The 50,893-nt window shown below is 45.2% G+C and carries 43 protein-coding genes; 20 read left to right on the forward strand and 23 right to left on the reverse strand.

The annotated features are described in order from the left end of the window. Positions 1-744: tetratricopeptide repeat protein (locus tag QUA88_RS10085; RefSeq protein ID WP_333271510.1), on the reverse strand; the 744-nt coding region annotated here is incomplete at its 3' end. A gap of 150 nt (positions 745-894) precedes the next feature. On the opposite strand from QUA88_RS10085, the gene QUA88_RS10090 reads away from it, so the two are divergent. Beyond that, on the forward strand, positions 895-1,158 hold the full coding sequence (locus tag QUA88_RS10090) for a hypothetical protein (protein ID WP_172185550.1): 264 nt from the start codon (positions 895-897) through the stop codon (positions 1,156-1,158). A 29-nt stretch (positions 1,159-1,187) separates the two neighbouring features. Here QUA88_RS10090 and tsaB read toward each other — a convergent pair whose 3' ends face one another. The 3 genes from tsaB to QUA88_RS10105 all read right to left on the reverse strand — a co-directional run bounded on the left by tsaB (position 1,188) and on the right by QUA88_RS10105 (position 4,036). Beyond that, complete coding sequence (tsaB, locus tag QUA88_RS10095) at positions 1,188-1,847, reverse strand: tRNA (adenosine(37)-N6)-threonylcarbamoyltransferase complex dimerization subunit type 1 TsaB (RefSeq protein WP_333055537.1); 660 nt, start codon at positions 1,845-1,847, stop codon at positions 1,188-1,190. A 2-nt stretch (positions 1,848-1,849) separates the two neighbouring features. Next, complete coding sequence (locus QUA88_RS10100) at positions 1,850-3,562, reverse strand: serine/threonine-protein kinase (protein ID WP_333271514.1); 1,713 nt, start codon at positions 3,560-3,562, stop codon at positions 1,850-1,852. A gap of 225 nt (positions 3,563-3,787) precedes the next feature. After that, complete coding sequence (locus tag QUA88_RS10105; protein WP_333055539.1) at positions 3,788-4,036, reverse strand: Ycf34 family protein; 249 nt, start codon at positions 4,034-4,036, stop codon at positions 3,788-3,790. A 108-nt stretch (positions 4,037-4,144) separates the two neighbouring features. On the opposite strand from QUA88_RS10105, the gene QUA88_RS10110 reads away from it, so the two are divergent. Continuing rightward, positions 4,145-5,395, forward strand: a complete 1,251-nt coding sequence (locus tag QUA88_RS10110; RefSeq protein WP_333271518.1) for a CCA tRNA nucleotidyltransferase — start codon at positions 4,145-4,147, stop codon at positions 5,393-5,395. A gap of 127 nt (positions 5,396-5,522) precedes the next feature. Here QUA88_RS10110 and QUA88_RS10115 read toward each other — a convergent pair whose 3' ends face one another. The 4 genes from QUA88_RS10115 to QUA88_RS10130 form a co-directional block, all read right to left on the reverse strand. Continuing rightward, positions 5,523-5,870 carry a DUF952 domain-containing protein gene (locus tag QUA88_RS10115; protein ID WP_333055541.1) on the reverse strand — a complete coding sequence of 116 codons (348 nt, stop codon included), beginning with the start codon at positions 5,868-5,870 and terminating at the stop codon, positions 5,523-5,525. Positions 5,871-5,889: 19 nt separating this feature from the next. After that, positions 5,890-7,482, reverse strand: coding sequence for a CocE/NonD family hydrolase (locus QUA88_RS10120; RefSeq protein ID WP_333271521.1), 1,593 nt, complete (start codon positions 7,480-7,482; stop codon positions 5,890-5,892). Between the two features lie 393 nt (positions 7,483-7,875). Beyond that, a complete protein-coding gene (locus QUA88_RS10125; protein WP_333055543.1) occupies positions 7,876-8,328 on the reverse strand; it encodes a cupin domain-containing protein in 453 nt (150 codons plus the stop codon). Positions 8,329-8,489: 161 nt separating this feature from the next. Further along, a complete protein-coding gene (locus QUA88_RS10130) occupies positions 8,490-9,260 on the reverse strand; it encodes a cysteine hydrolase family protein (RefSeq protein WP_333055544.1) in 771 nt (256 codons plus the stop codon). A 212-nt stretch (positions 9,261-9,472) separates the two neighbouring features. On the opposite strand from QUA88_RS10130, the gene QUA88_RS10135 reads away from it, so the two are divergent. The 5 genes from QUA88_RS10135 (at position 9,473) to QUA88_RS10155 (ending at position 15,543) form a co-directional block, all read left to right on the forward strand. Further along, complete coding sequence (locus QUA88_RS10135) at positions 9,473-10,918, forward strand: amidohydrolase (RefSeq protein ID WP_333055545.1); 1,446 nt, start codon at positions 9,473-9,475, stop codon at positions 10,916-10,918. 310 nt (positions 10,919-11,228) lie between these two features. Then, entirely contained in the window at positions 11,229-12,431 is a 1,203-nt protein-coding gene (locus QUA88_RS10140; RefSeq protein WP_333055546.1) for a glycoside hydrolase family 10 protein, read from the forward strand. A gap of 14 nt (positions 12,432-12,445) precedes the next feature. Next, complete coding sequence (locus QUA88_RS10145; RefSeq protein WP_333055547.1) at positions 12,446-13,123, forward strand: TIGR02117 family protein; 678 nt, start codon at positions 12,446-12,448, stop codon at positions 13,121-13,123. Between the two features lie 131 nt (positions 13,124-13,254). Next, complete coding sequence (hisA, locus tag QUA88_RS10150; protein ID WP_333055548.1) at positions 13,255-14,028, forward strand: 1-(5-phosphoribosyl)-5-[(5-phosphoribosylamino)methylideneamino]imidazole-4-carboxamide isomerase; 774 nt, start codon at positions 13,255-13,257, stop codon at positions 14,026-14,028. Between the two features lie 105 nt (positions 14,029-14,133). After that, positions 14,134-15,543 carry a cation:proton antiporter gene (locus QUA88_RS10155; RefSeq protein WP_333208054.1) on the forward strand — a complete coding sequence of 470 codons (1,410 nt, stop codon included), beginning with the start codon at positions 14,134-14,136 and terminating at the stop codon, positions 15,541-15,543. Positions 15,544-15,687: 144 nt separating this feature from the next. Here the strand turns inward: QUA88_RS10155 and QUA88_RS10160 are convergent, their stop codons facing one another. The 8 genes from QUA88_RS10160 to QUA88_RS10195 form a co-directional block, all read right to left on the reverse strand. Continuing rightward, positions 15,688-18,519 (reverse strand): PAS domain S-box protein, encoded by a 2,832-nt coding sequence (locus tag QUA88_RS10160; protein ID WP_333231104.1) that lies wholly within the window; start codon positions 18,517-18,519, stop codon positions 15,688-15,690. Positions 18,520-18,561: 42 nt separating this feature from the next. Then, entirely contained in the window at positions 18,562-19,632 is a 1,071-nt protein-coding gene (locus tag QUA88_RS10165; RefSeq protein ID WP_333055551.1) for a BMP family protein, read from the reverse strand. A gap of 252 nt (positions 19,633-19,884) precedes the next feature. Next, positions 19,885-22,059 carry a glutamine synthetase III gene (locus QUA88_RS10170; RefSeq protein WP_333055552.1) on the reverse strand — a complete coding sequence of 725 codons (2,175 nt, stop codon included), beginning with the start codon at positions 22,057-22,059 and terminating at the stop codon, positions 19,885-19,887. Between the two features lie 660 nt (positions 22,060-22,719). Further along, the gene (locus tag QUA88_RS10175) at positions 22,720-22,851 is read right to left on the reverse strand and encodes a hypothetical protein (RefSeq protein WP_333271528.1); all 132 of its coding nucleotides are present in this window, start codon (positions 22,849-22,851) and stop codon (positions 22,720-22,722) included. 208 nt (positions 22,852-23,059) lie between these two features. Next, complete coding sequence (locus QUA88_RS10180) at positions 23,060-24,334, reverse strand: alpha/beta hydrolase (RefSeq protein ID WP_333208050.1); 1,275 nt, start codon at positions 24,332-24,334, stop codon at positions 23,060-23,062. A gap of 632 nt (positions 24,335-24,966) precedes the next feature. Further along, on the reverse strand, positions 24,967-25,623 hold the full coding sequence (locus tag QUA88_RS10185) for a DUF4276 family protein (protein ID WP_333055554.1): 657 nt from the start codon (positions 25,621-25,623) through the stop codon (positions 24,967-24,969). Positions 25,624-25,627: 4 nt separating this feature from the next. Continuing rightward, positions 25,628-26,917, reverse strand: coding sequence for an AAA family ATPase (locus tag QUA88_RS10190; RefSeq protein ID WP_333055555.1), 1,290 nt, complete (start codon positions 26,915-26,917; stop codon positions 25,628-25,630). A 250-nt stretch (positions 26,918-27,167) separates the two neighbouring features. Next, positions 27,168-27,770: a 2OG-Fe(II) oxygenase gene (locus QUA88_RS10195; protein WP_333208048.1), complete on the reverse strand. Its 603-nt coding sequence runs from the start codon at positions 27,768-27,770 to the stop codon at positions 27,168-27,170. Between the two features lie 650 nt (positions 27,771-28,420). Between QUA88_RS10195 and QUA88_RS10200 the strand changes: the two genes are divergently transcribed. The 9 genes from QUA88_RS10200 to QUA88_RS10240 all read left to right on the forward strand — a co-directional run bounded on the left by QUA88_RS10200 (position 28,421) and on the right by QUA88_RS10240 (position 40,885). Next, the gene (locus QUA88_RS10200) at positions 28,421-28,780 is read left to right on the forward strand and encodes a group 1 truncated hemoglobin (RefSeq protein ID WP_333055558.1); all 360 of its coding nucleotides are present in this window, start codon (positions 28,421-28,423) and stop codon (positions 28,778-28,780) included. 339 nt (positions 28,781-29,119) lie between these two features. Beyond that, entirely contained in the window at positions 29,120-29,251 is a 132-nt protein-coding gene (locus tag QUA88_RS10205; protein ID WP_333271533.1) for a hypothetical protein, read from the forward strand. Between the two features lie 233 nt (positions 29,252-29,484). After that, positions 29,485-31,911 (forward strand): glycoside hydrolase family 31 protein, encoded by a 2,427-nt coding sequence (locus QUA88_RS10210; RefSeq protein WP_333271536.1) that lies wholly within the window; start codon positions 29,485-29,487, stop codon positions 31,909-31,911. A gap of 342 nt (positions 31,912-32,253) precedes the next feature. Further along, a complete protein-coding gene (locus tag QUA88_RS10215) occupies positions 32,254-32,598 on the forward strand; it encodes a DUF433 domain-containing protein (protein ID WP_333208044.1) in 345 nt (114 codons plus the stop codon). Next, positions 32,591-32,947: a hypothetical protein gene (locus QUA88_RS10220; protein WP_333208043.1), complete on the forward strand. Its 357-nt coding sequence runs from the start codon at positions 32,591-32,593 to the stop codon at positions 32,945-32,947. Before QUA88_RS10215 ends, QUA88_RS10220 begins: the two co-directional genes overlap by 8 nt. Next, complete coding sequence (locus QUA88_RS10225) at positions 32,947-33,561, forward strand: Uma2 family endonuclease (RefSeq protein WP_333208042.1); 615 nt, start codon at positions 32,947-32,949, stop codon at positions 33,559-33,561. Before QUA88_RS10220 ends, QUA88_RS10225 begins: the two co-directional genes overlap by 1 nt. A 221-nt stretch (positions 33,562-33,782) precedes the next feature. Then, entirely contained in the window at positions 33,783-37,688 is a 3,906-nt protein-coding gene (locus QUA88_RS10230) for a WD40 repeat domain-containing protein (RefSeq protein ID WP_333271540.1), read from the forward strand. A gap of 143 nt (positions 37,689-37,831) precedes the next feature. Beyond that, complete coding sequence (locus QUA88_RS10235) at positions 37,832-39,814, forward strand: ABC transporter ATP-binding protein (RefSeq protein ID WP_333271543.1); 1,983 nt, start codon at positions 37,832-37,834, stop codon at positions 39,812-39,814. Between the two features lie 474 nt (positions 39,815-40,288). Beyond that, positions 40,289-40,885 carry a Uma2 family endonuclease gene (locus tag QUA88_RS10240; RefSeq protein ID WP_333055566.1) on the forward strand — a complete coding sequence of 199 codons (597 nt, stop codon included), beginning with the start codon at positions 40,289-40,291 and terminating at the stop codon, positions 40,883-40,885. A gap of 296 nt (positions 40,886-41,181) precedes the next feature. Here the strand turns inward: QUA88_RS10240 and QUA88_RS10245 are convergent, their stop codons facing one another. Continuing rightward, positions 41,182-41,604 carry a hypothetical protein gene (locus tag QUA88_RS10245; protein WP_333271546.1) on the reverse strand — a complete coding sequence of 141 codons (423 nt, stop codon included), beginning with the start codon at positions 41,602-41,604 and terminating at the stop codon, positions 41,182-41,184. A gap of 293 nt (positions 41,605-41,897) precedes the next feature. Here QUA88_RS10245 and gnd point away from each other — a divergent pair, with 293 nt between their 5' ends. Continuing rightward, positions 41,898-43,352 carry a decarboxylating NADP(+)-dependent phosphogluconate dehydrogenase gene (gene gnd / locus QUA88_RS10250; protein WP_333271549.1) on the forward strand — a complete coding sequence of 485 codons (1,455 nt, stop codon included), beginning with the start codon at positions 41,898-41,900 and terminating at the stop codon, positions 43,350-43,352. Between the two features lie 103 nt (positions 43,353-43,455). On the opposite strand, the gene QUA88_RS10255 is transcribed toward gnd, so the two are convergent. Together QUA88_RS10255 and QUA88_RS10260 are read right to left on the reverse strand one after the other, a co-directional pair. Then, complete coding sequence (locus QUA88_RS10255) at positions 43,456-43,686, reverse strand: hypothetical protein (RefSeq protein WP_333271552.1); 231 nt, start codon at positions 43,684-43,686, stop codon at positions 43,456-43,458. Further along, positions 43,670-43,867 (reverse strand): hypothetical protein, encoded by a 198-nt coding sequence (locus tag QUA88_RS10260; protein ID WP_333055570.1) that lies wholly within the window; start codon positions 43,865-43,867, stop codon positions 43,670-43,672. Before QUA88_RS10260 ends, QUA88_RS10255 begins: the two co-directional genes overlap by 17 nt. Before the next feature lie 77 nt (positions 43,868-43,944). Here QUA88_RS10260 and QUA88_RS10265 point away from each other — a divergent pair, with 77 nt between their 5' ends. The 3 genes from QUA88_RS10265 (at position 43,945) to QUA88_RS10275 (ending at position 45,538) form a co-directional block, all read left to right on the forward strand. Beyond that, a complete protein-coding gene (locus tag QUA88_RS10265) occupies positions 43,945-44,415 on the forward strand; it encodes a restriction endonuclease (RefSeq protein ID WP_333208036.1) in 471 nt (156 codons plus the stop codon). A 3-nt stretch (positions 44,416-44,418) separates the two neighbouring features. After that, positions 44,419-44,832 (forward strand): alternative ribosome rescue aminoacyl-tRNA hydrolase ArfB, encoded by a 414-nt coding sequence (arfB, locus tag QUA88_RS10270; protein ID WP_333183163.1) that lies wholly within the window; start codon positions 44,419-44,421, stop codon positions 44,830-44,832. A 382-nt stretch (positions 44,833-45,214) separates the two neighbouring features. Beyond that, the gene (locus QUA88_RS10275; protein ID WP_333259406.1) at positions 45,215-45,538 is read left to right on the forward strand and encodes a hypothetical protein; all 324 of its coding nucleotides are present in this window, start codon (positions 45,215-45,217) and stop codon (positions 45,536-45,538) included. A 125-nt stretch (positions 45,539-45,663) separates the two neighbouring features. Here the strand turns inward: QUA88_RS10275 and QUA88_RS10280 are convergent, their stop codons facing one another. The 4 genes from QUA88_RS10280 to QUA88_RS10295 all read right to left on the reverse strand — a co-directional run bounded on the left by QUA88_RS10280 (position 45,664) and on the right by QUA88_RS10295 (position 50,190). Then, positions 45,664-47,016, reverse strand: a complete 1,353-nt coding sequence (locus QUA88_RS10280; RefSeq protein WP_333271555.1) for a cytochrome P450 — start codon at positions 47,014-47,016, stop codon at positions 45,664-45,666. 343 nt (positions 47,017-47,359) lie between these two features. Continuing rightward, positions 47,360-47,866 (reverse strand): MogA/MoaB family molybdenum cofactor biosynthesis protein, encoded by a 507-nt coding sequence (locus QUA88_RS10285; RefSeq protein WP_333201484.1) that lies wholly within the window; start codon positions 47,864-47,866, stop codon positions 47,360-47,362. Between the two features lie 186 nt (positions 47,867-48,052). Continuing rightward, positions 48,053-48,388, reverse strand: coding sequence for a photosystem II reaction center protein Psb28 (gene psb28, locus QUA88_RS10290; RefSeq protein ID WP_333240570.1), 336 nt, complete (start codon positions 48,386-48,388; stop codon positions 48,053-48,055). A 338-nt stretch (positions 48,389-48,726) separates the two neighbouring features. Continuing rightward, positions 48,727-50,190: a DUF1565 domain-containing protein gene (locus QUA88_RS10295; RefSeq protein WP_333271558.1), complete on the reverse strand. Its 1,464-nt coding sequence runs from the start codon at positions 50,188-50,190 to the stop codon at positions 48,727-48,729. Positions 50,191-50,893 lie beyond the last annotated feature (703 nt).

Below are 50,893 nucleotides of genomic sequence, written 5' to 3' on the forward strand. Positions count from 1 at the left end.
AGCTTCCCCACGGCGATCGCCTGTTGCCCGTCTCAGGGGAAGCGACTGGCTGTAATACTCTAGCGCTTTCTGTTTTTCTCCCAATGCTGAGTAGACACTGCCGATGTTGTTGAGGGTGGTAGCTTCTCCGCCGCGATCGCCGGTTGCCTGAAATAAGGGAAGCGACTGGCTGTAATACTCTAGCGCTTTTTGTTTTTCTCCCAAACCTGAGTAGACAGTGGCGATATTGGTGAGGGTAACAGCTTCCCCACGGCGATCGCCTACTGCCCGTCTCAGGGGAAGCGACTGGCTGAAATACTCTAGCGCTTTCTGTTTTTCTCCCAATTCTGAGTAGACACTGCCGATGTTGTTGAGGGTGATAGCTTCCCCACCACGATCGCCTGTTGCCCGACTCAGGGGAAGCGACTGGCTGTAATACTCTAGCGCTTTTTGTTTTTCTCCCAAACCTGAGTAGACTAAGCCGATGTTGCTGAAGGTGACAGCTTCCCGGCGGCGATCGCCCGCTTCTCTATACAGCTTTAAGGCTTCTTCCAACTTGACGATCGTACCTCTTTTTGCTTCCGCTGTTCCTTGATTGTAGAGTTGTGCTGCTTCTTTTAAAGCTTTTTCAGCCGCCTCGCTACTGTTAGTTTGTGCTGTTTGTACGACTTTACCAACGGGCACGGCTGCTGCCACTGGCTGACTTAGCTGAAGCGAAAGCGCGATCGACATACCAGCCAAAAACCATTGAGTGCGATCGAACATAGCCACCCCTTTTGTATTTTTGTCAATTTTAGTCGCTAGGCTGCTTAGTGTTAAGGCAGGAAGAAGTCAGGGCGATCGGCATTTTTGCTAGAGTTAACGAGTAGTGCGATTCCCTGCGGGATCGCTACGCGGCGCGTACTTTTTCCCAGCATGAACAACATCCTAACTACCCCCGATCCCGTAACAACCCACTGGGATTGCCCCGAATGCGGCGGCACCGGTACCCTTAGCCCAGAAATTTGCCCTGTTTGTCTCGGAGCAAAATACATCGATCTCGCCACAATAACGAACTGGATGCTCGATTTTATGGAATCTCGCGGCTGCGATCGAGCTGAGATCGATCGATTGCGAACCGAAAACCCAGACCCGCTAACATTAACTTTTTGCCTCGAAGTTTGTATCGCCCTTAAATAAACAATTTACCAATTACCAATTACCAATATTCAGTGTCCCTTAACCGGATGTTGACCGTAAAAAGGCAAAGCATCCGACCAATCAGGACGACTTCCCATTTGCCACTCCAAATAAGCCAATTCCAACACGCTAGAAACCGACCAACCCAACTCGCTACCAACTTCAATCAACTGATAAGATTTTTCCCAACTTTCCAACTTTTCCTGCCAGGATTCCGCCGTCATCACAGTATCAGGAAACAACTCAGTTAAACCTGAATCTTTGTTAATTGAATAAACAGCGCCAAACAATTGTCCCCGCTGTGCAGGCATTTGCACCGCCATATCCTGATTTGAGATAGATTTTTTACTGCTGCTGCAAGCCATAGCCGCCAAAGTTGAAATCGCAAAAACCGGAATATCCAACTGTTGAGCCAAAGTCCGCGCCGTCACCATACCCATCCGAGTCCCCGTGAAACCTCCGGGCCCCTTCGCCACTGCAATAAAAGCCAAATCCGCCCAAGTTTGCGGCCCAATAAACTCGACTAAATACTGATGCAAATGAGTCGCTAAATCCCGATCCAAATTCCAAGTTTTGCAGCGAGAATCCCCGGCAAAATTGCTGATGGCTAAACCGAGTTCCCGACTAGCTGTGTGCAGGGCTAAGCCGTATTTTTTAACTGATGTTCCGTCTTGGGGATTGCTATTCACGATTACTGATAATTTTCCTTAACAAAAAACAGAGGCAGAGCCACAACTAAGCAACCCAAAAGAATGCCAAATATTCCCGTATTTAAAATCCTAGAATTACCCATTCCTCCAGTCATCAAAAACAGCACTACTAAACTTGCAAATAAATTTTTATTGGCAAATTCTTTGTTTTGGGAAACTTGATGTTTCACCGTCATAAAACCCGACGTAACTATTAGCGCAAACCACGAATTAAAAATGACTATTTGAGAGCCAAAGATAAACCAAACTAACGCAAACATTAGCGCATCTATCCAAAAATCCTGAGTTTTCAACTTCGGCAGCCAAAATTCTTGGGTAGTAACAGAGGCGATTTTCTTGAGTAATTGATTGTGTTGCAGCCGCAACAGTTTGTTTCTCAATTTAATCTTGGGATCGATTTGCAATATTTGCTTCCACTCCGGGCGGCGAGAATTGTTGACTCTTCCCAACAGCTTCACGGCTGCGACTTTATTTAACTGCAAATCGGTGAGTCTGGTGGCAATTATTTGAGATAAGTGCGGATAGTAAACGGGGTTGTCTTCGGTTCTGTTGATGACGATAGTGAGCTGTTGCTTGGCTTGACTGACTTGGATTGTAACATTGTAGGGGGCGAGATCCTCTTGTAAAGCTTGCTGAATTTCGGCTTTCTGTTGGCGAGTGAAAAGCGACACACCGGGCGCAGGTGTAAGCACCCGTTCTGCAGGCGTTTCCGGCGCGTCTAGCACCGGCGGTGCGTCTAAATACACCGGTTTGGGGTTCAAGTGCCGGATGACTGCTGATGCTGAACTGTAGCGCCGATTGGTGGCACTTTGAAGCATTGTGTCGAGGATGCGGCCGAAATCATCGCTAACAGCAGTCTTCAAATAATTTCGCCAAGCCCAAGAATCCTCTGTGCTGTCGAACAAGTCGAAGGGAGGAATTTCAGTCAGCAAGTGAATGCAGGTAACGCCCAAACTGTAGATATCGCTGGCAAAAACTGCTTTCCCCATCAATTGTTCTGGGGCTGTATAAGCGGCACTGCCGATGATTGTACCTGTTTGCGGCAACCCGGTTGCTGTTACTTTCTTAGCTGCACCAAAGTCTACTAAAACAATATCTTTTTGGAAAGGAGAGGGCTGATAGGAATTTTCTAAGGCGGGTAAAGGAGTTGGAGTTAGTCGGCGGCGAATGATATTTTCGGGTTTGATATCGCGGTGAATAACTTTGGATTTGTGGACGAAGTGGAGCACTGGCAATAAATCGTTGAGGATTTGCCGAATTTGAGTTTCGGTGAATGCTCCTTTTTGTTCTAATTCTCTGGCTAGGTTTTTGCCGTCTATAAATTCTTGTACTAAATACTGTCTCCCGTCTTGTTCAAAATGCGCGATTAATTCGGGAATCTGGGGATGTTTTCCCAAGGTTTGTAGCTGGGCTGCTTCTTGGTGAAATAGTTGAGCGGCTTTTTCGGCTGCGGTATTTTGCTGCAAAAATTGCTTGATTACGCACTGCGAAAAAATCAGGGGTTTGGTTTCATCAACTGCTAGAAAGGTTCGGCCAAAGCCTCCTTGCCCGATCGGCTTTATGGTTCGGTAGCGAGATGCGGAGGGTGTTTCTGCGTCAATAGTCAACAACAATTTTGATCCACAACTTTTGCACAATTCTGCATCCCCTGGGTTTTGCGGATTCTGACAAGTTGGGTTTAAGCAATAGCACATTGGATTTTAGATTTTAGATTTTAGATTTTAGATTGGTAATTGAAAATGGGGAATTGGGCATCGGGCATTGCGAATTGGGAATTGGTTATTGGTTGTTATCGCCAACCACTCACAAAAAACCTATAAAAAACAACAAATAGCAACCAACAACCAACAAATAACTAATGACTACTGACTACTGACTAATGACTACTGACTAATGACTACTGACTAATGACTTCTTCCTTAAGTTGGTACGAGTTCGCCTGGCCGCAATGAGGCCCATTTGCCGGTCTCTTGCTTGAAACTCTGACACCCAACTACATCCCATTCCATTTCAATTTCGTCTTGGCGGGGGCGGATGTTGACGTTGATGGTGGGTTCTACGGGGTCGAAATCGGGTGTTTCGGTAAGGTGAAGCTGTTCGTGCTGTTCTTCTACGGCGTGGTAGGTGAAGCAGCGGTCTACATAGTGGCAGTTAATACAAATACACATTCTTGATATCCTCTGTGCATTTCAAAAAGATTGGTGAAATTTGAGCTTTCTGTTAATCTAGCGTAGCAAGAGTTTAATTGTTTGTAAGGAAAGTAGATTTTTGTTGCGATGCCGATTAATTTGCCCTCTTCATTATCTCCTGATTCTTGGCCGTTTGATTTGGAACTGCTGACACCGCCTGCTTATTTGGTGGGCGGTGCGGTGCGGGATGCGCTGCTGGGGAGGCGATCGCACTATTTTGATTTGGATTTCGTTATGCTAACACGGGCCGTGAAGACTGCTCAAAAAATTGCCGATCGCACGAAAGGTGGATTTGTCTTGTTGGATGCGGAACGGCAAATTGCGCGGGTTGTATTTGCGGGCGGTACGGTGGATTTGGCGCAGGCGGAAGGGGGGAGTCTGGAGGGGGATTTGCTGCGCCGGGATTTTCGGATAAATGCGATCGCCTGCAATCCTTTTACAGGAGAAATCATCGATCCTTTGGACGGTCAAACTGATTTGCGGTTGGGTGTGCTGCGGATGATTTCGCGGTCAAATTTGGAGGACGATCCGCTAAGGTTATTAAGAGCTTACCGCCAAGCGGCGCAGTTGGGTTTTGCGATCGAAGCTGAAACTCAATCGGCGATTCGGGAATTGGCGCCGCTGTTGAGTCGGGTAGCCGTGGAACGGGTGCGGACGGAATTAGGTTATTTGTTGAGCAATCCTGACGGTGTTCCTTGGATTTGTCGCGGTTGCGAAGATGGTTTGTTTTCGATTTGGTTTGAAAGTGCGATCGACCGTTTTGATATTTTGACAAAAATTGATGCGTCTGCTGACCAATTAGCGGCAATTTACCCGGAATTAGGGAAGGAATTCGGGCGTCAGATTCGAGATACGATTAAAACGCCGTTGTTGGCGGTTGCGAAGTTGGCTATTTTGGCAGATTCTGACCCGACAATTGCTGAAAGGCAGTTGCTGCGGTTGAAGTACAGCAATGCGGAGATTAAAAGTGCGATCGGGCTTTTGAAATACTTACCACAATTGCCAGCAAAACCTATCGCGGAAATGTCTTTGAGAGAACAGTATTTTTTGTTTCGGGATGTGGGAATAGTATTTCCAGTTTTAGCAGTTTTGGCGGTGGCGACGGGAGTTGCTGTTGAGGAGATTTCACTGTTAATTAATCGCTATCTGGATGCTGATGATATTATTGCTCATGCCACACAATTAGTTAGCGGCAATGATTTAATGGAATATTTGAAATTGCCCAGAAGTCCGCGCATCGGTCAATTGTTGATGGACATTCAATTAGCGCGAGTGGAGGGGAGAATTGCGACTCGCGAAGATGCACTGAAATTGGCGGCAGAGTTGGTGAATCAGTAAGTTTAAATTGATATATTTCATAAATTAGAACGGGCAAGATGCCCGTTCCACAAAATTCAACTTTCCCGTGGGGTGGGCTTCTAGCCCGCCCTAAAAAGTTAGTTTACAATGCTAAAAAATCAGAATCTTAAACAACATCCCTTAATTCTTCCGGCAATTCAAACTTGCCATCTGCACCCGGTTCAAACTCAACAACTTTCAACACAGCATCAACATTCAGCGGCCCGTAAATGTGCGGGTAATTCTCACCCGCCGCCAATTCATACTTAAGTTCAGCTTGCACTTTGTCCGAGTCAATCCAAAGCAGCAGCAATCCTGTTTGTCCCACAAAAAATTTATTAGCAGATTTAAGAACTTGTGGCAGAGTCGAACAGTGGATAAATCCTTCAGTATCTAGCGTATCGCCGCGATAGGATTGAACTTGTTTTGCTTCTTCCCACTGTTGGCTGCGGGTGATGTGAAAAATAACGCTCATAGTTAGATAGGTTTTAGGTTTAATTGACAATTGGCAGCAAAATTTGAGAGGGACAATTCCCGCCACAACTTACTGTCAGCGTGATAATTTTAGCATCGATCGCCCGCGCTTCACCGTCCGGCGCGCCCGTTCCCGGATTCACGTCGTAAGCGGGAAAGCAAGCCGCACTCAAACTCAGACGCAACGCATTACCTTTGGCAATTTGCATACAAGTTGCTTGCAGTACAATTCTTACAGGTGTTTCACCTGAATTTACCCGGACGTAACCTTGAGTAAAATTGTAGACGTTGCCGCTATCTTTGACCTCAGAAAGTATCGCACACAAATCAAAACTCGGCGCATCTGCGGTACAAAATACTTCGACAATTATATCTCCAGATAAGTGCAAATCTGCTGTTAGCGGTGCCGAAGTGTATGTTAACACATCGGTGCGGCAGTCAATAGTCGATCGCTCGATCGCACCGGCAGGAAATGCAGCGTGACCTCCCAAGGATGGCACCGGTCGCCAAGGGTCATGTACGAATATATCATCAGTGCAAACATCCGCGCAACTATCTGTTAAAATACCAGCATCTTCTCTCATCGCGGCAAGTCCGGTACTTGCTAAAAAATAAGATTTATGATTATTATTAGGCCATTTATCAAATTTCCGCCAATCATTCCTCCCCATCTCAAATAGTGAAATTTGCCACTCGTCTAATATTCCTGTATCAACTCCTTTGAGGAATTGATCGAACCAGCGAATTTGCAACTCATCCACAGGATTTGAAGCTGCCAAACCATAATCCAACTCTCCCACTTTTCGCCCCCAAGGTAAATGCGCCCAAGGGCCAATTATCAAATGCTGCGGACAGGAACTCCGGCTCGCCATTTCCTTGTAAATATGGATTGTTCCTCGCAAATAATTATCAAACCAACCGCCAACGTGCAGCATTGGCAAGTCTAAATCTTTGATGTTTGGCGATAACTTTTCCCAATACTCGCTCGGTCGATAATTATCCAACCAATCATGATAATATGAGTCGGGTGCGAGATTTTTAATAATGTCAGGACGCGCGGGCACGGTATCGTATAGCGGGAGATTTCTCGAAGCTGCATAAAAGGCTTGATAGGCAGAAATATCGGCTTTTAAGCGAGCGGTTTCTGCCGCTAGCTGAATTGCCCAGCCGAGATTTGATTGCAGGCAAAATGCGCCGCCTTCATAGGCCCAATCTGCGTATAAATTGCCGCCTACCATTGCCGGACAAATTGTGATTAATGCGCTTGGTTTAGCAGCCGCCGCGTAGAGTTGAGTCATGCCTTGGTAGGAAAAACCGTACATTCCGACTTTGCCGTTACTTCCCGGCAAATTAGCTGCCCAATTGACGCTATCAAAACCGTCTTGTGTTTCGCTAACAAAGGGGTTAAATTTGCCTTCGGAAGTGCCGCGTCCCCGCACGTCTTGGATGACAACGATGTAGCCGTGTTTGGCGTACCATGCGGGATGGGAATATACTACTGTAGAGGCGATCGCCCTTCCGTAAGGTTGCCGCATTAATAATACTGGAAATTCGCCCTCCGCATCGGGGCGGTAGATGTCAGCATCTAAACGAACCCCATCTTTAGTTAGCATTGACGCTGTTTCTTTCGGACGAAGTTTCAGCATAAATCCTACAAAACATCAAATAAAAAAGTTCTGATAAAGGACTGAGATCCTTACTACAAACCTGATAATTGTTCGTAGGGACACGGCACTGCCCATTGGTGTCCAATTAACGTACAACCCATATTCCGGCAGGGGTTGAAACCCCTGCCTCAAAGCTAAAGTCCTCTAAAGAGGACTAAGAAAAACACTTTTCAACTCATTAGTCCTCTTTAGAGGACTTTAGCTATTAGACAGGGACTTCAGTCCCTGGCGGAATGGCGGGTGCGCGGGAGGACTGGCGGACTGATAGCTTAAGTTGACACGCTTTGGGCAATGCCGTGTCCTGTATTTCATCCAATTAAAAACTGCTATACTACAAACCTAGCAGGATACGAGTACATCCGATCGCCCAAGAACTCTCATATCTTCCTCATCGAGTTCGACTGGTGTACCGCTGCGAATTAGTTCCACAAAATCTTCATTCGGCACCATAATGCACAAAGTGTACAAACGTTCACTCCCCGTATTCTCAATTACGTGAGTCCCCGTTGGAGGCACTAACAAACTATCTCCCGGTTGAATACTAACTGTTTTGCCGTCGCAGGTTGCTTGCCCGGTTCCTTTGAGTACAAAAAACATTTCTACTGCGAATTGATGGCGGTTGGGAGGAGTTTTGCCGCCCGCATCGAAAATCTCCACGCAAACTGTTAATGAAACATTAGCTATTACCGGATCGAAGACGATCGCTAATCTATTAGTATCGCCCGGACTGATGCGAAATGCTTGGTAGTCTTTCGGAGACTTTATAACAGGAATCACGCACTGGTTTGTCATTTTTTTGTGCTTAATTGTTAATTATCGTAGGGGCGGTGCCCCCGTGCCCGCCCAGCCCCGTGCCCCCCCCAGCCCCGTACCCGCCTACTCAGTTTCTTAATCAAGAGGGGCAACCACGGGGGGATTGCCCCTACACTCATTCTAGGAATCATTGCTGACTACTATTTAATTGCTTCTAACATAGCCTGAGAATCCGACAAAAAACCAAAACATTGCTTAACGTTATACAGAGTAGCTTGCCAGCAATACTCTGGAGATGTCGTAGCTGTACAATCTTTGACTAAAATACAGTCGTAACCGAGGAAATTAGCATCTTGCAGGGTAGCCATGACGCACTGATCGGCGTTTACTCCTCCAAAGAAAAGTGTAGTTCTGCCGAGGTTCCGCAAGATACTATCTAAAGGAGTATCCCAAAAGCCACTCATCCGATATTTATCAACACAAATATCCTCCGGTTTGGGTTTTAATTCATCGACAACCTGCGCCGCCCAACTCCCTGCCATCAGTACAGGTGCGTTGTTTTTTGGCAGCGGATCTCCCAAACCTACGCCGGATCCTGTGGGATTGTAAACGTGACGGGAAGCTGCACTAATATTGAGCAAATCGGGGCGGTTTCCCCAGTTTATCCAAATAATTGGTACTGCGTGCGATCGCAATTTTGGCAGCAAATTTTTTAAAGGATTAATTGGAGTTCGGGCGGGCGTTACATCTACGCCAATATGTGCTAGCCAACCGTCGGGATGACAGAAATCGTTTTGCATATCTATCACCAACATCGCTGCTTTTGCTAAGTCTAAACGCAGGGTTTTAGTTTCTGTTTCCAGGGTAACAGGTGCAGGCGCGATCGGCGATCGAGTGATATCGGCAATTTTGGCATCAACTTTCCAAGCATTCGGCGGTACGCCCAAGGTGCGAAGAGAATCAGGATTCATATGATTGTGACTCAAAAACAATTTCAATCTTATAACTATTTGATTGTTACTAACTTGTCATATCTTAAATCTTTGTTATAATTAAGTATCCGGGGTAACTTTTTGAGAAAGTTTAGGATTTATTAACTTTATTCTCGTTGGGCGATCGCCAATGTTAGCGCCAGGGAATCATACAATAAAAATCAATGTAAATTTACAAAAAGGGTAAATCTATGAGCTTGACAATTCAAAATACTTTAATTCCGGTTGATAGCGGTTATGAAACCGCAGATGTGCAAGTGGTGGATAATTGCATAAGTGCGATCGCGCCCAATAACTCCACCTCTAATTCCCCCCCTTACCAAGGGGGGGATAGGGGGGGTCAAACAGTTATTAACGGCAAAAATAAGCTGCTGCTGCCCGGTTTTGTCAACGCGCACACTCACTCTTCAGAAATGTGGCAACGAGGCATCATTCCGCCTTTGCCCCTAGAGTTGTGGATTGCCGAATTATACGATTTTACACCTCTCGATCCCGAACAAGTTTATTTGAGCGCCTTGGGAACTGCGGTAGAAACTTTGCTGTCGGGCGGTACAAGCGTAGTCGATCATTTAGTTTTGATTCCGGGGCAAGAATTAGAGACGATCGCCGCCGCAGTTCGCGCTTATCAAGAAATCGGTATCCGCGCTTTTATCGGGCCGTTAATTCAAGATGAATCCCTGACGGCGGGAATGCCTGCGGGCGATAGCGGTATCGAACACGCGGCTTACATTCGATCGACTAAGGCCACTTTGGAATTAATGGAAACAGCCATAAAACAGTTTCACAATCCCGAAAAAGGTGTTAATATATTATTGGCGCCGACGGGAATTCAACTGTGTTCCGATGCTTTGTTTGAAGGCTGCATCGATTTGAGCGATCGCTACAATCTTTGTCGGCACGCCCACCTCTTGGAAACCCCCGCTCAAAAACAGTTAGCTTACGAAAAATACGGCTGTAGCGCTGTCGAACACCTGCAAAGAATTGGTTATTTGAGTCCCCGAACTTCTTTAGCGCACTGCGTTTGGCTGGACGATTCCGACATTGCAATTATGGCAGAAACGGGAGCGACTGTTGTACACAATCCCCTCAGTAACTTGCGGCTAGGAAGCGGGATTGCACCGATTTTGAAATACCGTCAAGCGGGAGTCAACGTATCTTTTGGCTGCGACGGCGCTGCTAGCAATGACTCTCAAGATTTGCTGGAAGCGATTAAAATTGGTTCAATTTTGCACAATATCACGGATTTGGATTACCGCCAATGGATTACACCGCGCCAGTCTGTAGAAATGGCATCCCTGGGAGGAGCAAAAGGCTTGAATCTCGCCGATGAAATGGGTTCGCTGACAGTGGGTAAAAAAGCAGATTTTGTGCTGTATGATTTAACCAGTTTATCATTGCTGCCGCGCACCGACCCGATTGGCTTGCTAATTTTGGGGCGCCCGACTAATGCGGTAGACAGCGTTTGGGTAAACGGCAAGCAAATTGTCGCCGAAGGTAAGGTGAAAACGATCGATGTTGATGCTTTGAGGCGGGAATTATTCGATCGCAGCGAGTGGACGAGCAAGCGTCAATCGCAAACGGTGAGCGAGATTGAAGCGCACTATCGGCAAGTGATGAAACTGCAAGGTTATTCTTAGTAGGGTAAAACTGAGATGTTGCACCATTGTCAGCAACAGGCTTTCCGGCCTGTTCCACAAAAGATAAATTTTCTTGTGGAACAGGCATCTTACCTGTTCATAAAAGGATTATTGAGAATGGTGCAAGATGTGAGGTAAAACTGAGATATTGCATCATTTTGAATAAGCTTTTTAAGGGCCGGCGAGGAGCAACGGCCCACAAGAAAAAAATTCACTCTTGTGGAACAGGCCGGAAAGCCTGTTGCTGAGAATGGTGCTCTTGAGTGAGGTAAAATAGAACTCTCACAATAATCATATTTGCGACAAATTGATGATTAAACTGCACAAATGGCAGCGGATACTGGCTTTAATAGTTGTTTTTACGATCGCCCTTACCTCCTCCGCGATTTTATCTCCGCGTCTTTTGGCTCAAACCCCGCCCAAAGCCCCAACAACCGAATTGCGCGGCGTCTGGCTGACGAACATTGACAGCGACGTTATTTTCTCCCGCAACAACATCATTGACGCTGTAAATCGACTGGATCAACTCAATTTTAATACCATCTATCCCACGGTGTGGCAAGGAGGCTATACGCTTTATCCCAGCGATGCAGCCCAACGAGTATTCGGACAGTCGATCGACCCCTCGCCCGGATTGAAAGACCGAGACATCCTCAAAGAAATTATAGCACAATCCCGCCAAAAAGGTATAGCAGTAATCCCCTGGTTTGAGTTTGGTTTCATGGCTCCCGCCGAATCGGAATTAGCCACACTTCACCCCGACTGGCTGGCGCAGCGGCGCGACGGTTCAACTATTTGGAAAGAAGGCAAACACGATCGAGTTTGGCTGAATCCCTTTCATCCCGAAGTCCAGCAATTCATCTCAGATTTAATTCTAGAAATTGTCGATAATTATGATATAGATGGCATTCAATTTGACGACCATTTCGGCTTGCCCGTAGAATTTGGCTACGAGCCGTTAACCGTGTCAATGTATCAGCAACAAATCAAAAGTCCTCCCTCCAACGACCCCCGCGAAACCTTCTGGGTGCGCTGGCGCGCTGACAAAATCAACGACTTCGTGGGACGAGTTTCCCGCGACATCAAATCCCGCAAAGAAAAATGTATTGTCAGCTTATCTCCCAACCCTTTTCACTTTTCTTTACCCGCCCACTTGCAGGACTGGTTTACCTGGGAAAGACGCGGCTACATCGACGAAATTGTGTTGCAGGTTTATCGCAGCGATATCAAGCGTTTTAGTGCCGAACTGGAACGGGAAGAAGTTAAACTGGCTAAACTTAATATTCCAACTGCGATCGGCATTTTAACAGGTCTTAAAAATAATTCTGTTCCCCTCAAACAAATTCAAGAACAAGTGCAAGAAGTGCGAAAAAGAGATTTCGCTGGCGTGTCGTTCTTTTTCTACGAAAGTTTGTCGAATTGGGCGAAGGAAACCCCGGAACAGCGCAATTCTGCCTTGCAAGAATTCTTTCCCACAAAGATGCAGCGCCCGCCCTCAGAAGCCAGAATTTGAAACCCACGGTTAAAATGAGAAAAAGCATACAGCGCTTAGGAATTGTCATCTTATCTTTAAGCGCTTTCCTAACAATTGGCTATCTCACTCCCACAAAGTGGGGAAATTACTCGCAAGCAGATTGCACCATGTCTCTATACGTTTCCAGCCAAGGCATTCACACCGAAATCATTGTTCCAGTTAAAAATAAATATTTTGACTGGAATCAATTTTTACCGCTAATAGAAATAGGGCGGGAGGCGAATTCTGATTATAAATATTTGTCTTTTGGCTGGGGAGATCGAGCTTTTATGTTGGAAACTCCCACATCAGCAAGTATCAACCCAGTTACAGCTTTCAAAGCTCTATTTCTCCCTACTCCGTCTACCCTACACGTTCAAACTTATCGGGTTTTCCCCCAAAGTATAGAAACCAAATGTGTGAAAATTAGCGGCAAAAGTTATCTTAAACTGGTAAAAGTTATTAAAAATTCATTCCAATTAGACGCAGCCGGTAATAAAATTAAAATTAGCTACGGCTACGACAACAGCGATAGTTTTTATGAAGCAAAAGGCAGTTACTCTATTTGTAAAACTTGCAATGACTGGACGGCAGAAGCTTTGGAAAAAGCCGATGTCAATACTCCTTTATGGTCAACGCTTTCTTCGGCGATTATGTTTCATTTAAATAGCGGCTGCGAATGTCAAAGATAAATGGTATTAACGAATGGTAATAATGTTTTACTTTAGCTTATAAAGTTTATAATGAATGATTATGTATGGGTGGGATGTTAAAGTTGCATTGTGTTTTTTAACTGGTATAATTAGCAATTTGAGCAAAAATCATGAATGTAATTCCAGCGATCGACTTATTGGATGGAAAATGCGTCAGATTGTATCAGGGAGACTACGCGAAGTCTCAAACTTTTAACGACAACCCCGTCGAAGTCGCGAGACAGTGGGTAAGTGAAGGCGCGACAATGCTGCATTTAGTAGACCTCGACGGCGCTAAAGCCGGTCATCCAGTCAACCAAGCAGCCATTGAAGCGATCGTCCGATCAGTAGACGTTCCTTGTCAAGTAGGTGGCGGAATGCGCGATCGCGCCTCGGTTGCTGGTATCCTCAATTTAGGCGTCCGCCGCGTCATTCTCGGCACTGTCGCCGTCGAACAACCCCAATTAGTCGGCGAATTGTCCGCCGAATTTCCCGATCGAATTCTGGTCGGCATCGACGCCAGAAATGGTAAAGTTGCTACTAGAGGCTGGCTAGAAACTTCGGAAGTTTTAGCGACAGAATTGGCGCAAAAAATGGCCGAGTTAGGGGCGGCTGAAATTATTTACACCGACATTCACCGTGACGGTACTATGGAAGGGCCGAATTTGGACTCTTTACGCGAAATTGCTAACGCTATTTCGATTCCGGTGATTGCTTCCGGTGGCGTTAGTTCGATCGCCGATTTATTGAGTTTGCTGGCTTTGGAACCAATTGGTGTCAAAAGTGCGATCGTCGGTAGGGCAATTTATACCGGCGATATCTTGCTAAAAGAAGCAATTCAAGCAGTCGGACAAGGGCGGTGGCAGGATGTACCCCCAGATTTGGGTTCTTCAAGCTTTGCTTGATAATCATGTCGAGTTAACTGGCTACCCAATATGTAACAGTTATCAATTTTCCGACTCACAGTCAACAGTCAGCGTAGAATCGTATTTCTTACCATCATCGTAACCATGTTTTTGAACCATACAATTACAGCTTTAAGTTCTGGTATGGCATCCCTAGTTGCTCCCATACCTTTGTTAGCAACAGTCGAAGCCGAAAATTCGCCGATCGTTCTGAGCGGAGTTTTGCTCAGTTTGGTAGTGATTTATCTCGCCAGTAAATTAGGCGCGGAAGCGGCTAAAAAGTTCGATTTGCCACCGGTTTTGGGTGAACTTGTAGCAGGGGTAATTGTTGGCGTATCTGCTTTACACCTGGTCATTTTTCCCGAAGCAGGGCTGTCAGCCTCAGACTCAGGGATTATGACAGTTGTGCAATCGATTAATCATCTGTCTCCTGCCGCCCTCACCAGTGTGTTTGAATCGCAGAGTGAAGTCATTTCAGTGCTGGCTGAAATAGGCGTGATTATTCTGCTGTTTGAAATTGGCTTAGAGTCGGATATCAGACAACTCAAAGAAGTGGGGGTTCAAGCCGTCGTTGTCGCCTGTGCCGGCGTGGCAGTTCCCTTTGCCGCTGGTACTGCGGGCTTGATGATAATTTTCCACACGGCGGCGATTCCGGCGATTTTTGCGGGGGCTGCTTTGACGGCAACCAGCATCGGAATTACCTCCAAAGTTTTGTCGGAATTAGGACAACTCAAATCTAAAGAAGGTCAAATCATTGTTGGTGCAGCGGTGATTGATGATGTGCTAGGAATTATTGTCCTGGCTGTTGTCGCCAGTTTAGCCAAAACCGGTGAAATTGATGTTGTTAATGTCATCTATTTGATTGTCAGTGCAACTGCGTTTCTGTTGGGTTCTATTCTGTTGGGCGGCATCTTCAACAAAAGCTTCACTGCGGTGGTGGAGAAACTCAAAACTCGCGGCAATATAGTCATCCCGGCATTTGTCTTTGCTTTCTTCATGGCTTTTCTGGGCAACGCAATTCATCTCGAAGCGATTTTGGGTGCGTTTGCGGCTGGTTTGGTGTTGGATGAAAGCGATGCCCGCAACGAGTTGGATGAACTGGTGAAGCCGATCGCGGATTTGCTGGTTCCCATCTTTTTTGTAACCGTGGGAGCTCGCGCGGATTTGGGGGTTTTGAACCCAACAGTGCCGGATAATCGGGCTGGCCTTTTGATTGCCGTATTTTTGATTGTGGTTGCGATTTTGGGCAAGCTGATTACTGGTTGGGTGGTGTTTGGTCTGCCGGGAATCAATCGATTGGCGATCGGAGTGGGGATGATTCCTCGGGGCGAAGTCGGGTTAGTTTTTGCTGGCATCGGTTCCGCGAGTGGGATTTTGGATAAACCGTTAGAAGTCTCGATTATTATCATGGTGATTCTGACGACATTTTTAGCGCCGCCTTTTCTGCGGGTTGCCTTTGGCGATACAGTAGAGCCTCCTGCTAGTGGCGAACTTTCTAGCGAGAAAATCGTTTGATTACCGGGTGATATTAAGTCGGTTTTGAGGTGGTTGGGGGCGATCTGCTGGTATTGAATCACTTGGCGGCGATCGTCTCCCTTGCTACTCATTCGCCTCCTGGTTCAGACGGGGTGACAACCACTTCAGAGAATGCGATCGCAGTTATTTACCCACGAGTGCTACAGCACCGCTTTGTAACACAGGAATTTCAATGCGGAACTCTGCTCCTTGATGGGGTTGAGAGAAACACTGGAGTAAGCCACCATGCTTATCAACTACAATTTGATAGCTGATGGATAGTCCTAATCCAGTTCCTTTACCAATTGGTTGGGTGGTAAAAAAGGGATTGAACACCTGTTGTCTAACAGTTTCCGTCATCCCTGGCCCATTGTCTTGAACTTGAATCACCACGTTTTTAGAACAATTGGGCCCAGTTTCCTTTGTGACTAGCTTCGTCCGAATAGTGATGCGACTGGGATTTGTTTGGATGTCTTTTCGAGAACGCTGATTGTCGTAGTTTTCTAAAGCATCGATCGCATTTGCCAGAAGATTCATAAAGACCTGGTTCAACTGTCCGGCATAGCACTCTACCAGAGGTAAGTCGCCGTAATCTTTAACAATTTCAATAGCAGGATGATCCGGTTTCGCCTTCAGTCGATTTTGCAAAATCATCAATGTGCTGTCAATTCCCTCGTGGATATCAACTGGCTTCATTTCTGCCTCATCCAGCCGCGAGAAGTTTCGTAGCGACAGGACAATTTCACGAATGCGATCGGCTCCTACCTTCATTGAAGTCAGGATTTTGGGTAAATCTTCACTAATGAAGTCCAGCTCGAACTCTTCAATTTTTTCCTGAATTTCGGTATTAGTTGGATAGGTTTGCTGGTAAAGCTGAATCAACTTTAGTAAATTTTGCGTATAGTCCGCAGTATGGCTCAGGTTGCCATAGATAAAGTTGACTGGATTATTAATTTCGTGAGCAACACCAGCAACAAGTTGCCCCAAACCAGACATTTTCTCTGCCTGAATAAGCTGTGCCTGAGTTTGCTGTAAGGTTTTGAGTGCAACCTCAGCTTCCTCTTTTGCTTGCCTTAACGCAGCTTCGGCTTGCTTGCGCTCAGTAACATCCAGTGCCAAGGATGCAACTCCAAGAATCTCTCCACCATCCCCTACTAAAGGCGTATTGAACCATTCGCAAATAATGGTTTTGCCGTCTTTCGTAAGATTTTCGTTGACGCTGTAGCGTCCTCCGGTCTCAATCAACAGCTCGTTCATAACTCGATCGACAGTCTTTCTGGTCGGCGCAGGCACAATTAATTCTGGGGGATGGTGTCCGATCGCCTCTTTCGCCGTGTAACCAAAAATCTTCTCGGCCGCTGGATTCCAGGCAGTGATTTTTAAGTTTAAATCCCATTCCACAACTGCCAGTGAAGTTTGGCAGAATAAAAAAGATAGCCGCTGCTCCGACGCTTTGAGTTCTTCTTCTGCCTGTTTCCGTTGAGTAATGTCAATCCCTGTTTTGATGATGTACTCAATTTCACCTCGATCATCGACTAAAGCAGTATCTGACCAGGCAATAAGTCTAAGTTGTTGATCTTTACTCACCCAACTGCCTTCATACTGCAGCGGAAAATTACCAGCTTTTAAAGACTCAAAAGTAGTTTTGGCTTGTCTAGCTAAGTCTGAGTTCGGGAACAAGTCCCAAAAGTAGCGCCCCTTCACTTCACTAAACGAGTAATGAGTCATTTGTTCGCAAGCTCGGTTAAAGCGAACGATTTGTCCCTGCGGGTCGAGCACAACTACCAGGGCACCTGCAATTTCAAGAATGGCTGAAACAAAATTGCGTTCCACTTCAACTGCTGTAATCAGTTCCTCTAACTGAGTTGCCATATTGTTAAAGGCGATCGCCAATGTCCCCAATTCGTTTTGGCTGTCGATGTTGACCCGCGTCTCTAATTCCCCCGCACTGAGTTCAGTAGCTGCCGTGGTTAAGCGCTGTAGCGGCACCACAATTTGCCGAATAAATAGATACCCAATGCCAACAGCGACGATCGTCACCAGCGTCAATGAGCCTCCCATAATTGAGAGCATTTGGTAAACGGGAGCATAGGCCTCAGCCGTTGGCAGTTCTACAACCACCGTCCAATTCACGCTCCGAACTAAGGTACTGGCTCCCAATACTTCTACCTGCTTTAGACCCAGATAAACATTAAGGTGCTTAGTATCTTCCGATGCTTTCAAAAATTGAAAAAAGGGACGCTTAGAAATATCTTGAAGCTGAAACGTTTCTGGCTTACTACCCTTTTGAGCAATGAGAAAATTACGCTCATCAACTACATAGACATAACCCGTCTTGCCAACCTCCGTTTGGGAAACAATAAACCAGAGAAAGTTGAGATTTATCTCTGCTAATAGCACCCCATCCACCTCATCTCGATCATTCCGAATCGGAACCGCCATAATTGTTGTTAGTTGGTTGGTTTGAGGATTAATTTCTACAGGACTGACATAATCTTCCTGCTGTTTGAAGGCACGAATAAACAGTGGCGAATTGGCTGGATTTTCTAATTGAAGCGGTTTATAGGGTGAAACTGACGCAACAAATTGTCCCTTCCTATTCAAAATGGCAACGGCTTCATAAGCATCATTATGACGAATCAACCCTTCCAACAGGCTCTGCTGCACTTGAGATTGAAAGTTGGTGAGTCCTTTGACCCTAGCTAAATAGCTCAGTTTTCGTTTCAAGTCATCTAGATAATTATCAATCTGCCCTCCTGCTGTCTGGCTACGCGCTTGTTGGAGCGATCGCGATTGCTGGATCTGGGCCTGAAAGCTGAGGTAGATCAGCAAGCCACCTGTGGGCAGTAAGCTCAGGAGAACCAAAAATATCAAACCATAGCGGAGCTGATGTGCAATAGAAAAGAAGCGTTGCCAGAGATGTGAAGGGGAGCTTTTGGCAATCGGCAGAGCGCGATCGTTGCGTTGATTTTGCATCGGACTTAAGGATCAATATTGGTAAATCAATTAATGCGCGCACTAAGGAGACACATCAATTTGGCCAGTCGTCACAGCTTCTCGGATGGTCTTGAAAGTGTCCTCTTCCTGAGACGTGAGACTACCACGGAAAGGGGCAAAGTCGTAGATCTTTTCCTTGAGCCCAAACTTGTAAAGTTTTCCTTCCCAGCGACCTTGCTGGGTTAACACTGCCACATTTAGCACCAGATTGGGAATGTCCTGCAGAACGCTAGTGAGGACTTTGCCGGGAGCCACTTCATACTGATCCTTTGTCCTACCAATCACAAAGACTCCTGGCTTTTGCGAAACGGCTATTAGGGCGGCTAACCCTGCCTCACCCGCGTTGAAAGTCAAAACATCTACTCCAGAGGCAACCATATCCGTGGCAATTTTGGTGGCTTTTTCCGTATCAACCCAAGAATCGAGAAAAGCAGTCGAGGCTTGAACAGAGGGATTCGTGGCTTTCACTCCCCGCCTAAACAATGCTTCTTCTTCTTGGTAAACGGGATAAGGTTCACCCACAATATAGCCAACTTTATTGCTTTTGGTCTTCATCGCAGCCAAAGCGCCTGTGAGGTATCCCACCTCACCCGATCGAAAAGCAACAGCCCCTAAATTTCTGTTATTCCCTGGATGCGTTGTAATCAGGGCAAATTTCGTGCGTGGAAATTCTTTAGCGAGCTTTTCGGCAGTTGTGGAATAGGCACCACTGGCGGCAATTATCAGGTCATAGCCGGACTGGGCATATTTGCGAATGATAGGTTCACTATTTTCACCGTCAATACTGTCAGTAATGTCTACCTCAGCATTAAATTTATTTTTGATTAGATTCAATCCTTCAAAGCAAGCTTGATCCCAACTTTGGTTGTCTTTGGCGCCTGTGGTGAGCATGGCCACTCTAAAGCTGCTAGAGGTGCTGGCTTCAGGGGCAGAGTCTAGGTTCGGAGTCGATCGACTGCAACTGATCGCAAAAACCAGAGCTAGAGCCGCCAGAGTCATGTGTTTCAAGAGAGATTGAATCAGCATAATAGCTTTTCGCAGCAAGGTTACTTTTTCTACGCCGATAAATTTGTTGAAGGCTATCTCAACCATCTTCAAAACTCTTACTGTAGCTGGGATTTAATGACTCTGACAGATTCAGCGTAAGCTGTCCCGCCTTTAAATTGTATATTCAGGGCGGGCAGGACGCTAGGGCCCCTACTCCCCACAAGACTTTATTTTTTTTTGACATACAATTTAAATGCTGCAACAGTTTAACACTCATTTAAGCTCAAAAACAAGTAAGGACACGGCACTGCCGTGTCCTTACAACTCTAACCTGCAATTAACCGAATTTGTTTGCTCTTACTTAACAAACAGCATTTCTTGATAAGTAGGCAGAGGCCACAAATCATCAGCCACTTCACCTTCCAGGGCATCCGCATACTGGCGAACCTCATCCATCAAAGGACGAATTGTTTGCGAAGCATATTGCATATGGTCTTCTGTCGAAGCAAAATCGTGCTTGCTCAAAGCCGCGCTCAATTTGCTCGTAGTATCCATCATGGACTTAACTAGCACCGCTACTTTTTCGGCACTTTCCTTTTCCATTTCAATTCCAATCTCTTTCAATTTAGAAATCGTGCCGGAAAGTTCAGCTAAATACCTCAAAGCTGCGGGGTAAACAATGGTTTTTGCCATGCTGATTACCAGTTTTGCTTCGACTTCAATTGCCAGCAAATACTGCTCAGCATAAACATCGTAACGGCTTTCCAATTCAACTGGAGTCAGAACACCTGTCTTTTCAAACAAGTCTTCAATGTATCCTTCCTTCAACACGGGTAAAGCATCTGCCGTAGTCCGCAAGTTAGCTAAACCCCGTTCCTCAACGGCCATTTTGTGCCATTCTTCGGAATAGCCGTCGCCACCAAATACAACCGCACCGTGCTCGTCCATCACTTCTTTGAGAATGGTTTGGATGGCAGCATTCAGTTCAGTTCCCTTAGCCAAATCGCTTTCTAATTTGTTAGCAATCCAGTCCAAAGAATCTGCAAGAATTGTATTCATCGCCACCAGCGGCCCGGAAACAGACTGACCGGAACCTACGGCCCGGAATTCAAACCGGTTTCCAGTAAAAGCAAAGGGCGAAGTCCGGTTTCTGTCTCCAGCATCCTTCATGAAAGTAGGCAATGTTTCTACACCTAAGTTCATAATTCCCCGACCTTTAGAGTCCTTAACTTCTCCCCGGCTAATTTGCCCGAAGATATCTTCTAATTGCGAACCCAAATAGACAGAGATAATTGCTGGTGGAGCCTCATTTGCACCCAATCGGTGGTCGTTGCTGGCAGTAGCAACTACCGCGCGCAATAGCGGCCCGTATTTGTGAACTCCGCGAATCACAGCGCCGCAGAACACTAAAAATTGTATGTTCGAGTGCGGTGTATCGCCTGGGTCTAATAAGTTGCCTTGGGTGGCATTCCCTACCGACCAGTTGACGTGTTTGCCGGAACCGTTAATGCCGGCGAAAGGCTTCTCGTGCAGCAAACACATAAAACCGTGTTTCTTCGCAGTGTTGCGGAGAATTGTCATGGTTAATTGTTGGTGGTCGCTGGCGACGTTTGCAGCTTCAAAAACTGGTGCAATTTCAAACTGACCGGGAGCTACTTCGTTGTGGCGGGTTTTGGCAGGAATTCCCAGCCGGTACATTCTTTCTTCTACTTCCTGCATGAAGACTTGAACGCGCTCTGGAATCGCTCCAAAATAGTGGTCGTCAAATTGCTGACCTTTGGCAGGAGGTTTGCCAAACAGGGTGCGACCTGCTAGCAGTAAATCGGGGCGGTTGTTGGTGAAATTGGCATCTACCAGGAAGTATTCTTGTTCGGAACCGCAACTGGAATTTACCGGAGCAACTTCGGTATTGCCTAATAGCTTTAACACTCGAGTTGCTGCTTTGTTCATGGCGGCAATGGAACGCAAAAGCGGCGTTTTCTTGTCTAAGGCTTCACCTGTCCAGGAGATGAAAACAGTAGGAATGCACAATGTCATGCCGTTGTCTGTTTCCATGACATAAGCAGGGCTGGTGACATCCCAGGCTGTATATCCGCGAGCGGCGGCGGTGGAACGGATGCCGCCGTTGGGGAATGAGGAACCATCGGGTTCGCCTTGTACGAGAACTTTCCCTGCAAATTCTGAGATGACGGAACCGTCGCCTTGCACTGAGATGAAACCGTCGTGTTTTTCGGCGGTGCCGTTGGTTAGCGGGTAGAATACGTGGGCGTAGTAGAGGGCGCCTTTGGAAATAGCCCAATCTTTCATTGCTACTGCAACTACATCAGCTACGGAAGCATCGAGTTTTTGGCCGGTTTGAACGGTGTTTTTTACTGATTTGAAAATGCTTTTGGGCAGACTTTCTTGCATCTTGCTCAGAGTAAAAACGTCTGTTGCCCACATATCTTCTAGCCGCTTGGGAGGCCGACTAGGCATCAGTTTGCGGTTGACGATTTGAGAAATTGCTTGAACGCGCGATTCGTTTCCACTCATGGTTATTTTTATTGGTATTGCGGGACGAGTAGTTGAGAAAAAATAGATGTTAGCAAAAGTCTAACGATTGACGAATATGTTGGATTTACCTAAGATTTTGCACCATTCTCAATAACGGGCAAGATGCCCGTTCCACAAGAGATCAATTTTCTCGCTTCACAGGCCGTCCAGCCTGTTCATAAAAGGCTAATTGAGAATGGTGCAACATATGAGATTTACCCAACATTTTTTGTCAAAGCTAACTTTTGCGAGAATGCCTTTTTTGGCAGGCTCTACAAGATTGGATGAGCGAGGCGCAATCACTTCGCCGTCCACCGGGCGTGAGAATCCAGTGTGAGATGCGGTTGGATTTCGGTTATTAGCAAGAAGATAGATGGCAAGAGCCTGTACAAACTTGAGTCAACATTATAGATGTCTGCACTGCACAAATTTAGTAATTAATCTTTACCCTGGTCAGCTCAAAAATTTTGTGCGAATCAATTCCGATGAATTCAGGTCAAAACTACTTATGGTTTTTAACGGTTCGACGATCGATAAATCGCAGTCCAGCAAACAACGCACTCGTTTAGGAGTTTTGGAGAATTATGGAGAGTACACAATCTACACTTGGAGAGTTTAAACAATCATTAACCAAATAAATGTATTGTAGGCTACAGAATTTTAGGTTTTTTTCAGAAAGGTCGATCGCACCAAGCGCACAAAACCGCAGGGTTTCAGTGTAACAGGACGCGGGGCGCTCAAACTAAGGGCGATCGTACTCGCATAGGGCATAGGGCATAGGGCATAGGGCATAGGACATAGGGCATAGGGCATAGGGCATAGGGCATAGGGCATAGGGCATACCTCACTTTCTTAAGAACTGCTATATGATAAATAAAGTCTGGCAACTCTTCTAAAAGTTGGTGCGACAATTTGCCGTAGAAATCTTTACGAGATTTGGGAACTTATTAAACTGTTATAGCCGCAGTTTATTGAGCATAAATGAGTAAGTTGATAGTTTTTATTTAACTCGTTGGTAATCAGAAGACTTCAGAGTATGAGCCAAAAAGCGTTCTGTGTAGTACAAAGCTAATTGATTGCTCGGGCCATTAAAAACTGCATCAAAAGCGTGTTCAGCCCAAGGAATTTCGAGCAAAATAGCCGGTGAAGCGAAGCTATCCCGTAGGGAATCGCCCGTGGCTCGCAATCGTTGGTAGAGCGATCGACCAAACTTGGGCTGAACGATATGGTCGCGACCTGCATAAACCAGTAGAGAAGGGGGAAGATTCGGTTTAATATAATTGATGGGAGAAGCCCGACGGTAAAGCTCGTTGAGTTCGTCTGGCGTTCCTCCCAGAAAGGCACGCAAGACGGCTCGAACATTTATGGCATCAGGAAAAGGTGGGTCATTGTATCCCCGGATCAGGTCATTTGGCCCGTAATAGTTGACCACGGCTCGAACTGGAAGCACACTAGAATTATAAGCAGTTAGCATTGCTAAATGGGCACCTGCAGACCTTCCCATCAGAGCAATGCGATCGAGATCGATGTCCCAATCAGCAGCATGAGTTTTGATATAGGAAAGAGCGGCTTGTACGTCCTCAAGCTGAGCAGGAAATCGATACTTGGGAGCGTGGCGGTAAGCAATTGCAACCACACAATAGCCTTGGGCGGCCATATAACGGCTGAATTCCTCATTGGAATCGGGATTGCCTCTTTGCCAAGCTCCCCCGTAGAGTGTGATAATCGCCGGATATTTGCCAATTTGCATCGGCCGGTAAAGGTTTAATTGTAGTGAAACTCCGTCAGGTTTGGCAAATCCAATAGCCCGATCGATCCTAACCTCTCTGATGGGAATTCCTCGGAAGGCATCTGCGAGGATAAACGGTTGAGGGCGTAGCTGCGCGCGATGGGCTTGAGGAAGGGCTGCTAAATAGTTTTCCCCTAAAACTGCTTGCATTTGGGTAGCTATCGCTGTATTGGCTGCTGGGAACTGCATCAGGGGAAGCAGGCCCAGGATGAGGGCGAACAGGTTACAAATGAGTAAAATAATGTAGACTTTGCCTTGATGCCGTCTGAGCAGGTTCAGCAGAAGGGCGATCGTATTGATACCAACCAACCAAGGACTGATTTCTGGTGCTCCCACCGCCAAAGGGTACAGGAACATCGTGGGTGCTGGTACGATGATCCAGAGACTGAGAAATAGGGCGATCGTACTCAGGAACCAAGAAATAAATGGCGTGACTAAGAATGCTGCTAATAAGGGTAACTTTTTGCGGTTATTCTTGTGGATCATCGGATTTTCGCAGCCTAACTTTTAATCAGTTTAAATTAATCTGGTGGTTTTTATTGGTAATATCATGTCCGGTCGAGCGACCGCGATTTTTGTAGGGGCGGGTTCACCAACAATACCGGCCAATAATTGACCATCTCAAAAACCCGCCCCGACCGGGATATTAGAGTTAATTGATCGGACATGATATAAGTCGATCGCCTCTGGCATTACCAAACCAGCAGCTTCATTGACTCCGACATCCTGCGGCGAGCGAAAATGCTTTGCATCGTTCTATTTTCTTCTTTGGGGTTGTTCGCTGTTTCTGGGAATGTTAAGCTGAGGTTGTCCCGCTAAACTAGCTTTATGGGCTGTTATATCATGTCCGATCGATTGACCATAATATCCCGGCCGGGCGGGTTTTTGAGATTGTCAATTATTAGCAGATATTGTTGGTGAACCCGCCCCTACCTGATTTCGGGCGAAGCGAAGCGGAGGGAATCGACCGGACATGATATTACTCATCAAAAGTTTGGCTATTATTCCAATTTTGGTATTTAGACAGGACTTAGGCACGGGTGTCGAGAAACCGGGTTTTTTTACGAGTCTACTTCTTCGTGGCGCTAGGCGATTCCCAATAAAAAAACCCGGTTTCTTTACTGACTCGTTAAGCCTCGAAGTTTATCTCGAAAATAACAGAAGCTTGGTGACAAATTCTTATCTACGTCCATGTGGGGAGGAATATTGTTAGCCCAGTTTGTCTTCTCTAAACCAATTGCTTGCCCACCTTGTTGAGATAAGTTTTGTACACCACCGGAAAACACCGCCTCAGCTAACTTCTCCCATGTACCACAGATACTATCATTGGTGTAAGAATTTAGGACTGCTTCTTTTGCTCTCGGATAAGCTGCCTTAACTGCTGCTAAATCGCCTAGATACCATGCTTCTCCTTCTTCAATTGCTATGCAAAATTGCGTCTTTGGCGGAGGATTACACTTATCTACAATATCTAGTAGTTCTTTGCGAAACGTACTGAGGCATCGGTTATCTAGATCGCAAATTACAATGAGGACAAAAGAGTAATCAGGACAGTCAGATAATGTTTTACCCCATCCTTGAACAATTTTCGGAAGTAGGTCGAGCAAAATTCGTTTTTTTGCATCAGAAGTAGAGTTTATATCTTTAGGAACCTTATGCCCAAGTCCTTTGTAAGAACTGATCTTAAATGTGTGTTCGGTGCTAATAATCTTTGGGATAAGAATTTCAAGAGCCGTTTTTCCAGAAATATCCTCGACAAGTATCTCAAAGTGCATTTATTCACCTTTTATCTAGATAATCGCTGTACCAAAGTCCGCCAAGGGGCAATCCTTCAGAAACAAGGTTATTAATGAGAGGGTCTTGGCTAGCTCGTCTGATTGTAGAAAAACCATCCTCGCCCTTTTCAAGTACCCAAACCTCTTCAGGGTTAAGAGCATCTACAAAATAGGGTTGATGTGTTGTAACAAATACTTGCGATCTTTTTCGAGCTGTAGCGTGTTCTCGAAATTCTCGGACTAGAGTTTCTAAAAGCTTATGGTAAAGTCCGTTTTCGGGTTCTTCTATGCACAAAAATGGCGGTGGTGAGGGGTCTTCTAAAAGAAGGAGATAGGCAAATACCTTCAGTGTTCCGTCTGACATTTGTTGAGCATAAAATGGTTCTTGAAAACCTCGATCGTTGAACTGCAGCAGAAGTCTACCGTCTGGACTTTTAGCGGTGCTAATCTTTGCCACGCCTGGAATCTTACTAGATATTTTTTGCAGAATTGATTGGAATTTCTTAGGATGCTCTCTCTCCATAAATTGAACCACATTTCCTAGATTATCTCCATGAATATTCAAATGTTTTTGTGGCCCAGCCAGAGGTAAGCTACGGGCAGCGTCTGGTGTGAAATAGCTGAGATACCATCCTTCGATAAATCTACGAAATGCGGAAATTCTTGGGTGTTGTTTGAGCGCTCCCAAAGTAGCAATTCCCAGTTTTCGCTTGTCGTCAAGTTCAACTATTTCCTTTTCTTTACTTTCTTCTGATCTCTCACCTATTTGGATTTCTTCTATTAAATTGTTTACATCAAATTCTCCTCGATCTTCATCAACTAGCTGACCTCCTTCTTCACCTTTCCATGCTAAGCCCTTACCTTCATTCAGAATCAAAAAAGAATAAGGTTGTCCTTTTTTTTCGTTTTTTCTCCGTTGTCTAAGTCTTTCTTTTTTTACATACGGTCTTTCAGAAGAGTCAAGGTCTATTGCCAAATCATAGGTGATTGGTCGAGCGTTACGATCCTCTTTATAGTAAATCTGAAACTCAACACTTCCCTTTTGTCCTTGGGATCGAATTCTCTCAAAACCTCCCCGCCCACGGGCATCACAGGCTTCTTCGACTCCCCCTTTTAAGCAGTCTGCAAGAAAGCCAAAAGTGTCAAAAAGCGTGCTCTTCCCAACACCATTTTTACCGATAACGGCTGTCATTGGCGTTAGTTCCTCGGCATTTTGCGTATTCCACAGCTTGCCCATAGTAATATCACGCAGCGAGCGGTAATTTATTACCCTAAATCCTTCTATTTTTGCCACTTAAGTTCCTCTGCTTCATTAGGAATGTTATAAGTTACTCTAACCATATAACAATTCAGTAACTCTAACATTATACTTGATTTTACTTAAGCCGATCGCCCATAATGCTCGGTCTTAACCCACTCGGATCGCAGTAGTTGTTCTGGATAATCTCCTAGCACATAAGTTGGCGGTGATTGAACCGTTGATGCAAGCGGCTGGTTAAGCGTGTCCTGAATTTATCACCCTCCCAGGATCGATCGAATAAACATTACTTAATTTTTGCTTTTGCGGCCCTAGATTCCACTGTGAATCCTGGAATATCTTGCAGTTCAGTTTCGCTCAAACTGTACTGTTCGCAAACCAAACTCAAACGAGTGCCGGTACTTTTAACGGCGTTGACAGAGTGAGTCAAATCTCCTTGAAAATAGATTAGCGAGTTGGCTTGTGGCTTAATCTGGCCGACTTGCTGTTTGTTGCGCCGCAGTATCAATTCTCCTCCTTGCAAGTTCGGCGGTACTTGCACGTATAAAACGCTGACGGCTGCGGGAGGTTCAACTGTTTTGCAGTACGATCGCAAAGATCGATCGATATGCGGATCGACGCGGGAACCTTCACCCAGCAACAAAGGGTTGAGGTAAAAAGCATTGCATTCAGGCAGTAATGCTTGGTCTAGATAGGGTTTGAACAAAGGGAACCGCCGTTCTACTTCGGCGATTTCCGAACGTTGAAACACCACGGAAAACCCTTTTGTGCCAATGAAATCGCGGTTGAGGTTGTTGATTGCTAGATAAGGGGAGGCTAGAATTGCTCCTCGCAAGTCGTTGAGGTAGTCGATCGAGAAAGCGTTAGGATGTTGACTATAGTATTTCAAGGCACTCAAAAATCATCAAAGTTCAAGGAAACAGCAGATAGAAATGTAGCAATCGCTCAGACTTGGGATTGCTTCGTTTCTCGCAATGAGATAATAATGTTTATTTGTGTCCGCGTACTTAAGTCAAAGGTTTTTCTTAACTGCGGGCGATCGCCCGGAAGTCTCGCAACCGACTAGCAACGGCAGAATATCAGTATACAGGCGATCGTTGTGGTGATTCGATTATATTTGCAGTTTAATTATACATGATGCTGCTGGGAAGCCGATCGCCCATTTATTTTAACTTGTCCAATTGCAGGGGCGATCGCAATTTCCGCGATCGCATCCGGCCTCTGTTTTATCACCGATTTCTTGAGTTTGCTAGCTGGAAAACAGATGCGTGTTGCTGGTGTATAGGAAACATCTTGCTAAAACCAGCAATCCGTGCATTAGGTAAAACTGCTGGGAGGGCGATCGACAATATCTAACTGGCGAGAGAACGTTAATAAAGTTTACAATTAGAGAATGTGGTCTAAGAAATACCAGCAGTCGCAACAGTTACTCAGTAATTATTTCAGATTAAATTAACATTTCACAGTGGAAAAAAGCCAAGCTGCCAGCTATAATTAAAGAGTAAGGGAAAAAAAATAACTCGCTGAAACGATAACGATATGGCAACAACATTGTACGAAAAAATGGGTGGAGAGCCAGCCATTAAAGAGATAGTCGATGATTTTTACCGCGATGTTTTGGCTGACGAGATAGTGAGCCACTTCTTCGATCATACAGACATGGAAAAGCAGCGCCGCCATCAAACTGCTTTTATCTCCTATGCCCTTGGCGGCACCAAGCAATACTCAGGCCGTTCAATGGAGAAAGCACACGCAGGTTTGAATTTACAGCCTGAACACTTTGATGCAATTGTGAAGCATTTGACCGATGCAATAGTTGCCCACGGCGCGTCCCAAGAGGATCTCGATGAAGCGCTAGGTAAGATCGCGACTTTGAAAGAGGCTGTTTTGTACAAGTAAAATCGAGTGAAGGCAAGAGGGTTTTTGCAGCCACTAGAAGAGTGATAAAAGTGGAGATTTCGTAAGGGTGAAGCGAAAGCTCCACTTGGTTTTGTGTCGGATATAATGAACCGCTTTCGAGGCGAAGGAAGAGAAAAATTCACAATTGAGGCGTTATCAAGAACAGGCAAGATACCTGTTCCACAAGAAAATTTAGTCTTTGTGGAACAGGCATCTTGCCTGTTCATAAAGCCTGATTTAAAATGAAAAATGGTACAAAGGCTCAGTTATTTTCCACTTAATTTATGGATACCTGTTTCATTTTTTATAGTAGCTTATTCGTTATCAAGAACAGGCAAGATGCCTGTTCCACAAGAAAATTTAGTCTTTGTGGAACAGGCATCTTGCGTTATCAAGAACAGGCAAGATGCCTGTTCCACAAGAAAATTTAGTCTTTGTGGAACAGGCATCTTGCCTGTTCATAAAGCCTGAGTTAAAATAAAAAATGGTGCAAATGCTCAGTTATTTTCCACTTAATTTATGGATACCTGTTTCATTTTTTATAGTAGCTTATTCGGCTAGCCACGGTATTGCTGAAGTATATTTTACCGCATTTTTCCATCTACTTGAAATGCTGACAATTTATATTCTTCCTTTAGCTAGATGACGGCAGTCAAGTGCGGCTTGCACTATCGGTTTACTAATTGCCAATTACCAAATCGTATATGCCGCAATACTTCGGAAATCTCCAAACTACTGAACAGCCTTGGTCAACAATCGGTTCGGTAGAATCTATCAATAAGACCGACGATCGCACAATTCACTTCAACTGTACCAATTCCTCCCTAAATATCAGCATCCTCGCACCGAATTTAATCCGAGTGCGAATGTCCCCAAACCCCCCCCAACTAGGGCGGGCACGCAGGCACCGCCCCTACAAGGGGGAGGAAGAAATTATAGACCAACCCCCCCTTAATAAGGGGGGGCTAGGGGGGGTAGAAAGCCGATCGCACTCAATAACCGTCCCTGACGAAGAGTGGGAAATTATACCATTTGAAGTGCGAGAAACAGACGAAAAAATAGAAATTGAAACCGCACAAATATTGATTTCCGTAAAGCGCGATCGCACTTCCATCGAATGCTTCGACAAATCGGGAAAACCCTTTGCTAGCGACTGCGATCGCAATATGGGATGGCGCGCAGGCGCAACCGCAGGCTGGAAGCGCATCGAAGCAGACGAACACTTCTACGGTTTCGGCGAACGCACCGGCTTTCTCGACAAACTCTCCGAAGTCAAGACAAACTGGACAACCGACGCCCTCGACTACAATTCCCTCACCGATGAAATGTACCAGGCGATCGCATTTTACATCGCCATGAATCCCGATCGCGCTTACGGCATCTTTTTCAACACGACATTTTGGAGTCAATTCGACATCGGCGCCCAACAACCGGGAGTTTTGCGGATGGAAACCAGAGGCCCGGAACTCGACTACTACATCATTTACGGCCCGGAACCCGCCCAAATTCTCGCCACCTACACGCAGTTAACCGGCCGGATGCCGCTTCCGCCAAAATGGGCGCTGGGATACCACCAATGCCGCTGGAGCTACGAATCCGAGGACGTTGTGCGCGAGTTGGCGAAGGAATTTCGCGATCGGGCGATTCCCTGCGATGTCATCCACCTCGACATCGACTATATGCGCGGCTACCGCGTTTTTACCTGGAGCCCGAAGCGTTTCCCCGATCCCGCGAAACTGATCGCAGACTTGAAAGCAGCGGGTTTTAAGGTTGTCACGATTGTCGATCCCGGTGTCAAGTACGAACCGGAAGCAGATTATGAGATATTCGATCGCGGTGTGGAGAATGACTATTTCGTTCGCACCGCAGAGGGAAAGCTATTCCACGGTTACGTTTGGCCGGACAAAGCGGTGTTTCCCGACTTCCTGCGGCCGGAGGTGCGCCAGTGGTGGGGCGAATTGCACAAAACTCTGACAGATGTTGGGATTGCGGGGATTTGGAACGACATGAACGAACCTGCGATCGCCGAACGGCCTTTTGGTGACGGCGGCGAACACATCAGCTTTCCCCTGGATGCACCGCAAGGCCCGGAATCCGATCGCGCTACCCACGCGGAAACCCACAATTTGTATGGGTTGATGATGGCGAAAGCTTGTGCTGAGGGGTTGCAAAAAGTGCGATCGGGCGATCGATCTTTTGTGCTGACGCGATCGGGTTTTGCGGGCGTTCAGCGTTACTCCTCGGTGTGGATGGGCGACAATCAATCGCAGTGGGAACACTTAGAAATGTCGCTACCAATGCTTTGCAATATGGGGCTTTCCGGCGTGGCGTTTGTCGGTTGCGACATCGGCGGTTTTGCGGGGAATGCAACGGCTGAATTGTTCGCGCGGTGGATGCAGGTGGGGATGCTGTATCCCTTTATGCGCGGTCATTCGGCAATGAGTACGGCGCAGCACGAACCGTGGGTTTTTGGCGATCGCACTGAGAAGATTTGCCGCGAATACATCAATTTGCGCTATCAGTTGTTGCCTTATATTTACACGTTGTTTTGGGAAGCTGCGACGACGGGAACGCCGATTTTGCGACCGCTACTATATCACTTTCCGCGCGATCGCACAACTTATCACCTTTACGATCAAGTATTACTCGGCCCGTCGCTGATGGCTGCACCTGTTTACCGGCCGGGAGTTGAGCATCGCGCCGTGTATTTGCCGGAGGGGACTTGGTACGATTGGTGGACGGGTGAATGCTATCAGGGCCCGATGCACATTTTGGCTTATGCACCTTTGGAGAGAATGCCGCTTTACGTGCGGGGCGGGGGCATAATTGCGATCGCACCTGTGAAGCAATTTGTCAGCGAAGAACCCCTTGAGTCATTGAAAATGCGAATTTGGCCCGGAAGCGGTGAATGGACGCTTTATGAGGACGATGGACACAGTTTTGAACATGAAAAAGGTGTCTGGGCTACGACTAATTACAAGGTGTATTTGGAAGGGGAAAAAATCATCGTTGAAATTGCCGCGCGCGAGGGTCAATTTTTGATATCAGAACGCGAAGTTATTGTGGAAGTTGTTGGCGTTGGCGAACAGCGATTTACAGATGATGGTACGGTGCGGCGTTTGACATTTTGATAACTTTGGCATAAAGCGGTTTATGCTATGGTGGGATTGATTCAGGGCGATCGCTCGATCTGGCAGAGTTTGAGATGGAAAGGGCGATCGTATCCTGAAAATCTGGTCAGCCTGTGATTCCGGTGTGGTGCGATCGAATTCATCAGTCGGTAGCAAAGATGTTAGCGGGGTAGAGAAATCCCAAAAAAACAGCCAACAAATTCGGCAAAGGGGTTGGATAAATTGTAAACCTGTCAAGATTGTGGACTATCGCGGAATTGAAAGTTTGAAAATTATTCGATTGCAGCCAGGCTTTTTATTTTCGCCAATTCAAACCTTACTCAACAAATGGAGGAATAAACCATGCTAATAGAAGAATATTTTGAATTTTTAGCCGAGGATGACATTCGAGTAAAAGGGACAAGAGTAGGAATAGAAAGCATCCTCTATGAATATATTTATCATCAACGTTCACCAGAGGAAATCATCAAACACTTTTACACTTTGACCCTGGATCAAATTTACGCAACAATCCTGTATTATTTAAACAATAAAGCCGTCTTAGATAAATATATCGAAGACTGGCTAGAATGGTCACACCAACAAAGAAAAGCCCAACAATTAAACCCTCATCCAGCTTCGATTAGACTGCAAAAAATTAAGGAAGAAAGAACTAAAAAAAATGGTCCTCAAGTATCTAATGGATGAAAATATTGACCCGGTTTATCCTACTCAAATTCGGAGTAAACAAGTAGAATTAATTATTCGGGTCATTGGCGAACCTTTTATACCAGCCAAAGGAACTAAAGACCCTGAAATTTTAGAATGGTGTGAAAAATATGACTTTATCCTAGTCACGAATAACCGTAAATCTATGCCTGTTCACTTGAACGATCATTTGCAAGCCAATCGTCATATTCCTGGAATATTTATTTTAAATGCGAATTTAAGCGTTGGGCAAAACATAGAGGAATTAATTTTGATTGCCGAATGTTCTTTTCTCAATGAATATCAAGATCAAATTATTCATCTACCTATCACTAAAGAGGTTTCCTGATGACTCAAGCTATACCCAAGTTAATAACTTTTGATGACTTCCTGGAATGGAAGCCAGAAAAAGGACACCATGAACTACATAACGGAGTTATTGTTGAAATGCCCAATCCAACTGGTAAACACTCAGCGATTGCCGGTTTTCAGTCGCTCGAATTGGGCTTTGAAATCAGGCGATTGCAACTTCCTTACTTTATTCCCAAGGAATGTACAATTAAATTTAGCGATAACTCTGGCTACGATCCTGATGTAATTGTATTAGATAAACAAGCTGTAGAAGCCAATGAGCCTCGATGGGAAAGAGAATCAGTCATCACTCAGGGAAATTCCGTTAAATTAGTTGTTGAAGTTGTCAGCACTAATTGGCGGGATGATTATGCCCACAAAATGATTGACTATGAAGCACTAGGCATTCCTGAATATTGGATTGTAGATTATTTGGGTTTAGGTGGTAGCCGTTATATTGGTTCTCCGAAACAGCCGACTTTATCAGTTTATCAGCTAGTAGATAGCGAGTATCAAATTAAGCTGTTTCGAGGAGATGAAAGGGTTGAATCGGCAGTGTTTCCAGAGTTGAATTTGACCGCAAAGCAAATTTTTAACGGTGGGTCAGTGTAATGCACTGATAAATTTTCAACCAACCTGGGCGTGAGGATAAAGAAATAGAAATTATGTCATCATCATTTACAATGATTAACCGAGCATCTGGTATAATCTACATAAATAACTTAGATGAACTTTTATTATCACCACATTTACGGGAGAACCCTATCACCTAGCTAATTTGTTGCTTGTGGCTGCCCAAAAATCACAAAGTTAATGATTTGGAGAGAAATAGAATGTCTACAAGAATTGAAGAAGTTAAGAAGCAGTTATCTAGTCAAAATGAGCAAGAAAGACTTGCTGCTTTATCAGAGACTCTCAATTATGGTCAACAAGGTTTAGAACTTTTGATTGAACAGTCAATCAAAGATCAATCAGACAGAGTTAAACAATTTGCCTACAGAGTTTTTCGTGGTGATAATTCTTATTTGAGGACAAATACACCTGAAAGCTTAACACCTTGTCCAACAGATGTTATTACGTCTCTGGCAATAAGCCCCGATAATACTATTTTAGTAGGAGGGAGTTGGAAAAATATTTGGGTATGGGATTTGCAAACGGGGGGAATAATTCGTAGTATTGAAGGACATTCGCACTGGGTTTTGTCTGTGGCTATTAGTCCTGATGGAAATACATTAGTTAGCGGAGGTGCAGATAAAACTATTAAGGTATGGAATTTAAAAACAGGGCAGGTTATTCGGACGCTCAATGGTCATTCTAGTTGGATTACTGCTGTTGCTATCGCTGCTCATGGCAAAATTGTTAGCGGTAGCGCAGATAAAACCATCAAAATATGGGAGCTAAATACAGGTAAGCTAAGTAAAACCATAAAAAATGAAAAGGAACTATTTTGTGTTTTGAGCTTATGTATTAGCCATGATGGAAAAGTCATCGCTTGTGGAAGCACTAATAATAAAATTACATTATGGAATTTAGATAGCGGTCAACTCATAGGCAGTATTGAAGGGCATTCGGCTTGGATTCAATCTTTAAGTATTACTTCAAGCAACACAACCTTAATTAGTGGAAGTCGTGATGGGGTTATCAAATTTTGGCAATCCAAAACTGAAGAAGTGTCTTCAAATCAATCAGCTTCAGTTTTGGGGAAAGGTTTAGTAGATGTAGCAGCTACTGTAGCGGGATTTTCATTAGGAGGGCCTATAGCTGTCGGGGCTTGGGTTTTAGGTAGAGTTATTGTTGGCGCATTAGATAATAAAGATTTGTCTACGTTACCTCTTCAAAATTTAGAATGCACCAAGACTTACCCAAATAATCAATCAATTAATTCTTTAGATTGTAGTGTCGCTCAAAATATACTTGTAGTAGGTTTTTCCAAAGAGATTAAAATCTTTGATTTAAAAGATTATAGAATCATTTACACTCTACCAGAACAACCGGGTTTTATTAGCTCTGTAGTTGTTAGTCCTAATGGAAAAATTCTTGTCATTGCGGGTAAAGATTGGGTAACATTGTTAGAAGCAAAAACCGGAAAGGCACTCCATGCTATTAAGGGTTGTTCTTACCCAAAATTAAGCAAGATTGTTATTATTGTAGAACCTCCCCTACAACTTCTCTATGGTCAATCTAAACGTTTTACAGTTAAAGGTTATGACCAGAATAATATAGAGATGAACCTTAACAATAAAGATGTTAAATGGAAAAGTGCCGGTGGTGCAATAGAACAGGGTTTATTTACCGCAGGTCAAAGAGAAGGAAGATTTGAAGTTAAAGCAAAGATAGGCATTTTTGAGGCTTCTGTCCCAATTACTATTATTCAGCCTCCTAGAATCACTGATATTTCTTTGGCTCCCTCTAGTATTACTTTAGAGTTTGGTAAAACGCAACAATTCACAGCACAAGTTTTAGATCAACGCAGAAATCCCATGCAGGAAACTGTATTATGGGAAGTAAGCGGAGGGGGAAAAATTGACCAAAATGGCAATTTTATAGCTGGAAGCAAGCAAGGTAAATTTGAAATCATAGCTTCAGTTAGTTCAATTCGTCGAATTATTCCAATTACGATTATTGAACCTCCGAGACTAGCAAAACTAATTATTATATCTTCAATACCTCAATTAGAGTTTGGTCAGAGCTTTCTGTTTCGAGTTAAAGGAGTAGATCAGTATGATAACAACATACAAACTGGGAAAATTACTTGGTCAGCAAGTAGCGGAGGTGGAACAATTAACCAAAATGGCAATTTTATAGCTGGAAGCAAGCAAGGGAATTTTGAAATTATCGCTTCAGTCCGTTCTATTCTTCGAGTTATCCCCATTACGATTATTGAACCTCCGAAGCTAGCAGAACTAATTATTACCTCCTCAACATCTCAATTAGAGTTTGGGCAGAGTTTTCAGTTTCGAGTAAAAGGTGAGGATCAGTATGGTGACAACATAAATATTGGGCAAATAGCCTGGAGTACAACGGGCGGGTCAATTCAGAATAATGGAATGTTCCGCGCTAGTTATCAAGAGGAGAAAATAACTGTTACTGCTACTCTGGGAGAAATAAGCGTTTCTGCTGATGTCACTATAGTTGAACCACCAAAACTAACGACATTAGTAATTTCACCAAAGGAAGTAAAAATAGCTCCTGGACAACCTCAAAAATTCCAGCTTCTGGGTTTAGATGAGTGGGATCGTGACATCGCAATTGGGCGGATAGTTTGGCAAGCAACAGGTGGTACGATTGACCAAAATGGCAATTTTATAGCTGACATAAATGCTAAAGGTAAGTTTAGAGTAACTGCTACTTCCACGGAATACAATATTACTACCTTTGCTGATATTACAGTAATTACGATATTGAGAAAATTATCTATTTTTCCCAATGAAGCAGCACTTAAACCTGAAGAAAATTTCACTTTTGATGTTATAGGATTTGATCAACAAGATGAACCAATACAAATTCATCAATTAGATTGGCAATGTACTCAAGGGGGAAGAATTAACGGCAATGGAATTTTTATAGGAGGTTATGAAAAGCGTGAAGTTACGGTTAATGCTACAGTCGAACGAATTACTCAATCAGTTAAAGTTACGTTGCTCCCAGTTTTAAGACGATTAGAGATTTATCCTCAAAAAGTAGTAAAGCTCAAGCCGGGTGAATGCCAAAAATTTATAGCAGTAGGCTTAGACCAATATGGCAATCGAATAGATACTGGAAAAATATCTTGGGAAACAACAGGTGGAAAAATTGACCAAAACGGTAATTTTACTGCGGATAATAATGCGAAAGGTACATTTAAGGTAACAGCTAATGTTACTGAAATATCGGAATCTGGGGTAAGGACTAAACTCTTAATCTTGGGAATATACATGAGGCTTTTATATCGTGTATTTTCATTGGTTAATTTTACCCAAAGTAATTTCATCCTCAAGTCGGCTGTCGAGCTTCTAAAAAGTAATTTTACGACTGGTCAACAAACAGAACAAGCAGAAAATACAGAAACAGATTTTACAAATGAAGAAACCGATATCCTTGGTTTCGATATAGAAGCGTGGTTACAGAAAAACATCTTTAAGATTGTCGCTCGGATTCTCGACTTGGCTGGTCAACTATTTATTAATGCAGCTAAGATTAGTGCTTCTGTTGAAGTTATTGTAGTTCCTGTATTGAGACGATTAGAAATTTATCCTAAAGAAGTACAACTTAAGCTTAATCATAATTTAACTTTTACTGCTAGAGGATTTGATCAGCAAGGGGATCTGATGATGCCTGGGAATATCATCTGGCGTGCCACAAGTGGCAATATAAATTCAGATGGTAAATTTATCGCTGGAAAAAGTATAGGTCAAGTTACAATAACGGCCAATTTGGGAGAGATTTATGATTCTGCATTTATAAATGTATTAACCTCTCTACTTGATCCCAGGCCTATAGATAAAATTGATCCGGATGATGAACCAGATGATGAACAAGATAATGATTTTATTGATCCCGATATCTTCAGATGTAACTCTATAGTGTTAAAGGATTATTATGATTACGATAATTTTCCGAATAAAATCGAGCAGTGGTTTTACAGAAGCCAGCTTTTTTACGATGGGTATACTATTAATTACGTAAGTTATGATAATTATACTGATTATTTAACCTATATGGACACTAGGAACTTTTTAGAGTATCTAATGGACGACTAAAATTTTAGTTGATGAATAAAATACCCGGATTAACAGAGTAAACTAACTAAGGCATTTAATTTTAAAGGCTTGGCAAACAGCTAATAAATACTGTTATAATAAACCGTCCGGGGATGACTATACCCGACACATACCCACAAACTATGCAAGCCATCCAAATTACCACCTTCCAAGCTCTGTGGCGCAGCTTGGGCCTGATAATCAAAGCCGCACCAATAGAACTCCGCAATTTAATATTACTCAACATCATCGGCGGTGCTGCACCCTCTGCCGTGCTATTTTTAGATAAATTAATCATTGATGAAGTATCTCGGTTGCTGTCGCAAACTCAAACAGCACAGCCCTTTGCTTTGATGCTTTCCCGGCCAATATTGCTGTGGAGTATTGGCGGAGTCTTAAGTCTCAAGTTAGTCGGCGATGCCCTAGACACAATGAACTCTTTTGTCGCGACATCTTTGCGCGATCGCGTTCAAGGCTTTGTCGAAGGAAAAGTCCTCGAAAAAGTCGCCAATTTCGACGATATTGCCCTCTTTGAAAACCCGGAACTATTAAATATAGTAGAACTAGCAAAAAGTGGAGTAGCCAAAATACAACAACTAGCCTTTACCATCAGCATGACTATCACGGGAATTTTTATATTTATTCCATCGATAGGCCTTGCTGCTGCAATAGCTTGGTGGGTGCCATTGCTGATGTTAATCTCCTCATCTCCCTCAATTTACACCCAAAGAAAATATAGCAGAATCATCTGGAGAGTTCAAAGAAAGCAAGCTAAAATCAGCCGCGAAATGAACTTATCCGCTAGAGTCTTGACGGACGAAGAATATGCTAAAGAATTGCGTTTGTTTGGCTTGCAAGAACTTTGGCTCAAACGCTGGCAGGGTCAGTTTTTGCAATTTTTTAGCGAGATGCAGCAAATCCGAAAAAAAGGAGCTTTTGTTGTACTTTTCTGGTCGATGTTTAGTAGAATCGGAGTGGCTTTGCCATTTATTTATGTAGTAATGGGAGCTTTGGGTGGCCGCTATACTTTGGGCGATTTAGCACTCTATTCTGGTTTGATTGTCCAAGTAAAGCAAAGTTTGCAGATGCTGATTAGCACTTCTACTAATTTGTACGATATCTCTCTCAGCGTTAGTCCGATTTTTCAACTTTTGGAACTCCAACCAGAATTGCAGTCTCCGCTTGGGGATGTAGCATCTCGCCTGCCTAGTTTACCAAGTCACGGGCAAGATGCCCGTGCCACAAGTCAATTACCAAGTCACGGGCAAGATGCCCGTCCCACAACTCCATTACCAAGTCACGGGCAAGATGCCCGTCCCACAACTCCATTACCAAGTCACGGGCAAGATGCCCGTCCCACAAAAGATAAAATTGGCATCGAGATTAAGCATCTATCTTTCTGCTATCCCGGTAGCAATAAAAGCACGGTTGAAGATATCAACTTAACGATTAATCCGGGTGAAATGCTAGTGCTTGTCGGTGAAAATGGCGCGGGTAAAACAACTCTTGGCAAACTCCTCGGTCGCCTGTACGACCCGACAAGTGGTACGATCGCCTGGAACGGCAAAGATTTGCGATCGTACTCTCTAGCATACGTGCGATCGCGCATCGCCGTCGTCATGCAAGATTACGCCCGTTTCCCCTCGACAGTCCGCGAAAACGTCGGTTTCGGCGACTTGCTTTCACTGTCAGATGACAGCGCAATTAACGAAGCAATTTCCGAAGCAGGAATTAGCGCCAAAGTCAATAGTCTTGCCGCAGGTTTAGAGACACCGTTGGGGAAACAATTAGAAGACGGCATAGACTTATCGGGGGGACAGTGGCAAAGAATTGCGATCGCCCGCGCCTTAATGCGACTTTCTACAGCCGAAGTGCTCATTTTTGACGAACCAACCGCCGCCCTCGACCCCAAGACAGAACACGAAATTTACAGCATCTTCCGCCAAATAGCCGCCGGGAAAACAACCATAGTCATCAGTCACAGATTGGGATTAGCAAAAATTGCCGATCGCATCGCCGTGATGGAAAACGGTAAAATAGCAGAAATAGGAACTCACGACGAATTGATAGCATCAAACGGAATTTACTGCTCAATGTTCACCCGTCAAGCTAGCAGCTATATTTAGAGTTAAACAAACAGTCCGCCAGGGGTTAAAACCCCTGTCTCATAGCGAAAGTCGGTTGAAACCGACTGGGGAGATATTGCAATGCTTGTTCAAAAATGTGTCTTTCAGTCCTCTTTGAGAGGACTTTTGCTATGAGACGCGGGCTTTCAACCCCCGGCGGACTTGTGGGTTAGCGTGGGGAATTTGGCGCGGGTGATTGCGATCAATTATCGCGGATTTGCGCTCTAATTTCTCTCGTTAGGTGGCGATAAACCGAGTTTCTGCGACAATTTTCAGTTGAGTACGAGAAATATCGGAAGAAACCCGGTTCCTGGGATTAGCTGCGTGGCGAGAAACCGGGTTTCTGCGACAATTTTCCGCCTCGCACGAGAAATATCGAAAGAAACCCGGTTTCTGAGCGTGCGATCTTTTTGAGAAAATTGTCAGAAAGTGGGAGTTATAATAAAACCAAGCTAGTTGGCGATAATATCAACGATGGAAACTATAACTCTCAACCTACCTGCATCCGTCGCTTTAACCGACGAACAATTTTATCAATTGTCCATCGCTAATGAAGAGTGGCGATTAGAACAAACCCCCGAAGGAGAACTAATTATTATGCCTCCAACAGGCGGCGAAAGCGGCATCAGAAATTCGGATCTCAACCTGGGACTCGGTTTGTGGAATCGTCAGACTCGATTGGGAAAAGTCTTTGACTCTTCCACTATCTTTCAATTACCCAACGGTGCGAAGCGTTCCCCTGATGCTGCTTGGGTACTCCTAGAACGTTGGGAAGCATTATCCGCAGAAGATAAGCGCAAATTTCCTCCCCTGTGCCCGGACTTTGTAATAGAATTGCGTTCGCAAAGTGATTCCCTAGAAACATTGCGGGCTAAAATGCGGTATTATCGAACTAACGGCTGTCGCTTAGGTTGGCTAATTGACCCCCAAACGCCTTTAGTAGAAATCTATCGCTTGTCTGAAGATGTAGCAGAAGTGATTAATTTCTCTTTTGACCAACCGCCTACACTTTCGGGTGAAGATGTACTTCCCGGATTTCTTCTAGATATTACACCTATTCTCAATCCTTGAATCTAGATCGAGAACTGTCGCCCAAGTTGCGAGAAACCGGGTTTCTGCGACAATTTTTGGTTGAGTACGAGAGATGTAGGAAGAAACCCGGTTTCTGGGATTCACTGCGTGGCGAAAAACCGGATTTCTGCGAATAATTTGGATTGAGTACGATAAATATAGGAAGGAACCCGGTTTATGGGATTAGCTGCGTGGCGAGAAACCGGGTTTCTGCGACAATTTTTGGTTGAGTACGAGAGATATAGGAAGAAACCCGGTTTCTGAGATTCTTGTGCCTCCAAAAAGTCGATCGCAAATTATCTCCCCGTCAACGTATCCGCATAAGGATCAGGCAAAGCTTGCTGCACCTCCAAAAGCGGCAAAGGATCTCCAGTCAATGGTTGACTAATTAAATTTTTTTTTAGCCCATCCCCCTTGCGATCGCGCTCTTGCAAATGCGATAATTCCTCTTGATAAACCGCAACAATCCGCGCCAAACTCCCCACCAAATCATCCCAATTCTCATCTCCTCCCAACTTCTCAGAAATTCCCTCAAATAACTCTCCCGCTTGCCTTTTTTGAACATAAGCTTTCAAAAGCTTTCCCGACTTTTGCAAAACCGCCTGATAAATATCCCCATCCGACCACCACAGCCCCTGTTGACTCAGCAGCCAAGTCAAAATATACTCGCGAGCGTGTTGCTCCTTCACCCAGGCCGCGAGATACTGCAAATCTTCCATAGTTACAACAGTCTCCTAAATTTTCCTTAAAATGTCCGCTTGTTTGTATCTACCGTTACCGCGATCGACATAATACCTGCCTTATCATCACCTGTCCCCGTCATTAATATCCCTTAAATCTTAAAAAAACCCTACTGATTTACCAAACAGCAATTCTGAGAATATAAAAATAAACCTAAACCTCCTAGGTCTATTGTCCAATACTTTTAGTCCACCGGAAAGCGGTACACCCCGCCTCGCTTTCCTCTCTCGCAAACCTATCATCAAGCGGGAACAACCAGCGGGTTATTAGCATGACAAAGCAAAATTTTGGTTTAATCGGTCTAGCAGTGATGGGCGAAAACCTAGCGCTCAACGTCGAAAGCAGAGGCTTCTCCGTGGCTGTATACAACCGCACCGCAGCCAAAACCGACGACTTCATGGCCCAACGCGCCCCCGGCAAGAACATTGTAGCCGCCAAGACTCTGACAGAATTCGTCGATGTCCTAGAAACCCCACGCCGAATCTTAGTCATGGTGCAAGCTGGGAAACCCGTAGATGCCGTCATCGACCAGCTCAAACCCATGCTGTCACCGGGCGACATGATTATTGACGGCGGCAACTCGCTCTACGACGACACTGAACGCCGCACCAAAGATTTAGAATCGATGGGACTGGGATTTGTCGGCATGGGCATCAGTGGCGGCGAAGAAGGCGCGCTCAACGGTGCTAGCTTGATGCCCGGTGGCACCCGCACTGCTTACGGCCTACTAGAGCCAATTCTCACCAAAATTGCGGCTCAAGTAGATGACGGCCCCTGCGTCACATTCATCGGCCCCGGTGGCGCTGGTCACTACGTGAAGATGGTTCACAACGGCATTGAGTACGGTGATATGCAGCTCATTGCTGAAGCCTACGATTTGCTCAAAAACGTTGGTGGATTGGACGGCAAGCAATTGCAGGAAGTTTTTGCCGAATGGAATACCACAGACGAACTCAACTCGTTTTTGATTGAAATTACGGCTAATATTTTCAAGTACATTGACCCGGAAACTAAGCAACCCTTAGTTGAGGTAATTATGGACGCAGCCGGTCAAAAAGGCACCGGCCGCTGGACTGTAATGAGTGCTTTGGAATTGGGCGTGAGCATTCCCACAATTATCGCTGCTGTGAATGCCCGAATCATGTCTTCTTACAAAGACGAGCGTATCAACGCTTCCCAAGAACTAACCGGGCCTAGCGGCAAGTACGAAGGCGATACTAAAGAGTTTGTGAATAAAGTCCGGGATGCGCTTTACTGCTCGAAGATTTGCTCCTACGCTCAAGGCATGGCGCTGTTGAGCGCGGCGTCGAAGTCGTACAATTACGACTTGAGTTTGAGCGAAATTTCCCGAATTTGGAAAGGTGGCTGTATCATTCGGGCTGGCTTTTTGGACAAGATTAAAACAGCTTTCAAGGACGATCCTACGTTGCCGAATTTGCTGTTAGCGCCGGAGTTCAAACAGAGCATTCTCGATCGCCAATCGGCTTGGCGAGACGTGTTAGCTACTGCTTGCCAACTGGGGATTGCAGTGCCAGCATTTAGCGCCTCGCTGGACTATTTTGATAGCTACCGACGCGAAAGATTGCCACAAAACCTCACGCAAGCTCAGCGTGATTATTTTGGGGCTCACACCTACGAACGCACCGACAAACCGCGCGGTGAATTCTTCCACTCTGAGTGGACGCAGACTGCTAAAGAGTCGCTGCAAACCGGTACTACGGACTAATTAATTTTTGTAGGGTGCGTTTCGGCGCACCTTACTAATTTCGGATTTTGAACCGCTTCATCCGTGGGCTCGCCTCTCAAATCTAAAATCTAAAATCTAAAATTCATTGACGTTTGTTTTTGAGATAGGTTTTAATATATTCGTCGTTAAAGAGCGATCGGGCGATCGTGAGTGCTTCTTGTCTTTCTGCGTCTGTCATGTAATCATCGCCTTTTAAACCTGATGGCGGGTGTCGAGGATCGCCGCCTGCATCGATAAATCGCTGACGTGCGATCGCCATTAATTCTCCCAATCTGCGGTCTTGTTCTCTTCTAATATCATGCGGTTTCGTCATAGTCTTCCAGCTCGTCTATACGAATAATCTCGCCACTTTGTAGTATAGCAGCCCTTGGTAAAACTCGACTAGGGGTTTCGATGTACCAAAAGCCCTTTTCTTCATCATATATTCTCCAGATGAGCAAGTCGAGAGTTTCCAGGGCATTGATAATTAAGTATTGAACTCCTGATGATGGCATAGGTTGATGTGTAGTTGAGCCTGTACTGAGCAAATCTGGTACAATTATAACTACTCCTTTAAAATAAATGTAATTTTATGAAACCTTTTATAGTGAGAGCAGCAGCCGTTTTCAGTGATATTGCAGCATTGGTATTTGATAAATTAACAGAAGAAGATCAAAGAAAACGTTTATTAGATAGTGGTATTCTGGAAGTGGATGAAATGACTGGTAAAGAGTTTGAAATATTTCTCAATATCCATTTTAGGAACTTGGGTTATAGTGTTACTTTAACTCAAGATAGTCAAGATTATGGGGCTGATTTAATTTTATACAAAGATGGCTCAAAAACCGTGGTTCAAGCCAAAAGAAGCAAAAATCCAGTTGGGATTAAAGCAGTTCAAGAAGTAGCAGGAGCCGTCAGACATTACAAAGGAAATAAAGGTAGAGTAATCACTAACAACAGATTTACAGAAAACGCTTGCAAACTTGCTCAATCTAACGATGTAGAGTTATGGGATCGAAAAAAACTAATTGAGTTTATACTCACAGCTAAGAATTATCAATAAATCATGTTACAAATTTCTAATACTGTGTTCATTCCTGATGGCGAAATCGAGATTAGTGCGATTCGCTCTCAAGGCGCGGGGGGGCAAAATGTCAATAAGGTGGCGAGTGCGATTCACTTGCGCTTTGATATCCCAGCTTCCTCATTGCCCGATCGCTACAAGGAGCGTTTGTTGCAAATCAACGACCAGCGCATCACCTCCGAAGGTGTGATTGTCATCAAAGCTCAGGAACACCGCAGCCAGGAACAAAACCGGGAAGAGGCTTTGAGACGGCTGCAAGAACTGATTAAAAGTGCGATCGTCATACCGAAAAGGCGCAAACCCAGCAAAGCGACTCGTAGTTCCCAGCGCAAGCGTCTCGACAGCAAAACCAAGCGAGGGCAGATTAAAGCTTTGAGAGGGAAAATTACGGATTGATTGATATAGCAATCCTTGCAGGAGTCGTAAATTTTTGACCCCACCCCAACCCTCCCCTTATCAAGGGGAGGGAGTAAGAAATTCACAAATGATTGAGGATGGCTAGATCGGGTAGGACACGGCACTGCCGTGTCTAAAGTTGTATTTATTTAATTCGATTGAAAACTGCTATAAATGGTAAAGTTGCAGAGATATTATTCGATCCTTGGGGCGGTGCGTGAGTGTAAATAGTCTAATCTGTGGATTTAAAAATTTCTGCGATCGCGCCCCCTACTGATAAATAATTCCGATGCTACCGGATTTGATATTAGACAGCCGTAGAAGCTATTCACAGCGCCATTTGTTAGACATTTTGATAGCACCCTAAAAGAAGGACATCTTCATGAACCCGACAGCCCCCTCTCAAAACGTCATCGATTGTTTGCAGGTTATCTTGGATGCCACTGCATCGAAAAATTACGAGCTTTTTACCACAGTGGGGGATGCAGGCTACAAAGCGAGCATTACACAAAAAATGTTTGACGATGTTAGCGAGCAGCTCGCTTCACGCATGAAAAAGGGATACTCATTTAATTATTTTGGTGAGATCAAACAAGGTAATTGTCCGATTTATTTGTGGAAGCTGAGTTTTGAAGATGGTGGAGATGAATTTGTGGCACACATGACTATGAATGGAGACAAAGTTGCGGGGATTTTCATCGAATGACATACAGCATATTCCATGTATATGTAGTACACACAATCTTGAGATCGCCCGTGTAAGGTGCGTCGCCATCAACAATCTGCAAGTTTTATCCAATATCTCGCAGCGACGCACCCTACAGATTAACACTACAGCCGATCGCCCACAACCGTTAATCGGAATCGATCGGGCGGCACAAAGGTGATTCCCCGGCGCGCCGGACGAATTGGCCGATCGAGATTCGATACAAACTCACGGGAAGACAGCACCGTGGCTAAAACCAGCTTCATTTCAAACATCGATAACGCCATCCCGATGCAGCTTCGACTCCCGCCTCCAAACGGTAAAAATTCAGAGGCGGAAAACTTGCGATCTAAAAAGCGATCGGGGTTGAACCGGGCGGGATTTTCGTAGGTTTCAGGGCGACGGTGGGCCAAATAGACACAGGGGATTAAAATCGTTCCCGGTTGATATGTATAGCCTTCGAGTTCGATCGTCCGTTTCACCTTGCGCGGCTGCGAAATTAAGGCAATTGGATAAACCCGCAGCGCTTCCTTGCAGACTGCTGTTAAGTAGGGCGACTGCGAAAGCGCAATCGGATCGGGATTCTCGCCTAATTCATCCAATTCCTGCCGCAACCTAGCAAGGCATTCGGGAAACTGATGCAGCCAGTAAAACGCCCAAGTCAAGGCCGATCCAGTCGTTTCATGTCCCAATAACAACAGCGTCATCAACTGATCGCGCAATTCTCGATCGCCGAGGGATTCGCCGGTGTCGTCGCGGGCCATCATCAACACCGACAGAATATCCGTGCGAGACGAATCGAGAGATTGCGATCGCCTCTCGGCAATTTCCGCATAAATCAGCGAGTCAATCTGGGCCATCTGCTGCAAAAACTGCCCCCACGGACTCCAAGAACCCAAATTTTGCTGCAACGGTTCAAAGAAAAATTGTATCGAGTACAGTTCAGAGGTAATCGCCTCTAAAAGCTTGCTGAGCAATTGTTTCAGGCGTTCGTAGCGCTCTCCCGGCACTAATCCAAACACGACTTGCAAGATTACTTGCAGCGAAATTTCTGACATTTCTTCGCGGACTGCGATCGCATCTGGGGCTTTCCAGTCGATCGTCTGCTTTTTCGTCAAATCAACAATCAAATGCCCTTGACTCTGCAACTGTTCCCGATGCAGCGCGGGCATTAATAGCTGTCGCTGTCGCAGATGTCGCGGCCCTTCATTCATAATTAGGGATTCATTTCCCACCAGGGGGCGAAATACGTTGGTCACTTTGCCAAACTCAAAGGCATCGGCTAAGGTCGTAAACACCGCCTGAATCGCTTCTGGAGAGCCCAGAAACACTACGGGGGGCGAAGCGGGCCCCAACACGCGGGCGGTAAATGTATCGCCGTATTTGGCCCAGGAGCGATCGAAAAATGCGATCGGGTCAGCTACCAGCGAAAGCGTTTGGAACAAAGCAGGAGAACGAGATCCGGGAGGCAGCGTCATTCGATTTTAGATTTTAGATTTTAGATTTTGGATTGACTTGCGCGAGATAAATTCGGGGGCGTGAGGATTTTAGATTTTAGATTTTGGATTGATTTGCGCGAGATAAATCACGTGGCGGGTAGCACATGAAGAAATTCGCTTGTCATTGCAAAACTGGCGATACACAATCTTTCTAGTGTATATCGATCGACCTTGCACCCTGAAATTTATCTGCGAGCGATCGACGGTAGGCTAGAAACCGGGTTTCTGAGCGTAAGTCCTGATTAACTTACCAAAAGGCGATCGAGTCAAAGCTCGATCGAGCGCCCATACCGGATGCCAGCACAAAAACCAACTCCCGCCCTCACCCTCCGCGCAACTGCGTCACCAAGTGAACTAATTCCGGTAAAATTAGCTTTTCGACAGCTAGTTTCACGCCATTGCTAGAGCCAGGAAGAGAAAAGACTAACTTGCCTTGATACACGCCTGCAACTGCGCGAGAGGCGATCGCCCTCGAACCAATTTCTTGATAGCTCAAAAACCGAAATATCTCCCCAAATCCCGGTAAAATCCTGTCAAGCAAACTCTCCATCACATCATAAGTCGTATCTCGGGGAGCGATGCCCGTGCCGCCGTTAAAAATGATTGCATCCACATCTTCACGCTGGGAAAACGCCTGCATTTGCAATACAATTTTGGCCGCATCATCTTTAACAACAGTGTAAGCTACCACAGAGTGACCCGCATCTTTTAGCAGCTTCTTCGTTAACAAGCCACTCTTGTCTGTTTCTGCCGAGCGGGTGTCGCTAACAGTAATGATAGCGCAATTTACGGTTATTTTAGATAAGTCGGGGTGAGGGATTTGCGTCATATAACAGATATTGAAGGAAAAAGAAAGAAGCAAGAAGGAAGAGGAAATCGGGAAAAGGGAAGAGGGAAGAAGTCATCAGTTAGTTGTGATTTGTTCGTTGTTAGTTATTCATTATCAAATAACTAATAACCAATAACCCATGCCCCATGCCCCATGCCCCATGCCCCATGCCCTATTCCCCATCAATTATGCCTTGCTAAATCCTAAACCGTTGGCTTCCGAGTAGCGTTCCATGAAACGCATAAATCGATCCCATTCTGCGGAACTTTTCATTAAATAAAGAGCTTCCAAACCCGCAGGCTGACCGTTGATGAACTTAGCCTTAACCTCACGAGTGAGGAGTTCGCCTTCGTCGTCGATCATGTACATTCCAGTAATGTCTTCGGTACTGGTGCTGCTGAGAGCTTTGGGATTTTCAAAGATAAACGTGGCAGTGCCTTGCTCTCCGCTTTTAGAACGGGTTAGACGCACTTCGGGCACAGCATCTTCGTCTATACCCCGAGAGAATTGAATTTTAGCCATAATCTGACAGTCGAACCTTAAGGATTGCTTAATTTCTTAATGTTTAATCATAAAACGATTCGGGTACTAGCAAATCAAGACTTGGGAGAGGGGAAGCGGGTGAGAGTGGGTGAGAGTGAGGCAATCGGAGACAAGGGGGAGGGGAGATAGGTTGGTTCTTCTGAGATATTGCACCATTCTCCATAATCATTTCAGGGCGGGATCTCCTGCCCAACCCCTACGCCCCACAAGAAAATCTACTCTTTGTGGAACAGGTCGGAAAGCCTGTTCAGCGAGAATGGTGCAAGATGTGAGTTATTTGTACCCCAAGTTACCCTCTCCCTTGTCTCCCAATTCCCTTAGACGATGTAGGGAGAGTTTATAGGATCGGCCCGCTTTGTGGCTACCAGAGTTTGGTAGATGAGGGCGGATATCTCGCCACGGGTGATGTCGTGGGCGGGGGAAAGCTTTTCGCGCGCGGGATAGTTGACCACGATTTTACGCTCTGTGGCGGTTGCTATCTCGTCGGTGGCAAAACTGGGAATCTGAGCTCGATCGACATAAACGCTCAAAGAATTGGGGTTGCCGCCGCCCAACTGCAAGCCGTTTACCAAAGATACGATCGCCTGAACTCTAGTCAAATTCTGCTCCGGGCGAAACGTGCTGTCTGGATATCCAGCCAAAAACCCAGCTCGATTAGCTTGGTCGATCGCTCCCTTGGCCCAAAAATCCGCCCCCACATCCTTAAAAACCGTCGCCTCACGGCGCGGCACCAATTCAAACGCCTTCGCCAACATCGCCGCATACTGAGCTCTAGTTACAATCTCGTAAGGTTGAAAAGTGCCGTTGGGAAACCCGCTAACAATATTCATCTTTGCCAAGCGATCGATAAAATCCTTAGCCCAATGCGTGCTGATGTCGCTAAATTTTAGCCCTCCAGGAGTCGGAGTTGGCGTCACATTTCCCAAATCAAATAAACCTTTCACCCGCGAAGAATTGAGCTGATTTCCCACCGCATAAATCTTAACCCCAGTCGCATTTTGCAAGTCGAATTCGCCGTTATTCTGAAAGATATTGCCGCCCAAATCTTTAGCATTCCCCATATCTGGCAGGGACTTTTCCTCCGCAGTCAAACCGTATTCCGTATTTTTTTCAATGCGATTATTGCGTAAAATCGGCTGAGATTCTCCTGCTAAAACTATACCGGAGCGATTTTCCAAAATTTGGTTATCAGCAATCAAAGGAGCCGACTGAGCTTCCAGAGAAATGCCGAAATCCGTCTTTTGAAAAATATTGCGCCGTATTACTCCCTTAGCAGTTCCCGCCATAATCACCCCAGCCGCAGAGTTTGCCATAAATATGTTGTCGAGAATCGCAGGATTAGCGCTACCCGTGGCAAAAACGCCTCCGCGCTTACAAAGTGTGAAAGTGCAGTTAGCCACAGTCGGAGAAGTTGACTCAATCCAGACTCCCGTGCCGCGACTATCGAGATTCGTAACAGTTACTCCCCGCAATTGGGAATTACTTGCTAGCAGTATGGTGATATTTTGGCCCGCAGCGGTGGGACTGACAAATTTGCCGCTGCCTTGAATTAGAATGCCTCTACCTTTGTTAGTTTCATTGCCAATAACTTTTACTCCCGATGGAATTTCCAAGGGGAATTTTTCACCACTAGCAGCGCTGTAAGTTCCCGGTGATAACTGAATCGTAGTTCCCGATGCAGCGCGACTGACGATCGCGCGGGCTATAGTTTTGAATGGAGCCGATTGAGTGCCGGCCGCGGAATCGCTGCCTGTTAGCGGGTTGACGTAAAGTGTTGTCATGTTTTTGTTGAATAGATAATTGGCGATCGAGCTTTTGTGCAATTTTCATTGTCTGTGAACTTGACCCCGAATCTATATTCAGCTTTGATTGCGGGGGTTATTTAATTGCACGATATCTGCAATATTACCAATTAGGAGTTGCAACCACAGAGGGATTCCCCCTACAAAAGACTGTATTTCTCGTTCCCAGCAACAGCAGAACCAGACTTATTTAAGAAGTGCCGGATATAGGGATGCTATTTTTTCCAGATGTTGCCAAAACCACTAAAATTTCGATCGCCTCCACCGGAAAATCGAAGGTTTTGCTGTCATATTATGTCCGGTAGATTCCCTCCGCTTCGCTTCGCCCAAAATCAGGTAGGGGCGGGTAAACCTGCCAATATCTGCCAATAATTGACAATCTCAAAAACCCGCCCCGGCTGGGATATTATGGTCAATCGGTTAGAGAGTCGATGGCAGAGTGTCCCCTACCATCTCTCCTACAAAACCGTGCTTGCGACTTTCACCGCACACGGCTCCTGAATGATGTAATCCTGGTTATGGATACAGTAAGATCGCATCACGAGATGATTTATACCGCTTGATAGTTTTCCTTTTACCCCTACATCCCACCATCAGATTTTTCTGTGGCATTAGGCTTTTAAAGGGTTACTTAGTCTCTATCTTTTACACCACCCGGCGCTGTCAGCATATCTCTGCTATT

Source organism: Microcoleus sp. D3_18_C2, assembly GCF_036702395.1.
In the GTDB taxonomy this organism is placed as follows: Bacteria; Cyanobacteriota; Cyanobacteriia; order Cyanobacteriales; family Microcoleaceae; genus Microcoleus.

What these genes read in the sequence shown, in the direction of transcription:
- QUA88_RS10090 (WP_172185550.1), top strand. Translation starts at nt 895, where the DNA reads ATGAACAACATCCTAACTACCCCCGATCCCGTAACAACCCACTGGGAT.
- QUA88_RS10100 (WP_333271514.1), bottom strand. Translation starts at nt 3,562, where the DNA reads ATGTGCTATTGCTTAAACCCAACTTGTCAGAATCCGCAAAACCCAGGG.
- QUA88_RS10105 (WP_333055539.1), bottom strand. Translation starts at nt 4,036, where the DNA reads ATGTGTATTTGTATTAACTGCCACTATGTAGACCGCTGCTTCACCTAC.
- QUA88_RS10110 (WP_333271518.1), top strand. Translation starts at nt 4,145, where the DNA reads ATGCCGATTAATTTGCCCTCTTCATTATCTCCTGATTCTTGGCCGTTT.
- QUA88_RS10115 (WP_333055541.1), bottom strand. Translation starts at nt 5,870, where the DNA reads ATGAGCGTTATTTTTCACATCACCCGCAGCCAACAGTGGGAAGAAGCA.
- QUA88_RS10120 (WP_333271521.1), bottom strand. Translation starts at nt 7,482, where the DNA reads ATGCTAACTAAAGATGGGGTTCGTTTAGATGCTGACATCTACCGCCCC.
- QUA88_RS10125 (WP_333055543.1), bottom strand. Translation starts at nt 8,328, where the DNA reads ATGACAAACCAGTGCGTGATTCCTGTTATAAAGTCTCCGAAAGACTAC.
- QUA88_RS10130 (WP_333055544.1), bottom strand. Translation starts at nt 9,260, where the DNA reads ATGAATCCTGATTCTCTTCGCACCTTGGGCGTACCGCCGAATGCTTGG.
- QUA88_RS10135 (WP_333055545.1), top strand. Translation starts at nt 9,473, where the DNA reads ATGAGCTTGACAATTCAAAATACTTTAATTCCGGTTGATAGCGGTTAT.
- QUA88_RS10140 (WP_333055546.1), top strand. Translation starts at nt 11,229, where the DNA reads ATGATTAAACTGCACAAATGGCAGCGGATACTGGCTTTAATAGTTGTT.
- QUA88_RS10145 (WP_333055547.1), top strand. Translation starts at nt 12,446, where the DNA reads ATGAGAAAAAGCATACAGCGCTTAGGAATTGTCATCTTATCTTTAAGC.
- hisA (WP_333055548.1), top strand. Translation starts at nt 13,255, where the DNA reads ATGAATGTAATTCCAGCGATCGACTTATTGGATGGAAAATGCGTCAGA.
- QUA88_RS10155 (WP_333208054.1), top strand. Translation starts at nt 14,134, where the DNA reads ATGTTTTTGAACCATACAATTACAGCTTTAAGTTCTGGTATGGCATCC.
- QUA88_RS10160 (WP_333231104.1), bottom strand. Translation starts at nt 18,519, where the DNA reads ATGCAAAATCAACGCAACGATCGCGCTCTGCCGATTGCCAAAAGCTCC.
- QUA88_RS10165 (WP_333055551.1), bottom strand. Translation starts at nt 19,632, where the DNA reads ATGGTTGAGATAGCCTTCAACAAATTTATCGGCGTAGAAAAAGTAACC.
- QUA88_RS10170 (WP_333055552.1), bottom strand. Translation starts at nt 22,059, where the DNA reads ATGAGTGGAAACGAATCGCGCGTTCAAGCAATTTCTCAAATCGTCAAC.
- QUA88_RS10175 (WP_333271528.1), bottom strand. Translation starts at nt 22,851, where the DNA reads ATGCCCTATGCCCTATGCCCTATGCCCTATGCGAGTACGATCGCCCTT.
- QUA88_RS10180 (WP_333208050.1), bottom strand. Translation starts at nt 24,334, where the DNA reads ATGATCCACAAGAATAACCGCAAAAAGTTACCCTTATTAGCAGCATTC.
- QUA88_RS10185 (WP_333055554.1), bottom strand. Translation starts at nt 25,623, where the DNA reads ATGCACTTTGAGATACTTGTCGAGGATATTTCTGGAAAAACGGCTCTT.
- QUA88_RS10200 (WP_333055558.1), top strand. Translation starts at nt 28,421, where the DNA reads ATGGCAACAACATTGTACGAAAAAATGGGTGGAGAGCCAGCCATTAAA.
- QUA88_RS10205 (WP_333271533.1), top strand. Translation starts at nt 29,120, where the DNA reads ATGCCTGTTCCACAAGAAAATTTAGTCTTTGTGGAACAGGCATCTTGC.
- QUA88_RS10210 (WP_333271536.1), top strand. Translation starts at nt 29,485, where the DNA reads ATGCCGCAATACTTCGGAAATCTCCAAACTACTGAACAGCCTTGGTCA.
- QUA88_RS10215 (WP_333208044.1), top strand. Translation starts at nt 32,254, where the DNA reads ATGCTAATAGAAGAATATTTTGAATTTTTAGCCGAGGATGACATTCGA.
- QUA88_RS10220 (WP_333208043.1), top strand. Translation starts at nt 32,591, where the DNA reads ATGGATGAAAATATTGACCCGGTTTATCCTACTCAAATTCGGAGTAAA.
- QUA88_RS10225 (WP_333208042.1), top strand. Translation starts at nt 32,947, where the DNA reads ATGACTCAAGCTATACCCAAGTTAATAACTTTTGATGACTTCCTGGAA.
- QUA88_RS10230 (WP_333271540.1), top strand. Translation starts at nt 33,783, where the DNA reads ATGTCTACAAGAATTGAAGAAGTTAAGAAGCAGTTATCTAGTCAAAAT.
- QUA88_RS10235 (WP_333271543.1), top strand. Translation starts at nt 37,832, where the DNA reads ATGCAAGCCATCCAAATTACCACCTTCCAAGCTCTGTGGCGCAGCTTG.
- QUA88_RS10240 (WP_333055566.1), top strand. Translation starts at nt 40,289, where the DNA reads ATGGAAACTATAACTCTCAACCTACCTGCATCCGTCGCTTTAACCGAC.
- QUA88_RS10245 (WP_333271546.1), bottom strand. Translation starts at nt 41,604, where the DNA reads ATGGAAGATTTGCAGTATCTCGCGGCCTGGGTGAAGGAGCAACACGCT.
- gnd (WP_333271549.1), top strand. Translation starts at nt 41,898, where the DNA reads ATGACAAAGCAAAATTTTGGTTTAATCGGTCTAGCAGTGATGGGCGAA.
- QUA88_RS10255 (WP_333271552.1), bottom strand. Translation starts at nt 43,686, where the DNA reads ATGACGAAACCGCATGATATTAGAAGAGAACAAGACCGCAGATTGGGA.
- QUA88_RS10260 (WP_333055570.1), bottom strand. Translation starts at nt 43,867, where the DNA reads ATGCCATCATCAGGAGTTCAATACTTAATTATCAATGCCCTGGAAACT.
- QUA88_RS10265 (WP_333208036.1), top strand. Translation starts at nt 43,945, where the DNA reads ATGAAACCTTTTATAGTGAGAGCAGCAGCCGTTTTCAGTGATATTGCA.
- arfB (WP_333183163.1), top strand. Translation starts at nt 44,419, where the DNA reads ATGTTACAAATTTCTAATACTGTGTTCATTCCTGATGGCGAAATCGAG.
- QUA88_RS10275 (WP_333259406.1), top strand. Translation starts at nt 45,215, where the DNA reads ATGAACCCGACAGCCCCCTCTCAAAACGTCATCGATTGTTTGCAGGTT.
- QUA88_RS10280 (WP_333271555.1), bottom strand. Translation starts at nt 47,016, where the DNA reads ATGACGCTGCCTCCCGGATCTCGTTCTCCTGCTTTGTTCCAAACGCTT.
- QUA88_RS10285 (WP_333201484.1), bottom strand. Translation starts at nt 47,866, where the DNA reads ATGACGCAAATCCCTCACCCCGACTTATCTAAAATAACCGTAAATTGC.
- psb28 (WP_333240570.1), bottom strand. Translation starts at nt 48,388, where the DNA reads ATGGCTAAAATTCAATTCTCTCGGGGTATAGACGAAGATGCTGTGCCC.
- QUA88_RS10295 (WP_333271558.1), bottom strand. Translation starts at nt 50,190, where the DNA reads ATGACAACACTTTACGTCAACCCGCTAACAGGCAGCGATTCCGCGGCC.